We start from the raw sequence: 45,967 nt of genomic DNA on the forward strand, positions 1-45,967 counted from the left end.
AGCGGTGGTGACCCTCACCCCGCACCGGCGGGAGACGGTGACCCTCACCCCGCACCGGCGGGAGACCCTGGCGGTGATACGCCCCCGCGGTGACCTGCTGGTCCTGCACACCCTGCTGTGGGCGGAGGACATCCGTGATCCCGGATTCACTTTACCCACCGGATCCCGCGCGGGACAGCGGGAGATCCACGCTGCTGTGATGGTGATCAACTCCATGACCACCAAGACCGACCACGACAACCCACCACCGGAATCGCCACCACCGGGATCGGGATCGCCACCGCCGGGATCACCGGGATCCGATCTGCTCACCGCGCTGCATCACAGCCTGGAACAACCCCGCACCCACCAACCACCCACACCACCCCACCGACCCGGCCAGCGGCCAGATCAGTGATGGGCCGGGGGCGGGTCAGTGATCACGGCGGAAGAAGAGATCGTGAATCGCGTGGGGTAACCCAGGGGTGACCGTCGACCGCAACCGGGGTGCGACCGCGCCACCGTCACAGCGGACCGCTGTACAACACCACACCCGCCCCGTCGAACACCCGCACCGTCAACCCCGATACCCGATCCCGCGGCAACGGCACGAAATAAGCGAAGGTCTCCGCCGCGGTGTCGGCCAGGACCGGACGACCACCCGGCAGGAACATCTCTATCCGCGCCACCTGCGGCAACGTCCGGCCATAACCCAGAAACCCGGTATCAGCATCCACACCACCCCCACCCACCAACACCCGACCCACGTTGCGCAAACCCCGCTCCGTCAGCGGGCCCACGCCTGAGCCTGAGCCCAGCGGGTGCACACCGCACATGGCGATCACCTCTGGTGAGCTCGCGACGACGATCTTGTGGCCCTGGCCGTCGTCGATGAGGGCTCCGAGAGTGAAGTTGGCTGGGTCCAGTTCGGGGTTTCCGCAGGAGCGCAGGAGTTCTGCCTTGACCGCTTGGGGGTCCTTGGCCTTCTGCTCCTTCTGCTCCTGGCTCGCGGGTGCCGTGGGGGCAGGCTGGGGTGTCGTGCCTGCCGCGGCCGGGAGTTCCCGTGGTTCCCACAGGGCGTTGCTGATCACTGCCAGCAGCAGCGCTACAGCGGCGGCCACTACGGCGGTGGCTCGCATGGATCCGATCGGCACCTTTTTCCCTTCAGTCCTGGGTGAAAGTGTGGCACGAACGGGTGGGGAAGATCGACACCAGCCTCACTTCGGGCGCAGGATCGTGGTGCGTTTGGTCTGCTCGCTCTCCAGGGCGGAATGAACGGGTACGTCGTAGGAGGCGAGAACGGTGAATTCCGCGCGGGGCAGGTGGGCTCGTTGGGGGTCCCCCACGAGGACCGCCGCGCCTCGTCCGGTGGCTGCCCGGAGGAACGGCAGGACTCGGTTGGCCATGCCCCGGTCGTAGAAGACGTCGCCCGCCAGGACCACGTCGTAGGCGTTCGGTTCTCCTCCCAGGAGGTCCGTGTTCGCCGTGGTGATCGTGACGCCGTTGAGGGCCGCGTTGAGGGGGATGGCGGCGGTGGCGAGGGGGTCGATGTCGTTCGCCGTGGCCATCGCTGCTCCGGCCAGGCGGGCGGCGATGGCCACCAGGCCCGAACCGGAGGCCAGGTCCAGGACGTGGCGGCCGATGACCACCTCGGGGTGGTCCAGGACGTAGCGGGCCAGGGCTTGGCCGCCCGCCCACGGGAACGCCCAGAACGGTGGGTCGTCCTTCGCCGTGGCCTCCCAGAGGGAGATGACGTCGTCCGCTCCGTGCAGGATCACTTCCGGCACCAGCGGAACCAGTTGGGGCCGGGTGTTGTCCAGCACGAACCTCGTGTGGTCCACCTAAGCGGTCATCGGGGTGGCGGTGTGCGGGCGAGCGCGGGTCGGGCTCGGGGAAGCGCCCCCTGGTGTTCGGGTTCGGTCAGTGGGGATCTCGCCATGGGGTGATGGTAGTGCTGGTGGAAAGGTGCGTCGGTTCGGGATCGAGTGGGGCGGGAAAGGGGAAGTGGGAAGGAAAGGGGAAAGGAAACGGGGAGGCGGAGGCGGTCGTGGAGGGGTTAGAGACCGCCTGCCACTCGTAGTACGGCACCGGTGGTGAAGGCCGCTTCCGGGCTCAGCAGCCAGGCTATGGCGTTGGCGATGTCGTCCGGCTCGCCCGCGCGGCGCAGGGGGATCACCGCGGCCATTCGATCGGGGCGGTCGGGGATGCCCGAGACGGCGTGGATGTCGGTGCGGACGGTGCCCGGTGCCACGCAGTTGACGCGGATGCCGCGCGGGCCCAGTTCTTTGGCGAGGCCGATGGTGAGGGCGTCCACGCCTGCTTTCGCGGCGGCGTAGTGGACGTACTCGTTGGGGCTGCCCAGGGTTGCGGCGGCTGACGAGACGTTGACGACGGCGCCGCCCTCGGTGAGGTCGCGGGCGGCCCTGCGGGCGCAGAGGAGGACGCCCAGGAGGTTGACGTCGAGGACGTGGCGGAGGTCTTCGACGCGCAGGTCGGCCAGTGGGCCGGCGGGGCTGGTGGCGCCCGCGTTGTTGACCAGGCCGGTGATCGGGCCCAGGACGCTGGCCGCGGTGTCGAACAGTTCGTCGACGTCCCGCGGTGAGGTGGTGTCCACGCGGACGGCGACGGCCTGGCCGCCGTCGGCGCGGATGTCGCGCGCCAGCGCGTCGGCCTCGTCGAGGGCTTGGCGGTAGCCGATGGCGACGTGGTGGCCTCGGGCGGCGAGGGTGCGGACGGTGGCGGCGCCGATGCCGCGGCTCCCACCGGTCACCACGGTGACGGGATTCATGCGGTGAGCCTAGAGAAACCAGGGGTGGGTTCCGGTGGGGTGGGTATCCGGCGTGGATGCGTCACCGATCAGCGAACGCCGCCCCGGCTTCACCCGTTCAGCCCTGTTCGGGCAATCTGTGGCTGTGATCGAGCCGCTCTGCTCCGCGTTCTCCGCGGCCCTCGACGAGCCCCGGTCCGGGACGGCCGCCACGGCGAAGGCGTGGGTGTGCCTGGAGCAGCCGGGGCCGTGGGGTCCGGACGCGCTGCTGGAGAGCCACCTCGACCCGGAGCTGGGTGCGGAGCTGATCCGCCGGTCGACCGGGACCGGGGTGCGGGTGCTGCTGATCCGTCGGCCGGGCAAGCACGCCGACCGGCACCTGCCGCAGCGTCGCCGCGTCTTCCTGGCCAGTTGCGCGCCCGGCTCGTCGTGGCTGGAACGGGCGGAGCTGACCGAGCCGGAGGAGTTGCTGGAGCTGGACTTCGCCGCGCTCGGGGAGGGGCGGTCGACCGGGTTCGGCACGCCGGAGGCGGGGCCGCTGCTGCTGGTGTGCACCAACGGCCGCCGTGACGTGTGCTGCGCGCTGTACGGGCGGCCGATCGTGGCGGACCTGGTCGCGCGGCACGGTGACGCGGTGTGGGAGTGCACCCACACCGGTGGTCACCGGTTCTCCCCCACCGGGGTGCTGCTGCCCTCGGGATACCTCTACGGGGGGTTGGACACCGACTTCGCCGACGCGCTGCTGGTCGCGCGGGACGTGGTGGTGGAGCGCTGCCGGGGGCGGTCGTACTGGTCGAAGGCGGGGCAGGTCGCGGAGGTCGCGGTGCGGGCGCGGACCGGAGAGGTCGGTGACGTGCTGCGGGTGGAGCCGGAGCGGCGGCGGGACGAGACGGCGTGGACGGTGCTGGTGCGGCACGACGACGGCCGCGAGTGGGAGGTCGGTGTGGCGGCGCGGAGGCTGCCGCCCGCGCGGCCGACCAGTTGCGGCAAGGAGCCCGCGATCCCGACCGCGCTGGTCGTGACGAGCGTCGATCAGCTCGTGCCGGTGGCCTGAGCGCCGGGTTTCCCGGTCGCGGCGCGCGGCACGGCCGCGGAGAACAGGCCGAGGCCGAGGGCGTACGGGTCGGCGAGGCCGACCTCGTGCAGCGCGTCCTCGGGGAGCGCGAGCAGCGAGATCGCGACGCCGAGGAAGTAGGCGTCGAGCAGGCCGGTGTCGCGGGTGGTGCTGGGCAGTCCGGCGGTCTGGTGGAGTTCGGCGCTGGCCTCGGCGTTGGCCACGGCCATGCGGCTCAGCGCCGCGCGCACGCCGGGCCTGCGCACGGCCTCCAGGTACAGCTCGACCATGGCGAGGACGTGCGTCGGGTCTTCGGCGACCGCGCGGCGCAGCAGCGCCGGGTACAGCTCGGCGACGTCGGTGGCGGTCACGTCGGCGGGGGTGGTGTCGCGGAGCCGGTGGACGGCGGCGACGTGCAGTTCGGTCATCCGGTTCGCGGCGGCCTGGAGGAGGGCTTCCCTGGTGGGGAAGTAGTTCTTGGTGGTGCCGAGGGGCACGCCCGCCCCTCGGTCGACCGCACGGTGGGTGAGACCCCGGCCGCCTTCGTTGGCCAGCACTGAGATGGCCGTATCGCACAGCAGTTCACGACGGAGCGTCACAATTTCGGACGATACTGGTTCCTTCGGGTGAGCGCAGCGCCGGGGTGGACCGTGAAGCACCCACGGCGGTCACGATCAGGCCGCCCTGGAGCACCAGCCAGCCGCCGCACACGCACCGCTGGTAGCGGACCTGACCCGCAGCGCTGCGGTGCGTGGAGGCGGGGGCGGTGGGGTCGGTCACGGGCCAGCCGCAGGACGGGCATCTGGTGTTCACTCCCCCAGCGTGCTGTCATGGTTCAGTGCATTTCAACCCTTACGGTGGGCTGGCGGCCGAACTCGCGGTCTCGCTGGTCAACGCCGACCCCGACCAGTCCCCCGACGAGCTGCTCGCGCTGCTGCGCGCGCACGACTACCGCCACGCGGGGAGCTTCGACGCGGCGGGCGCGGCCGAGCTGATGGCGTGGGCTCGGCGGCTGGAGGCGGTGTTCGCCGGGACCGTGGACCGGGTGGCCGCGCTCAACGAGCTGCTGGCGGAGTCGTCGACGCAGCCCTACATCTCCGTGCACGACGGTCGGGAGCCGCACCTGCACTTCGCCCGCGAGGAGGGGCCGACGGTGGCGCGGGTGAAGGCCTACACGGCGTCGGGGCTGGCGCACGCGTTCTGCCAGGACCCCGATCGGGTGGGGCGGTGCGATCGGGAGGGGTGCGGGGTGGTGTACGTGGACACCTCGCGCAACGGGCGTCGGCGGTTCTGCTCCACGCGGTGCTCGAACCGGGTGCACGTGTCGGAGCATCGCCGGACGCGGCGGAATCGGACGTCGGCGTAGGGGTGGGGGTGGGTGCGGAGGGCGGGAAGCGGGTGCGGAGGGCGGGAAGCGGGTGGGAAGGGTGGAAAGGGTGGGAAGGCGGCCGGGAATGAGGGAAGAGGAAAGAAGAGGGCGGTCGGGCAGGCGAGCGGGGAGCAGTCGAGCAGCGGGCAGCGGGCAGCGGGCAGCGGGCAGCGGGCAGCGGGCAGCGGGCAGCGGGCAGCGGGCAGCGGGCAGGCAGGCGAACAGGCGCAGGGGCGGGCACGGGTGAGTGGACATGGGTGAGCGAGTGGGAAACGAGTGGGCAGGCGAACAGGCAGCGGGGGTTGGTAGTGGGCGGACAGGAAGGGAGAGGTCGGCAGTGGACGGGTGAGCCGGTGGACAGCGGGCAGGCGAGCGAACAGGCACCGGGGGCGGTAGCGGACGGGTGGGCTGGTGGACAGCTAGTGGGACGCGGGTGGGTGGGGTGGGTCAGGGGTTTGTGCGTAGTTCGGTGAGCAGGCCGTAGACGGTGGAGCGGGAGATTCGCAGGGCCTCTGCTACGACCGGGGTGGCGCGGCGGACGGTGAAGACGTGGGCCTCGTCCAGGGTGCGGAGTACTGCCAGGCGGTCCTGGCGGGTCATGCGGTCCACCGGGCGGCCGGTGGAGCGGACGTGGGCGCCGATCACGTGGGCTATGCGGTGCGACCAGTCGGTGTCGAACAGGGGCTCTGGTGGTGGGGTGGTGGGGGCGCCGAAGGCGGAGAGGACCGCCGCCGCGCGTTCCAGGGGGGTGCGGTCGAGGTTGACGCACAGGACCGCTGAGGGGGTGCCGTCGTCGTCCCGCAGGACCGCGCTGACCGAGGACAGGCGGCGGCCGTCGGCCAGGAGCTTCTCGTAGGGGCCGTAGACGTCGTCGGCGGACGGGTCCAGCCGGTCGAGGTCGCCCAGCGCGGACGGGTCGCCGGGGGCGCGGGCGGTCAGGGGGTTCCAGACCTCCAGGACGCGGTCCGTGGCGGGGTCGTGGAGGACGACCTCGGCGTACGGGCCCAGCAGCAGCGTGACGGCCCGGCACACCGGTTCCCACCTGAGGACGCGCGGATCTCGCATGCCCGGACTCTACGTCCAGACTGGACGAACCGTCCTAGACGGGGCCGGGTTCGGCGGGGAGCGGGGGGACGCGGCGGCCGAACAGGGTGCCGTCGAAGCTGGCGTCGTCGGCGAACAGGGCGTCGGTGACGTCGGTGCGGCCGCGGAACCAGGTGTGGTCGAAGTGGGCGTCCTTGCCGAACACCGTGCCGGTGAAGTACGCCCGGCCGCCGAAGCGGACGCGGCGGAACCCGGCGGTGTCGGCGAACTCCGCGCGGCTGAACACCGCGCGGCCGGAGAAGCGGGAGTGGCTGAACGTGGCCTCGGCGGTGACGCGCATCCCGTCGAAGGAGGCGTTGCCGGTGAAGCGGGTGCCTCGGAAGGACGCGGAGCGGGCGAACAGGGCGTCGTCGAAGCGGACCAGGCGGCCGAAGCGGGCGCCGTCGAACTCGGCGTCACCGGTCACCGTGACGGCGTCGAAGCGGCTGGTGCCGAGCAGTTCGGCGCGGGCGAACCGCGCCGCGCGGACGCGGCAGCCGCGCAGGTCGAGGTCGACGAGGGTCGCGCCGTCGAAGCGCAGGCTCATCCCGGCCCAGAAGTCGGGGCCGGGCCGCAGGTGCCGCACGAGCGCGTCCTGGAGGGTGAGCCGCCACTCGGCGTCCACGCCGTGGTCGACGCCGCCGCGCAGGCCCGCGCAGATGGAGGTCACGATGTCCTGCCGAAGCCGCGACCGGTCCTGGCCGATGGCCTCCAGGGCCCGCAGGCCCTCCACGTCGCCGTCGCGGAGCCTGCGGTGGGCGTCGCGCCAGGTCGACAGGTGCTTCTCGGCCTCGCCGCTGGTGCGCCTGCGGGCGTGGTCGTCGAGCAGGGCGTCGGCCTGGCCCTGGCGGTAGTGGCGGACGGCGATCACGAGCGCCACCACGCCGAAGAACAGCACGGTGAGCCAGGTCGAGGACATGCTCCGCATCATCCACGATCAGGGGTGGGTACGTCGTGGGGCGTACCCGTGATCACCGCTTCCCGACCGACGCGCGCGGCGCGCGCCGCGGTGAGGATGGAGGGCGCACGCCGACCGTCCAGGAGGGGAAGCCATGAGCGTCGAACCGAGCCCGGTGCGCGCGTCGGACGCCGATCGGGAGCGGGTGGTCGCCCGGCTGACCTCGGCGGTCGGCGACGGCACGCTCACGCTGGCCGAGGTGGAGGAGCGCCAGGCGCTGGCCTACGGCGCCCGGTTCCGCCACGAGCTGCCGCCGCTCACCGCCGACCTGCCCGCGCCACCGGCTCCGCGCGGGCGGCGGCCTCCGGTGCGGGCGTTCGTGCCCGTGGCGGTGCTGCTGCTGGTGGTGCTGTGGGTGGTCTCCCCGGTCCCGTTCCCCTGGCCGGTGTTCCCGCTCGCGTTCATCGCGCTGCGGGTGTCCTCGGCGGGCGGCCGGCGGAGGTGGGGCGCGGGCACCTGACGCGGCCGCCCGCAGGTCCCCGATCCGAAAATGCCCGGTGGAGATCGGTTCCCGCACTAGGGTTTCGGCATGGACCTCACCGAGGCGTGCTTCGCCGGGGCCGCTCGCCAGGCCGAACTGCTGCGTTCGGGCGAACTGACGTCCCGCGAGCTGGTCGCCGAGTGCCTGCGCCGCATCCACCTCCACGACCGGGAGCTGAACGCGTTCCGGGTGGTGTTCGACGCGGCGGCGCTGGCCGAGGCCGACGCCGCCGACGCGACGCGCGCGGCCGGTGGGGACGCGCCGCTGCTGGGGGTGCCGATCGCGGTGAAGGAGGACCTGGCCGTGGCCGGTCTGCCCACCACGAGGGGCACCGACGCCGTGGGCACGCCCGCCGCCGAGGACTCCGAGGTCGTGGCGCGGCTGCGCCGGGCGGGCGCGGTCGTCGTGGGTCGCACGCGGATGCCGGAGCTGGGCCTGTGGCCGTACACGGAGAGCTCGTGGGCCGGGGTGACGCGCAACCCGTGGTCGCACGACCACTCCCCCGGCGGTTCCAGCGGCGGGTCGGCCGCGGCGGTGGCGGCGGGGTTCGTCGGCGGTGCGATCGGCACCGACGGCGCCGGGTCGATCCGCATCCCGGCGGCGAGCACGGGGCTGTTCGGCCTCAAGCCGCAGCGCGGTCGCGTGTCGCTGGCCCCCGACGAGCAGGTGTGGACCGGGTTGGTCGCGGCCGGACCGCTGACCAGGCACGTGCGGGACTGGGCGCTGATCGCCGACCAGATCGCCGACCCCAACGGTCCGGCCCGCCCGCCCCGGACGAGCTTCACCGCCGCGGCGACGGCCGATCCGGGCCGGTTGCGGATCGCGGTGTCGCTGCGCCCGTGGGGGCCGGGGATCCCGCTCTCGCAGGAGGTCCGCGACGTCGTCCTGGACACCGCGAGCCTGCTCGGCGACCTCGGCCACGACGTGGTGCGCACCGACCCGGAGTTCGCCGACGTCGCCGGGTCGACCGCGTTCGCCGCCCGCTACCTGCACTGCGCCGCCCTCGGCATGGCCGACGTGGAGCAGCCCTCGCGGCTGGACCACCGGACGCGGCAGGTCGCCGCGCTGGGTCGACGGCTGCCCGCCGGGCTGGTGCGCAAGGTCGTCGAGCAGGGCGACCGCCTCACCGGGCACGCCAACCGGATCTTCGCGGACTGCGACCTGCTGCTGACCCCGGTGCTGACGCGTCCGCCGCTGCGGATCGGCGAGTGGTCGCGCTGGTCCACGATCCGGGCGCTGCTCGCGGCGGCGCGGATGACGACGTTCCTGCCCCTGTGGAACGTCACGGGCAACCCGGCCGCGGCCGTTCCCGCGGGTCACACCAGTGGTGGGCTGCCGCTGGCGGTGCAGCTCGTCGCCCGCCCGCACGACGAGTGCACGGTGCTGTCGGTCGCGGGCCAGCTGGAGCGGGCCCGGCCGTGGGCGGACCGGCTGCCGCCCGCGTTCGCCTGAAACCCGGTTGCCGCGCGCCCGACCGGTCCCCGACGCTGGCGGCATGCCCCCGCTGATGCACGCCGACGAGGTGCCCGTCGACAGCGCGCTGGTGCGCGCCCTGGTCGCCACCCGGTTCCCGCTGTGGGCGGGCCTGCCCGTCACGCCGGTCGCGTCCACGGGCACCGACAACGCGGTGTTCCGCCTGGGTGACGACCTCGTGGTGCGGCTGCCGCGCGTCGGGTGGGCGGTGGACGCCGTGGCGCGCGAGCACCGGTGGCTGCCGAGGCTGGCCCCGCTGCTGCCGGTCGCCATCCCCGAGCCCGTCGGCCTCGGGCACGCCGCGCACGGCTACCCGTGGCCGTGGTCGGTCTACCGGTGGCTGCCCGGCACCAACCCCGCGTCGCGCACCGCGGGTCCGCTGGTGGACGGGATCGCCGGGTTCATCACCGCCCTGCGCGCGGTCGACACCACGGGTGCTCCCGCCAACGGCCGGGGTGTGCCGCTGGCGTCGCGGGACGGGGCGACCCGCGACGCGATCCGGTCGCTGACCGGCCTGGTCGACACCGATCTGGTCACGGACGCGTGGGAGGCCGCCCTGGAGGCCCCGGAGTGGGACGGGCCGCCGGTGTGGGCGCACGGCGACCTCTCGCCGGGCAACCTCGTCGCCTCGGACGGGGTGCTGTCGGCGGTGGTCGACTGGTCCGGGGTGGGGGTCGGGGACCCGGCGTGCGACCTGATCGTCGCGTGGAACCTGCTGGTGGGCGACGCGCGCGCCGCGCTGCGGACCGCGCTCGACGTGGACGCCGCCCAGTGGGCCCGCGGTCGGGGGTGGGCGCTGTCGGTGGCGCTCCTGCAACTCCCGTACTACCGGCTCAGCAACCCCGCGCTGGCCGCGAACGCCCGTCACGTGATCGCCGAGGTGACCGCCGACCACACCACGTCCGGGTGTCGTCGGTGAGCGAGGTGTGATCACGCGGTGCGTCCTGGGTAGCCCGAGGGGTGAACCAGAGGGAGGTCCAGGATGCGCACACTCATCACCGCGACCGTCACGGCCTGCGCCGGGGCCGCGCTGCTCACCGCGTGCGGTGCCCAGTCCGAGTCGTCGACGGGCGCCCAGCCGTCCGCCGTCGCGATCACCCCGACGACGGCGGCGAGCGCGCCCGCGGCGAGCGGGAGCCCGGCGCCGACCTCGACGCCCGCGTCGGGGGCCGAGAGGGACGCGGGCGCGTGCGCGTCGGCCGAACTCGCGGTGTCGGCGGGCCCCAGCCAGGGGGAGAGCGGCATGCAGAAGGCCGACGCGACGTTCACGCTCACCAACAAGGGCACCCGCTCGTGCACGCTCGACGGGTTCCCCGGCGTGTCGTTCGTGACCGGGAACGACGGCACCCAGGTCGGTGAGCCCGCGCGCCGCAACGCGGCGGCCCCGCAGCTCGTGACGCTGGCGCCCGGCGCGGCGGTGGCGACGTTCCTGCTGATCACCAACCCCGGTGCCTTCGACGAGGCCGAGTGCGGGCCGGTGGACGTCCGCGGGCTGCGGATCTACCCGCCGGGCGAGACGGCGGCGCTGTTCCTGGAGGGGGCGACCCGCACGTGCGGCACCCCGCCGCGGGGCGAGAGCCTGCTGACGGTGGGGCCGGTCGGCGTGCTGCCGTGACCGCGAGGGACCGCGCCCGGTCAGGAGGCGGGGTTGGTCGTCCGGCGCAGTGCCTCGGCGTCGTGCGGCCGGCCCAGCCGCAGGTACTCCGCGACGGCGAGGTCCACGAGCCGGGCGGCGGCACCGCGTCCGCCGGTGGCGTCCAGGCCGCGGTGCACCCAGCCGATCGCCTCCTCGGAGCGGCCCGCGTCCTGGAGGACGGTGGCGACCTGGAGGTAGTGCCAGCCCGAGGACAGGTCCTTCGCGAGCACCATCACCTGGAGGTCCACGTCGCCGGTGTGCTCGGCCAGCTCCTCCATGATCCGCAGCAGCGCCCACCGGGTGCGGTCGTAGCGGCCCGTCTCGCCGAAGCCGATCACCGGGAGGGCGTCGAACTGGGTCACGACCCGCTCCCGGTAGAGGCGCAGGCCGTGCTCGTCGAGGGCGTCGGCGTAGTCGTCGAGCCGCACCTCCGGCGCTTCGGGGAAGTCCAGTTGCAGCCGCAGCAGCCAGTCGACGAGCGCGTCCGGGTCGGGTGACCACGCGGCGCAGGCCGCGGCGTGCGTGCCGAGCGCGCGGTCGGCGAGGTCGGCGTGCGGCGGTGTGGAGAGGACCTCGACGAGGTGGGCGGCGATCTCGACGTGCTCGGCGGTGGGGGTGGCGCGGACCTCGTGGTCGAAGTCGGCGACGGCCGACACCAGGTCGTCCCACCGTTCGGGGGCGGTCAGGGCGGAGACGACCGCGGCCGGGAGGGAGTGCATCCGGACATCCTTTCACCCGAACGTGCGACGGCCCCGTGTGGAAGACCACACGGGGCCGCGTCGCTCAGGTGATAACGGCGGCTACTCCCGCGGCTGCTGCAACGACCGCGGCGTCGTGGGCTGGCGCTCGCCCTCGATCTCCGGGCGCGCCTCGGACGGCGCCACGGCGGGCGCGGGGCGGCCGGTGCTCAGCGGACCGGGCACCTCCTGGCGCGCCACGGCCTCCGCGGCCCGGACCGCCTCCAGGACGTGCGGGTCGGGCGCGGTGTCGAACCACGCGGCGATCGACTCGTCGTTCTCCTCCGGCTTGGCCGCCGGGGCCTCGTCGGCGGGCGGCTCGTAGCGGAACACGCCGTCGTCGCCCTGCTTGCCCAGCGAGCGGGCGAACCCCTCCAGGGCCTTGCCGAAGTCCGACGGGATCATCCAGACCTTGTTCGCGTCGCCCTGCGCCATCTGAGGCAGCGTCTGGAGGTACTGGTAGGCCAGCACCTCCGGCGTCGGCTTGCCCGCCTTGATCGCGGCGAACACCTTCTCGATCGCCTTCGCCTGGCCCTGCGCCTGGAGGTAGCGGGCGGCGCGCTCGCCCTGGGCGCGCAGGATCGCGGACTGCCGCTCGGCCTCGGCGTTGAGGATCGCGGCCTGCTTGCCGCCCTCGGCGGACAGGATCGCCGCCTGCTTCTGGCCCTCGGCCGACTTGATCGCCGCTTCGCGCTGGCCCTCGGCGGTGAGGATCATGGCGCGCTTCTCGCGGTCGGCGCGCATCTGCTTCTCCATCGAGTCCTGGATGGAGGGAGGCGGGTCGATCGCCTTCAGCTCGACGCGGGCGACGCGGATGCCCCACCGGCCGGTGGCCTCGTCGAGCACGCCTCGCAGCTGGTTGTTGATGGAGTCGCGGGACGTCAGCGTCTCCTCCAGGCTCATGCCGCCGACCACGTTGCGCAGCGTCGTCGTGGCGAGCTGCTCGACACCGACGATGTAGTTGGAGATCTCGTACACCGCGGCGCGCGGCTCGGTCACCTGGAAGTACACGACGGTGTCGATGGACACGGTCAGGTTGTCCTGGGTGATCACCGGCTGCGGCGGGAAGGACACGACCTGCTCGCGCAGGTCGATGCGGGCGCGGACCCGGTCGATGAACGGCACCAGGATGTTCAGGCCTGGAGCCGCGGTGTTGCGGTAGCGGCCGAGCCGCTCGATGACCGCGGCGGTCGCCTGGGGGATCACCAGGACGGACTTCGCGGCGACGATCAGCACGAACAGGACGATGACGGCTATGACGACAAGGGTGGTCAACTCTCCAGCCTCCACTCAGGACTCGGCGAGTACCACTGCGGTCGCGCCCGAGATCTCGAAAACTGTTACTTCCGTGCCCGGTTCGAGCACGCGGTGGTCCAGCGACCGCGCGGACCAGATCTCGCCGTGCAGCTTGATCCGCCCGCCGTGGCCGTCGACCCGGTCCACCACGACGGCGCGGATGCCGATCAGGGCCTCGACGTTGCTCTTGAGGCCCTGCCCGATCTCCAACCGCCGCTTGAGCATCGGCCTGGCGCCCGCGATCAGCAGGATCGAGGCGACGGCGAACACCACAGCGCTGAGAACGGCACCGGCTCCCAGCGCCGCCGCGCCCGCTCCACCGAGAGCCGCAAGCCCCAGCATGAGCAGCACGAAGTCGCCCGAGAGGACTTCGGCGCCGACCAGCAGAGCACCGATGATCAGCCAGATGAGGGCGGCCATGGCCACATACTTACACCACCGGGCGACGAGCGACGGTGATCTCGCGGCGATTCACCGTCCCGCACCAGTGCGGATCACCCGGCCCGGGTTCACCCCTCCGGCGCGGTCACGAAGTCGATCAGCCGCTCCACCGCGCCGATCAGGGGCGTTTCCAGGTCGCGGAACCCGTGGACCCCGGCCAGCACCCGCGCCCACCCCTGGTAGGACTCGCCCCAGCCGAGGGCGGCGCACACGCCCTCCTTCCACGGCGTCCCGCGCGGCACCACCGGCCACGCCTCGATGCCGACCGACGACGGCTTCACCGCCTGCCACACGTCCACGTAGGGGTGGCCGGTGACCAGCACGTTCTCGTCGCGGACCGCCGACACCAGGCGGGTCTCCTTGCTGCCCGCCACGAGGTGGTCGACCAGCACGCCCAGGCGGCGGTGCGGGGCTGTGCCGAACTCGGCGATCCGGTCGGCGAGCACGTCCACGCCGTCCAGCGGCTCCACGACGACGCCCTCGACCCGCAGGTCGTGGCCCCACACCCGTTCCACCAGCTCGGCGTCGTGGAGGCCCTCGACCCAGATGCGGCTGTCGCGGGCGGTGCGGGCCCGCAGCCCCTCCACGCGCACCGAGCCCGACGCCGAGCGCGCCGGGGGCCCGGCCGAGGTCGACGGCAGGGGCCTGGTCAGCGTGACGGGTTTCCCGTCGACGAGGAACCCGGCCGGGCGCAGCGCGAACAGCTTCTCCCGCCCGTGCCGGTCCTCCAGCACCACGTTGCCGTACTCGAACCGCACGACCGCGCCGCAGAACCCCGTCACGGGGTCCTCCACCACGAGGCCGGGGTCGGCGGTCAGCTCGGGAACGGTCTTGCGCTTGCGGTTGGCCAGCACGTCACGGCCGTAGTCCTCGGATCGCACGGCCAGCGACGCTAGCGCTCACCCGGTTGGATGATGCGCCGCCACGCCGGGGAGAACACCGACAGGGCCCGGCACCACGCCAGCAGCCGCTCCGGGTCCACCACCGCGGACAGCTCCTCCGCGCGGGCGTACGGGTCTCCGCCGTCGAAGGCGAAGTCGACCGCGTCGAACGCCGGGTCGCCGACGCACGGCCGGGGGTCGATCGCCACCAGCCCGCGCGGGCCCGCGTCCAGGACGTTGTCCGGGTGCAGGTCGCCGTGCAGCAGCGCGGGCGGCACCCGGTCGTCCGCCAGTGCCAGCGCGGCGGAGTGGGCGCGGTCGTAGTAGCCCGGTGTGCGGCGTTGCAGCAGCGAGAACATGAGGTCCACGCGGTCGGCCAGCGGCCGGAAGCCCTCCGGCGCGGGTCTTCGGAGTCCCGCGAGCAGGTCGGCCACGCGTCCGCCGTCCGCGCCGCGCACGGGTGTGCCCGGCTCCAGGTGCTCCAGCAGCAGCGCCCCCTCGCCGAGGTCGACCTCCAGCACCCGCACCACCGACGGCGACCCCGACCAGGCCGCCAGTGCCGCGTGCTCCTCGGCGACCAGGTCGAGCTCGGGCACCAGCTTGAGCACCACAGGTGTGGTACCACGCCTGTGGCAGTACAGGGTGTGCGAGGTGTTCCCCACCAGCGGTCGCACCACGGCGAGGTTCCACCGGCGGGCCAGCCGGTCGATCCTCGCGGGCAGGGCGTCCACCCACGCCACCACTCCTGGCCCGAACCGCGACACCAGGCGGTCGGTGCTCAACGGGCCACCGTCGGGCAGGACCTCTCCGTCGCCCGTGTCCCGAACCGCCGCGACCACGGCGGCGGGACCACTCCCGTCCCCCTGGTCCCCGACAGGTCTCCGAGGTCGATCACGTCGTGCCACCCCAACTCCCCCACCAGTCCCGACACGAGCCCGTCACCGGCGACGAGCATCGTGTGCTCCTCACCCGACGACGCCGGATCCGCCACGAGTCCCGCGCTCGCCTCGGCGGCCACCCGCGCGGGCGGCTGTCTGGATCGCGATCCTCATGTGGCCAGGATGGCACCGGGATCACTCCAGGCGGAGGATGAACTCCTCGACCTCTTCGCCGCGCCCCTCGGCGAAGCCCTCGTCCTCGCCCACGACGAGGAACCCGCACTTCTCCAGCACCCGCAGCGCCCCGTAGTTGTCCTTGGCCGCGCGCGCGTACAGCGGCCGGGTCACCACCTCGTCGAGGAACAGCCGCAGCGCCGCCGACGCGAGCCCCATGCCCCAGTAGCGCGGGTCGATCCAGTACGACACCTCGGGCGCGCCGAACTCGACGAACGCGAGCACGTGCCCGACCACGTAGCCGTTGAACAGCACGGTGCGCGCCACGCTCGTGTCGTCGGTCAGGATCCGCGTCCACTTCAGCAGGAACGCCACGCGGTCCGTGGGGTCCTCGGCGGTGAACGCCGCCATCCAGGTCGACTCGGGGTCACGTTGGTGCTCGAAGAACGCGAGTACGTCCGACTCGGTCACCTCGCGCAGCTCGACGACGTCGTTCACGGCGCAAGTAGACCGCGAAGAGGGGCGTCAAAGCCACTGGTGAACTGACACGTCCGCGTTAACGCCACGTAAGACCCTCCAGCCCCACGAGTCGACAGGGAGATGGTTTCCGCAGGTGGGCGCGCTGCGACCTCGGGTGGGAGCACGACCGCCGGGACAGTGGACCAGACCTCGCGAGGCTGGTCGGAGATCGTTCCGGTGGGGGCGCGAGTCGCTCGTGGACAGTCGCCGAACCCCACCGCCGACCACGAAGGCGGACGAACCGGCCACCGAGGACCGGGGTCTCTCAGAACGCGGGCCACGGGATCGACGGCCAGTCCGACGACGGCTCCGGGTACACACCCGCCACCGCCAGCTTCTCCGTCCGCTCCACCAGCGCCCGCACCTCGCCGCGCGTCAGGTGGTCGTGCAGCTCCTCGCCCACCGGCCCGTCCAGGGCCGAGCGCAACCGCCGCAGCCCCTCCAGCGCCTCCGGCGGCAGGGGTTCGCCCAACCAGCCCCACAGGACCGTGCGCAGCTTGTCCTCGGTGTGCAGGCAGATCCCGTGGTCCACCCCGTACACCGAGCCGTCCACGGCGTGCAGCACGTGCCCGCCCTTGCGGTCGGCGTTGTTCACCACCACGTCGAACGCCGCCATCAGCCGCATCCGCTCGTGGTCGGCGTGCACCAGCACCGCCGGGTCGCCGTAGCGGTCGTGGGCGTGCAGCACCGCCTTCCACCCCGGCGGCACCTCCTCCTCCGCCACGATGTCGACCAGGTCCTGCTCGGCGGTCTCCACCCACAGCTGCACCATGCCGCTGCCGAACGGCCCAGGGCGCAGCACCGTCGGGGGCACCACGCCGAACCCCGAGGCCTCCGAGACCAGGTACGTCGAGACCTCGCGGCCCGCGAGCGTCCCGTTCGGGAAGTCCCACAGGGGGCGCTCGCCCCGCACCGGCTTGTACACGCACTTCGCCGAGACGCCGTCCAGCGAGATGCCGCAGAACAGCGTCGCGTTCGACGCGTCGACCAGCCTGCCCTCGACCTCGATCCGGCCGCGGGTCAACAGATCCAGCACACCGTCGTCACCGGGCAGCACGTCGGCGCTCAGCTCTCCTCGGTGCGCCGGTAGCCGTTCTGCCGCGGACACACGTGGCCGTCCGGGTCCAAGGGCTCCGAGCACAGCGGACACGGCTTGCGGCCCGCGTTGACCACCCGGTCCGCCCGCTCGGCGAACGCGCGGGCCTCCGAGGGCGACAGGAACACCCGGACCGCGTCCGGCCCCTCCTCGGTGTCGTCGAGGACCACGGCCTCGTCGACCTCGTCCTCGGTGATCGCCAGCAGCTCGATGACGACCGCGCTGGACTCCGCGTCCCAGCCCAGGCCCATCGTGCCGACCTTGAACTCCTCCTCCACCGGCGCCGTCAGCGGTTCGGTGTCCCGCAGGTCGGGTGGGGTGTCCTCGGGGACGTCCGCGCCGAACCGGCGGTGCACCTCCTCCAGCAGCGACGAGATGCGCTCGGCGAGGACCGAGACCTGTTGCTTCTCCAGCGCGACGCTGACCATGCGGGCGTCCTCGGAGGCCTGCAGGTAGAACATGCGGTCGCCTGGTTGCCCGACTGTGCCGGCGACGAACCGGTCGGGCTGACGGAATACGTGAATGACGCGTGCCATGACTTCCCAACCCTAAGCCACACCGCCCGCGCGGGCGCGGCTGCCCCGGCGATCTCCTCGTCGCTGAGGACCACCCTCCGCGTATAGGGTCCCAGCCGTGGCGAAGATCGCGGCGTGCGGAACCTGGACATCCCCCATCGGCTCCGCGGAGGTCGCCCGCGCGGGCGGCGGGCTCCAGTGGGTCGACACGCACCGGGGCCGGGTGTGGTGGGCGACCAGCCGTCCCGAGGAGGGCGGCCGGGTCGGTCTGGTGCGCGACGGCGTGGACCTCCTGCCGCTCCCGTGGAACGCGCGCAACCGCGTCCACGAGTACGGCGGCAGGCCGTTCGTCGTGCTCGCCACCGCGCACGGGACCCGCGTCGCCTTCACCCACTGGAACGACCAGCGCGTCTACCTGTTCGACCCCGAGGACCCCGCGCCGACGCCCCTCACCCCGGAGCCGGAGCGCCACCACGGGCTGCGCTACTCCGACCTGACCGCCGGGCCGGACGACGCCGAGGTGTGGGCCGTCCGCGAGACCGTCACCGGCGACGCGCGCACCGACGTGCGGCGCGACCTGGTCGCCATCCCGATCGACGGCGGCCCCGTGCGGGTGCTCGCCGCGAGCCACCACTTCATGTCGGGTCCCCGGCTGAGCCCCGACGGCCGCCACTACGCGTGGCTCGGCTGGAACCACCCCGCCATGCCGTGGGACGGCACCGAGCTGTGCCTGGCGCCCGTCGGGAGCGGCGACCACGTCGTCCTCGCGGGCGGGCCCGACGAGTCCGTGTGCCAGATCGAGTGGGACACCGACCACTCGCTGCTCGCGCTCACCGATCCCGACGGCTGGTGGAACCTGCACCGGATCGGCGTCGACGGGTCCCGCAAGAACCTCGCGCCCGTGGCCGCCGAGATCGGCGGTCCGATGTGGCGCCTCGGCCACCGGTACTTCGCCGTCATCAACCCCGGCCGCTACGCGGTCCTGCGCGGCACCAGCCTCGCCGTGCTCGACGAGCGCACCGGCACGGTCACCGACGTCGACACCGACCTGCCGATCTGGTCGTCGCAGCTCAACGTGCACGAGGGGGTCGTCTACGACGGCGCGTCCGGTCCCCACGACGAGACGGCGCTGGTGTCGCTGGACCTGTCCAACGGCGAGCTGACCCGCCTCACCGGCGGCGAGGCCGCCGTCGACCCGGCCTACCTGCCGACCCCCGTGGAACGCGTCTTCACCGGGCCCGATGGCCAGGACGTCCCCGCCTACGTCTACCCGCCGCACAACCCCGACCACGCGGTGCCGGACGGGGAGAAGCCGCCCTACCTGGTGCACGTCCACGGCGGGCCCACCAGCCGCGCCGTCGGGAACCTCGACCTGGACCTCGCCTACTTCACCAGCCGCGGCATCGGCGTCGTCTCCGTCAACTACGGCGGGTCCACCGGCTACGGCAGGGCGTTCCGCGAACGCCTCCGCGAGCAGTGGGGCGTCGTCGACGTGCACGACTGCGCGCTCGTGGCCCAGGCGCTCGCCGACGAGGGCACGGCCGACCCGGACCGGCTGGCCATCCGCGGCGGCAGCGCCGGGGGCTGGACGGCGGCGGCGTCCATGACCACCGTGAAGACCTACCGGTGCGCGATGATCGCCTTCCCCATCCTCGACCTGCACGGCTGGACCGGCGAGGGCGGCGAGACCCACGACTTCGAGTCCCGCTACGTCGAGGGGCTCGTCGGCGCGCTCCCGGCCGCCGCCCAGCGCTACGCCGACCGCTCGCCCGCCAACCACGTCGACCAGCTCGCCGGGCCCGTGCTCCTGCTCCAGGGCCTGGAGGACGAGATCTGCCCGCCCGACCAGGCCGACCGGTTCGCCGCGGCCCTCGACGGCACCGGCGTCCCGCACGCCTACCTGACCTTCGAGGGCGAGCAGCACGGCTTCCGCAGGGCGGAGACGATCGCCGCCGCCGCGGAGGCCGAACTCTCCTTCTACGGCCAGGTCTTCGGCTTCACCCCGCCCGGTGTCCCGGTGCTGGGGCTGCGCGGGTGACCCGTCCCCCACCGCTGCGGCCGGGCGACCGGGTCACCGTGGTCGCCCCCGCGGGCCCCGTCCACCCCGGACTCCTCGCGGCGGGCACCGCGGTCCTGCGCACGTGGGGGCTCGACGTCCGCACCGCGCCCCACGTGCTCGACGTGCACCCCGAGCTGCCGTACCTGGCCGGGCACGACGCCGACCGCGCCCGCGACCTCTCCGAGGCCTGGCACGACCCCGACGTGGCCGCCGTCCTCAGCGCGCGCGGCGGCTACGGCAGCCAGCGCCTGCTCGACCACGTCGACTGGACCGCGCCGGAGCGGCCCACGCACTTCGTCGGGTCCAGCGACACCACGGCCCTGCACGCGGCGTTCGCGTCGACCGGCCTGGTGACGCTGTTCGGGCCCATGGTCGCCACGGCGGCGTTCGTGCACGACGTCGTGGCGCAGGAGAACCTGCGCCGGGCCCTGTTCGACCCGCCGACCGTCCTCACCGGACCCCGCGCCACCACCGTCGTCCCCGGCACCGCGCGGGGCACGACCACCGGCGGCACGCTCACCCTGCTGGACGAGCGGTCGCCCCGCGGCGGCGTCGTCCTGCTGGAGGACGTCGACGAGGACACCTACCGGCTCGACCGCCTGCTCACCGCGCTGCTGCGCGCGGGCTGGTTCGACACCGCCACCGGCGTCGCCCTCGGCTCCTGGCACCGCTGCGGCCAGGTCGAGCACCTCGTCCGCGACCGCCTGGCCCCGCTCGGCGTCCCCGTCGTCGGCGACCTCGGGTTCGGCCACTGCCCCGGCCAGCTCACCATCCCGCTGGGCGTGCCGGTCGAACTCGACGCCGACCGCGGCACGCTGACCGTCCTGGACCCGTGACCTGGTGCGGTCACCGCTCTAGCCGACGACCCGGCCGTCCGGATCGACCCGCAGACGGCCGCCGCGCACCCCGAGGTCCAGGGCCGCGTCCAGCCGTGCCGCGGCGCTCGCCGTGACCCTCCGGCCGCCGAACACGGCCAGCACCTCGCGCCGCAACTCGGTCACGGGCATCCCCGCGGCCCCCCTCGCCACCGCGACCAGGGCGTTGACGACCTCCCGCGCCGGCACGTGCTCGAAGGACCGCTCGACACCCTCCGGGGTGCGCCGGTAGCCGGTCCACTCGGCGGGCCGCACCCCGGCGGGCCACACGACGTCGTCCTCCACCGGCAGCGCCACCTGGGCCAGGACGGCGCCGCGGCGGGCCTCCGCGACCCTGGTCAGGCCGAACGCGCCCGCGACGAGCCTGACCAGCCGGTCCACGTGGACCGGCCCCTCCGCCGCGACCACCTCCGCCACCACGGCGGCGACCTGCGGCCCGCTGGCGGGGAGCCGGTCCAGCACCTCGACCGTCCCCACCTGCCGGGCGGGCCACGGCGTGTACGCGGGGACCTCGGGGACCTCGGCCGGGCCGAGCGCGGGGACCGGCACCAGGACGGTCGGCGGGGCCGGGGGTTCGCGCACCGGCTCCCGCCGCGCGGTGCCGCCCGCGCGCACGAGCGCCGCCAGCCGGTCGACCACGCCCGCGGGGTCGGCGAGCCAGTCCGGGAGCCACACGCGGCGGACCGCGGGCCAGCCGAGCAGGCCTTCCAGCACCTCCACGGGCAGGCCGTCGCGGTCGCGCGCGGTGAGCCGCGAGGCCCAGCCCGGCCCGTCGAGCAGCACGGCGACGACCGGGGCGCGGGGCCGGGCGGGGTCGGCCAGCACCAGGTCGACCCGGAACTCCGACAGGCCCACGTCCGCGGTCACCACGAGCCCGGCCTCGCGCAGGGCGGCGGCGACCGCGTCCCGGTGCCGGTCCACGACGGCCCGCCACCGCGTCCCCGTGGGCGGGATGCCGCCCGCGGCGACGTCCAGGTAGGTCCGCAGGTGCCGGACGCCGACCGAGGACGTCTCCTCCGCGCGAAGCTGGGCCGGGTCGAAGCTGGAGAACACGATCACCCGGCGGCGGGCGCGCGTGACGGCGACGTTGAGCCGCCGTTCGCCGCCGACGCGGTTGAGCGGGCCGAAGTTCAGCGGCAGCACGCCGCGCTCGGTGACGCTGAAGGCGGTGGAGAACAGGACCACGTCGCGCTCGTCGCCCTGGACGTTCTCCAGGTTCTTCACGAACAGGCCCTCGGCGGCGTCGTCCAGGGCCTCGGTGATCCTCGGGTCGTCGGCGTCGCGGAGCAGGCCCTCCACGCAGGCGCGCTGCTGCTGGTTGAACGTGACCACGCCGATCGACGGCACGGCGTCGGGCGAGGCGTCGAAGCGGCGGCGGACCTCGGCCACCACGGCCCGCGCCTCGACCGGGTTGGTGCGCAGCACCCCGGCCCCGCCGGAGCGGTGGAACGTCCCGTCGACCCGCACCAGCGACACCCCGCGGTCCGGGTCCGTCGCCGCGGGCGCGGGGAACGAGGACAGGGCGCCGTCGTAGTAGTGGTGGTTGCTGAACGCGATGAGCGACTCGTCCTGGCTGCGGTAGTGCCAGGTCAGCCGCTGCCGCCGCACGCGGGCCGAGACGCACTCGCCGAGGATCGACTCCTCGTCCTCGACCACGTCGCCGGGCTCGTCGGGCTCGGCGGTGCCGAACGCGCTCTCCGCGAACGACGTGGGCGGCATCTGCTTGCTGTCGCCGACCACCACGACAGACCTGGCCCGCCCCATCGCGCCGACCGCGTCGGCGACCCGCACCTGCGACGCCTCGTCGAACACGACGACGTCGAAGAGGCCCGCCGTGGCCGGGAAGAACCGCGCCACCGAGTCGGGGCTGACCAGCACGCACGGCATGGCGGCGGTGACGAGGTCGCCGAACTCGGTCATCAGCTCCCGCACGCGCAGCCCGCCGCGCCGCCTGCCGAGCTGGCGCCTCAGCAGCCCGACCCGGCCACCGGTCGCGGCCGGGTCGAAGGAGCGCGACCGCACGACCCGCGCCGGGACCGCCGTCCGCAGGTGCTCCCGCACCATCCCCGCGACCCCGACGAACCGGGCGACGGCCCGGTCGTGGGCGGCCACGTCGAACGAGGCGAGGCCGGTCGCGCGCGTCCGCTCGTCCACCGACGCCTCCGCGAGCCCCCGCTCGAACGCCCGCGGCGCGTCGTCCGGGTCCAGCCCGCCGCGCAGCAGCAGCGCGCGGGCGTCGTCGAGGTGCTCGTCGCGCAGCGGCTCCAGGTGGGCGAGCAGCGCGACCCAGCGCCGCAGGGACCCGTCGTCGCCGAGCCGCCGCTCCCCCGCGCTCGCCGCCCAGGTCGCGACCAGACCCGCCTCGCCCGCCCACTCGGCGATCGGCTCGACGCCCGCGCCGCAGGCCGTGGCGAGCTCCACCACCGCGACCGCCGCCGCGGCGATCGGCGCCGGGTCCAGCGCGGTGGACGACGCCAGGAGGTTCCGCAGCGGTCCGGCGAACCGGGTCCGCGCGGGCTCGGCCGGGTCGACCGCGGAGCCCGCCCACCGCAGCCACTCCGACCGGCGCACCACGAGCTCCCGCCCGGCGGGCGCGAACGGGCTCCACCCCGGCGGCAGCGCCAGACCGGGCACGCGGCGCACGGCCGCCGCCAGCCGGTCGACGCCCTCGCGCAGCGCGACCAGCTCGCCGGTCAGCTGGACCACGTGCTTCGGCTTGAGCCGCGCGCCGGGCCGCAGCACCGCCGCGAGCCGGTCGCCCACGGCGGCCAGCCGTCCGCGCCGTCCCCAGAACCGCGATCCCGCCGCCGCGCGGGCGGCGGCGTGCAGGTCGGCGACCGGCAGGTCCAGCGCGGCGGGCGTGACGACGTCCAGGCCGGGGTGGTCGAGCACGGCGAACTCCGCCACCTGCCGCCGCACCCCGTCGACGGCCCTGGTCCAGCGCTCGGTCCGCGTCTCGTCCAGCACCGCGAGCGGCACGCGTCCCCCGATCAGGGCGGCCAGCACCCGCAGGTCCTCCGGTTCCCGCACGGCGGCGAGGACCGGGTGGCGGGGCAGGGCCCGCAGGGCCGCGTCCAGGCGGGTGGCGGCGGCGAGGACGTCGGGCACGGCCACCGCCCGGTCGTCGACGAACGCCCAGGGGTGGTCGGGCCGCGGCCGGGCCGGGTACGCCACGTCCGGCAGGTCGCCGAACAGCCTCCGCAGCCGCGCGAGGCCGTCCGCCGACGCGGTGCTCAGGAACGCGGCCGACACCGGCAGCGCGGGGACGTCCCGGCCGATCGCCAGTGCCGCGTCCCGCGCCGAGTACAGCGACAGCCCGGCGGGGTTGCGGTCGTGCAGCTGGTAGGCGTACCTGGTCAGCGCCCGGCGGGCGGACCGCAGCTCGTCCAGCCGCGCCGACAGGCCCTGGTGGTCCGGCACGACGACGTGCTCCAGCGCCCGCGTCACCTGGGTCCGCACGGCCACCGGTGTGCTGGTCCTGTCGTGCAGGTCGAGCGTCAGCGGGCCCATGCCGACCTCGTCCAGCCTGCGCCGGACCACGTCGAGCGCGGCCCGCTTCTCCGCGACGAACAGCACCCTCTTGCCCTCGGCCACGGCCTGGACCAGCAGGTTCGTGATCGTCTGGGACTTGCCGGTGCCCGGTGGGCCCTCCAGCACGAACGTCCGCCCGGCCACGGCCTCGGCGACCGCCGTGAGCTGCGAGGCGTCCGCGGGCACCGGGCACCGCTCGGCGAGTTCCTCCAGGTCGTGCAGCTCCGACGTCGTCACCGGGTCCGCGAACGCCTCCTCCGGCCGGTGCACCAGGTGCGCCACCAGCGGGTTCTCGGTGAAGGTCTCCCAGTTGTCGTCGAGGTCCTTCCACAGGCGGAACTTCGCGAACTGGAGCACCGCGAGGTCGGCCGTCGGCTCCACGCGGTAGGGCAGGCCGCGGTCGGCGAGTGCCGTGCGGGTCGCCGCGAACACCGCGTCCAGGTCGATCCCCGCGGCGTCGGGTTCCGGTTCGGCCAGGCCGGGCACGTCCAGGCCGTGCACCTGCCGCAGCTTCTCCACCAGGCAGTGGTTCGGCGTGGACGAACCGGCCTCGTCCAGCGACAGCCGGTACCGGCCGCCGCGGCCGGACGGCGTGAGCACCACCGGCACCAGCACCAGCGGGGAGCGCAGCGGTCGGCCGTCCAGCTCCCACACGAGCGACCCGAGCGCCAGGTAGAGGTTGTTCGCCCCGGTCTCCTCCAGGATCGTCCGAGCCCGGTGCGCCAGGCCGCGCAGCCGGGGCGCGTAGGCCGCCTCCGTCACGTCCGCGTGGACCGACCTCCGGTCGACCAGCAGTTCCCGCAGGCGCTCCGGCGGCAGGTCCCGGCCCGCCCGCACCCCCCGTTCCCGGTCCACGGCGGCCAGGTCGTCCGACGCGCGCAGGGTCACCGCCCCGCCGCGGTGCAGCACGTCCTCCAGTTCCCCGAGCCGTTCCCCCGGTACCGCGAGCGGCAGCCCCGAGCGGGCGGTGAAGTTCACCAGCCGGTTGCGCAGGCTGAGGTCGAGCAGCGCGTTCTTCCAGCGGGTCACCCTCGGCGGGACGGGTGTCGCGTGCCTCGGGCCCGTGGTCGGCCGGGCGGCGACGGGCACCTCGGGCCGGAACCGCGGGGTGGGCGTGTACGGGCTGACCACCACGGTCCCGCCGGTGTCACGGGTGCGCGCGGGCAGCGGCACGATCCGGTCGCGCCGCGCGCGGGCCACGTCGACGACGCCGAGCACCCGTTCCAGCCCGCCCGCCAGGTACCCGTCGTACGGCGGTCGGTGGCTCGCCCCGAACGGCAGCCCGCGCACCGCGTGCGTGGTCTCGACCAGCCGGATCCGGTCGAGGTCGACCCGGTTGACCACGTCCGCCACGTCGGTCTGGGCGGGGCCGTCCAGCGAGGCCTCCTCGCGCCAGTAGCCGAGGAACGCGTGGTCGTCGGCCAGCCACAGCAGCGGGTTCACCCCGGCGTGCTCCAGCACCGCCGCCATGACGACCACCAGGTCCAGGCTCGTGGCGACGCGGTCGCGCAGGACCTGCCCCGGCGTCCGCACCGGCTGCCCGACGTCGGTCCACCCCTCGGGCGGGGTTCCCCCGGCGATCCCGCGGGTGCCGAGCACGTCGAAGACCGCCCGCGCGACCTCGTCCACCCGGTCGGGGCCCGCCTGGTAGCCCTGGAGGGACGGGCTGCCGGTGGTCGCGAGCAGCCGGTCCGCGACGAGCCCCACCAGGTCCACCACGGACGGGTGGTTCGGCTGCACGTGGGCCGCGAGCATCTCCAGGCCGAGCGGGAGGGGCCGCGCCGACCACTGGTGGGCGGCGAGCACCCGCACCGGCGCCGACGTCCCGGCCAGTCGGACGCCACCGACCTCGACCCACGCCCGGATCGTGCCCGGCCGCTGCTCCTCGACCAGCAGCATCGCCGCCGGGTCCAGTGCGAGAGGCAGGTCCGTCAGGACCGTCGGTCGCCCGGCGGGCAGGTCCAGGGGCAGGCGGCGCGCCTCCGACAGCGGACCGGTGGCGTCCGCGAGCACGAACCCCAGCACGGCGCCCCGCACGTCCTGCCGCACGCCGTCGACGGTGACCCTGCCGATCACCGGGACGCCGTTGTGCGCCATCGCGTAGCTGACCACCGACACCGCTTCGAGGGTCACGGACACCGGCGACTCGTGCTCGGGGTGCAAGCGCGGCTCCCTGCTCGGATCGGCACGCCGATCGACCACCCGGCCCGACCAGCCGATCGACTCGGATTCGACGGGAACGGCGTCAGCGTTACACCCCCGGTCGGTGGGTGTTCGGCCGGGACGGCATGCCGGTTCGCGACACCGCGTTGTCGATCTTCTGACGCGGGTGGCGGGGAACGGTTCCCGCCGGATTTCGCTTCAGTCCGCGCTGAACCAACGGAGACGGCGAGGTTTACCGCGCCTCCCTCCGGGGGACCTCATGGCGGTGATCCTTGATCAGGCGGATCTGCTGGCAGGCAGGTACAAGCTGCTCGACCGCATCGGGTCGGGCGGCATGGGTGTCGTGTGGGCGGCCGACGACCGCCTCCTGCGCAGACAGGTGGCCATCAAGGAGGTCCACCCCGATCACGAGGAGCGGATGCGCCGCGAGGCGCAGGTCGGGGCGAAGGTGTGCCACCCGAACGTGGTCACCGTCTACGACCTGGTCTACGAGGACGGCAAGCCGTGGCTGGTGATGCGGCTGGTGCGGTCGCGGTCGCTGGCCGCGGTGCTCGCCGACGACGGGCCGATGCGGCCCAGCCGGGCGGCACTCATGGGGCGGCAGCTGCTGGCGGGCCTGGAGGCGGTGCACGCCCAGGGGGTCGTGCACTGCGACGTGAAGCCGGGCAACGTGCTGCTCGACGACCGCGAGGACGCCTACCTGACGGACTTCGGGATCGCCGCCGACACCGGGACGCGGATGGTCGGCACGCTCTTCGGAGCGCCCTCCTACATCGCGCCGGAACGGGCCCGCGGGCTGCCGATGGGGCCCGCCTCGGACCTCTGGTCGCTCGGCGCGACGCTCTACGCCGCCGTCGAGGGCAGGCCGCCGCTGGACCGCGGCGACCCGCTGTCGACCGTGACCGCGATCGTCTCCGAGAAGCCGGAGCCCCCGGTGCACGCGGGCGGCCTGCGTCCCGTGATCGACGGGCTGCTGGCCCCCGACCCCGCGGACCGGCCGGGCGGGGAGGAGTTGGAACGGCTGCTGCGGCACGTGTCGGACAGCGGCGCCGAGTCCACGCTCGTCCGCCCGAGGCCGGTCGAGCCGCTGGGCGACACCTCGACGTCGATCCCGCTCCCCCGGCCCGTGGTCGAACTCTCGCTGCCGCGGCACGCGGCTCCGGGCGTCGGACCCGCGTCGACCACCTCGCCCCGGCACAGCGCGGACGAGGCCCCGCCCGAGCCCCGGCCGCGCGACAACCCGACCGCCGCCATCCCGCTCGGGCGCCCGCCGCTGGCGCACCGGACGCCGCTCGTGCTGCTCGGCCTCACGGCCGGGATCGCGGCGGGGCTGCTGTGGTTCGGCGGCCAGGGACCCGTGCCCGGAACGCCCTCCGGCCCTCCCGCCGTGTCGTCGTCCGGGGAGCCCGCGCCCGAGCCCGAGGCGGCGGCCGACGCGGTGGCCGTCCAGCCGTCCGACGCGCCCGCTGCCAAGCCGGTGGCACAAGCACCTGCACAGGCACCTGCACGAGCAGCGGAGGCGTTCAGCGGCCCGACCAGCACCCCGGAAACGACCACACCCGTCGTGAACAGCACCGAAGCCCCGCCGGAGACCACGACGGCCGAGGTGACCACGACCGCCGTCGAGCCGACGACGGCGCCCGAGACGACCGGGGCCGAGCCCTCGACGGCCCCACCGAGCGGACCCTCGGAGGTCGAACCACTAGGGTGACCCGCCGTGGAAGCGCCCCCGTCATCCCAGGACCCCACCGATGCCCTGTCCGCGGTCCCCGTGGCAGGCTCACGCCGGTCCGCGCCCGTGGTCGGTCACCTGAAGTTCTACTTCGGGCCGATGGACTGCGGGAAGTCGACGCTGGCGTTGCAGATCGACCACAACAACTCCCGGCAGGGTCGTCGGGGGTTGCTGCTCGTGCGCCACGACCGCTCGGGCAAGCCCCAGATCTCCAGCCGCATCGGGATCGCCCACGAGGCCGTCGAGGTCTCCGACGGCGACCTGAGGCTGCTGGTGCGCGCGCAGTGGGCGCTCGGGCAGCGGGTGGACTACCTGATCGTCGACGAGGCCCAGTTCCTATCACCCGTTCAGGTGGAACAGCTGGCGGAGTTGGCGGACGACGTCCAGGTCGACATCTACTGCTTCGGACTCGCCACGGATTTCCGCGGCGAGATGTTCCCCGGCTCCCGACGGCTCTTCGAACTGGCCGACGATCTGCACGCGATCCAGGTCGAAGTTCTGTGCTGGTGCGGTCTACCAGGGCGTTTCAACGCTCGGGTGCGGGCCGGACGGGTGATTCGGGCCGGGGACACCGTCATGGTGGCGGACACGGAGCAGATGCGGCCTGACACGGAGCGTGGCAGTGTCCCAGAACACACTGAAACTACCGTGCGCTACCAAGTGCTGTGCAGGCGCCACTTTCGGCTAGGCGACCTGGGACCGGATGTAGCCCAAAGTGGTCAGCTTAGGCTGGCGTAGGCGCACGCTGACGAGGGGTACTGCTCCATTCGTGTGACGAACTCACACGGTAGCTTGATAACGCGTCACGATCCTGGCGCGATTGCATCCCTTAGTAGGAAGCCTTCGTTGACGGGTGAAAGACGTCACTGTGGGCGACCATGACCGTATACCGGGGAACGAACGGACCAATCCGTACGTTGCACTCGGTGAGCAAGAAGCCTGGGCCCCGGCCCTGAGGCCGAGCGAAAGGACAGCGCCATGGCCGACCGCGTTCTACGTGGCAGCCGGCTCGGAGCAGTCAGCTACGAGACGGACCGCAACCACGACCTAGCCCCGCGCCGTGTCGCGCGGTTCGCCTGCCCCAAGGGGCATGACTTCGAGGTCCCCTTCTCCGACGACGCCGAACTGCCTCCGACCTGGGAATGCCGCCTCCACGGCACCGAGTCGAAGATCATCGACGGAGTCGAGCCGGAAGCCAAGAAGATCAAGCCCCCGCGCACGCACTGGGACATGCTCCTGGAGCGTCGGACCATCCCCGAGCTGGAGGAGCTGCTCGACGAGCGCCTCGAAGAGCTGCGCGGACGGCGTACCCGCACCGCCTGACCCAGGCGCGCAGAGCCACGAGGGGCCGCCCACCGGAGATCCGGTGGGCGGCCCCTCGTCGGCGTTCTGGAACGTCCGTGACGCCCGCCGGGACCGGAGAGGACCCGGCGGGGTTCCCGCGCGGCCTAGCTGCCGCTGGGCGTCTTGGCCTTCGGGGCGAAGACGTTCTTGAGCTGGGTGCCGCGGCGACGCAGCCCCCACTTGGTGACCCTGATCAGGGCCTCGCGGACGACGTTGCCGCTCATCTTCGACTCGCCGATGATCCGGTCGGTGAAGGTGATCGGGACCTCGACGATCCGGAAGCCCAGCTCGTGGGTGCGCCACGACAGGTCGATCTGGAAGCAGTAGCCCGAGGACGCCACGTTGTGCAGCTTGAGCTTGCGCAGCACCTCCGCGCGGTACACGCGGAACCCGGCCGTGATGTCCTTGATCGGCGCGCCGAGGGCGATCCGCGAGTACAGGTTGGCGCCCCGCGAGAACACCTCCCGCGACTTCGGCCAGTTCACGACGCTGCCGCCGGTCACGTAGCGCGACCCGATCACCAGGTCCGCCCCCGCCGCCGCGTCGAGCATCCTGGGCAGGTCCTCGGGCGCGTGGGAGCCGTCCGCGTCCATCTCGACGAGGAACGCGTAGCCGCGCTCCAGGCCCCAGCCGAAGCCCGCGACGTACGCCGCGCCGAGCCCGGCCTTCTCCGTGCGGTGCAGCACGTGGACGCGCTCGTCCGCCGCCGCCATCTCGTCCGCGACCTGCCCTGTTCCGTCGGGGCTGCCGTCGTCGACCACGAGGGCGTGCACCTCGGGCAGGGCTGCGTGCAGCCGCTTGACGATCGTCCCGATGTTGTCCCGCTCGTTGTAGGTCGGGATCACCACCAGCACCGGCCCGAGCTCGCGGTCAGGCTGCGCCTGCTGGTCCGCCATCCGTGTCCTCCTCGCCGGGGCCCACCTCGGGCTCCGGACGCGCTACTCGTCGTGTGTGGGTCAAGCTGAACGCCACGGCCAGGAGCCCCAGTGCGGACATCACCCACTCGGGCCAAGCACCAAGCCGAGTGGCCAGCGTAGTCTGCCCGCGCAGCGGCAACCTCTCGACCAGTGCCGCGGGGGTGAACAGACCGGTCTTCCGGGTGACGGACCCGTCGGGCGAGACCATGGCGCTGACCCCGCTGGTGGCGGCCACGACGACCGCCCGGCCGTGCTCGACGGCCCGGACGCGGGACATGGAAAGCTGCTGGTAGGTCATCTCGGTGTACCCGAAGGTGGCGTTGTTCGTGGGGATGGCGATCAGGTTCGCGCCGGTCCGGACGTTCTCCCGGACGATCTCGTCGAACGCGACCTCGTAGCACGTGTCCAGCGACACCTTCGCCGGTCCCATCACGAACCCGTCCGGGTCGGTGCCCGGTTGGAAGTTGTTCGCCCGGTCGACCAGCTTGCTGAAGATCCGGAAGAACGACCGGTAGGGCATCGTCTCGCCGAACGGCTGGAGCTTGCGCTTGGTGTAGGTGTCGATCGGGCCGCGCTCCGGGTCCCACAGGACGACGGTGTTGCGCGGCAGGTTGTCGTCGCCGATCACGACCGCGCCGACCGCGATGGGGGCGTTGATCGTCCGGGCGGCCAGCTGGATGCGCAGGGCGGCGTCGGCGTTGCGGAACGGGTCGATGTCGGAGGAGTTCTCCGGCCAGATGACCAGGTCGGGCTGGGGCTGCCTGCCCTCGCGGACGTCCTCGGCGAGCTCCAGGGTCCGGTTGACGTGGTTGTCGAGCACGGCGCGGCGCTGGGAGTTGAAGTCGAGGCCCGCCCTGGGCACGTTGCCCTGGATGGCGGCCACGACGGCCGTGCCCTCGCTCGCGTCCGTGCCGACCAGGCCGGTGGCGGCCGGTCCCGCCGCGAGCGGGACGACGACCAGCAGGGCGGGGACGAGCGGCCGGGCGCGGAGGTTCCGCACGACCGCGGCGAGCCCGAAGCCGGTCAGGGCGACGGCGAACCCGACCAGCGGGGCGCCGCCGACGGCGGCCAGCGGCAGGTACCAGCCCTCCGGCTGGCCGAAGGCGATCTTGCCCCACGGGAAGCCGCCGAACGGGAACACACCCCGCAGCAGTTCGTCGGCCACCCACAGCAGCGCGGCCCACAGCGGTGCGAGCGGCAGCTTCGAGACCACCGCGATGGCCGCGGTGCCCACGCCGATCAGGGCCGCGCAGGCGAGGCTCAGGGGCAGCCACGCGACCGGTCCGACGAACTCGCCGGTCCAGGCCAGCAGCGGGACCAGGAACCCCAGGCCGAACAGCACGCCGTGGCCGAGGCCCGCCCGCGCGCGACGGCCGTGCAGGACCCAGCCGAGCAGGGCGAAGCCGAGCGGGGCGAGCCACCAGACGGTGCGCGGGGGGAAGCTCAGGTAGACCAGCACGCCCCCGCCCGAGGACAGGAGCATCCGGAGCAGGAGACCGCGGACGTCGCGGCGAGGGCGGCTGGGCGGGGTTTCGGCGGCGGGCGTGTCCGACGCCACGGGAGTTGCGACCACCGGGTGAGCGTACGAGCCCGGGGTCACGGCCCGGTGAGGCCGGGCCGCGACCCCTCGCGGGGTGGGACCCCGGAGTGGGAAATCAGGGTTCTCACCGATGCACGCGCTCCGCGGCGCGGGCACTGTTGAGTCATGACATCAACGTTGACGAGGCCCCAGCACAAGAAGGTCATCGCCGGTGTGTGCGCCGGTCTCGCCGATCGGTTCGGCGTGAAGCCGAACACCGTGCGGCTGATCTTCGTCCTGTCCTGCCTGCTCCCCGGTCCGCAGTTCGTGGTCTACCTCGTCCTGTGGTTCATGATGCCGAAGGCCGCCTACTGAGCCGCTAGGTCAGGTGGAGCGCCGCGGTCAGCACCAGTCCGCCGATCGCGATGAGCCACGTGTACGGCAGGGTCGAGGCCATCACCCTCTCCGGCCGCACACCCGCGTACTGCGCGCTCCACACGGTCTGGGTGCTCGTCGGGTCCGAAACGCCGAGCACCTGGCCGTAGGAGGCCATCAGGCCGAGCACCGCCGTGGACGGGTAGATGCCGCCAGACACCAGGACACCCGCGACGCCCGCGCCGAGGCCGTAGACGTTGAACGGGCCCCGGTACAGGCACAGCGGCACCAGCGCGGCGAACACCAGCACGAACAGCACGGTCCCGGACGGGCTCAGCGCCGACACGATCGGCGTCAGGGCGCTGACCGCTCCGGGCAGCCGCACCGCCGAGAGCAGCACGCCGATGGCGACGAACAGCACGATCGGCGGCGCGGCGACGTCGAACGCCCGGTAGAGCGAGCGCAGCGCGCGTTCGCCGAGCTTGCCGGGCCGGGTCGTGGTGACCAGCGCGTACACGACTCCCGCGAGCAGTGACGGCACGATCGGCACGTGCAGGCCGAGGGCCAGCACGATCGGCACGAGCGGGGCGGCCAGCGCGTACCAGGGGGCGTCGCCGCGCCGGACCCTGGCCGAGGGCGGCTTGGCGTCGAGCCGGACCGCCCAGGCGTGCCTGGCCCCGTGGCGGCGGGTCTCGACCAGGATGTAGAGCAGGCTGCCGACGAGCACGATCGGGAACAGCGTGAGCTGGAACGACCGCACCTGCTCGATCGGGATCTTGATCGCGTCGGACAGGAACTGCCAGCCGATCAGGTCCAGCGGGAGGCCGGTGGCGATGCCCATGAGCACCGTGCCACCGGCCACCACGGGCCGGACGCCGACGGCGATCATGGCGGGGATGCCGACGACGCCCGCGAGCATGGCGGCGGGCGCCGAGCCGGTGATGCTGCCGCACAGGACCGCCACGGAGTAGACGCCGAGCGCGACCACGGCAGGCCGCTCCCCGCCGAACTCCACGATCTTGCGGACGAGCGTGGACGCGATGCCGGTGTCCTCCATGAGCGTGCCCAGCCACGAGCCGAGCAGCACCGCGATCATCGTCGCGGCCAGCAGCGTCGACCCGGTTTGCAGGACGGTCGTGCCGACGCTGTTCTTGTCGCCCAGCACGGTGGCCCCCGCCAGCAGCGCGATGACGACCGCCATCAGGCCGAGCGCGAACGCGGTGGGCAGCACGCGGGTGAGCATCAGGACGACCCCGACGGCCATCACGGCCAGGATTGCGTATCCCACGGGTCAACCTCCGAGTTCGGCTAGTGCGGCGGAGAGCTGGAGGGGGCTGCGCCGCAGGCCGCTGGCGCGGTGGGCGTAGCGGTGGGCGACGACCTCGTCGGCGCCCACGACGTGGCCGCGGACCCGGAGCGGGCCGACGCGGCAGACGACGTGGTCCAGGCGGTGGCGCAGTTCGCGCGCCAGTCCGCCGTGCAGGCGGTGGTGCACGACCTCGTGCGCGACGGCGGCGGCGCGCAGCGCGGCGGGCGTGACGTCGGTCCAGCCCTTGCGGGCGGCGACGTCGGCGAGCAGCGCGAGGCTGTCGGTGTGGACGGTCACGGTGCGCGTGCGGGCGTGGTACTCGGCGAGGGTCACGACGTCCTCCGCCACGCCGTTCGCCTCCTCGACCACGGTCACGTCCGGGTCCTCCAGGGGCAGTTCGTCGCCGAACGCGAGCGCGGCCACCGCCCAGGAGCGGAGCTGCTCCTCGGTCCGGTTCTCGTGGGTGGGCGTGGCCCTCAGCAGCGCCACGGCCAGGTCCTCGTCGGTGCTCATCCGCGGTCCTCCAGGATCGCGACCAGCGGCTCGTCCGGTGTGCGGGACTTGAGCTCCGCGCCGATCAGGGCCACGAGCTGGTCGCGGTCGAGCACCCCGGACAGGTCGGCGATCTTCGGGCCGACCAGCAGCCACACGGCGGGCGCGCGGCTGCCGCCGTCGCCGACGCGGGTGTGCTCGTCGACGAGCCTGGTGAGCGTCCCGGACGCCTCGCCGACGCTCGTGCGCTCCACGTGCGCGTTCGCGCTGTGCAGCCGGACCACGCCGTCGACGTCGACCACCCGCACGTGCTGGGCGACCGGCCGGAACCGGCCGAGGAACCCCTTCGGCCTGCTGCGCGCGCCCAGCGCCCGGTGGTGGCCGGTGCGGGCGAGTTCGCTGACCTCGCTGCCGGGCACGCCCAGCGTGCGGGCGACGTCGGCCAGCACCTCGTCGTCGTCCACCACGGCCGCGCGGTCCTTGGTCCGCAGCTCCGTCGCGCCGGTGGCGACGGCGAGGATCAGGTTGCGCTGCGGGTCGACCGTCACGTCGACCTCCACCCCCGCCGGGTCGGCGCCCTGCGCGATGACCGCCTGCTCGGCCTGGGCGCGCACGGCCAGGACGTCGGTGTGCGACGGGTTGGGCACGATCTTCTCGACCGACTCCCGGACCAGGGCGAGGGCGGCGCCGAGCGGGCTGATGACCTCGCTGTGCGCGGCGATCCGCCAGTCCAGTCCGGACTCGACGCCGAGGAACGGGGTGACCGAGGCGGCCCCTCCTCCCCCGCCGACGAGGCTCAGGGTCTCGCGGTCGAGCCCGTAGGCGTCGACGAGGTCGTCCACGACGGCCTTCACGGGCTTGACCGCCTGGCGCAGCACGGCCGTCGCCGCGTCCTCGGTGGACAGTCCGAGGGCCGCGGCCAGCGGTGCGACGGCCCGCCGCGCCGCTTCGGGGTCGCAGTGCGCGTAGCTGTCCGGCGGCACGACGCCGAGCGCGTTGGCCGCGCAGGTCGGGGTGAGCGCGTACCGCGTGCCGTCGGGGGTCTCCAGCGCCACGTAGTCCGCCGGGTCGCCCGGCTTCGGCGCGATGGTCACGAGCGTCGCGTCCGCCAGGGCCTTCGCGGGGGCGAAGCAGGCGTAGGCGAGGCCCGCGATGTGGGCGCTGCGGGGGCCGACCGCCCGGACGGTCGTGCCGTCGAGCCGGACCAGGGACCCGCCTCCGACGCCGACCGTGCGGACGTCCAGCGCGGGCAGGTACGTCTCGCGTCCGCCGAGGCGGGCGTGCCGGACCTGCACCCGGCCGCGGCGCACCACGCTGATGTCGGTGGACGTGCCCCCGGTCTCCAGGAACACGCCCTCGCTCAGCCGCTCCCCCATCAGCGCCCCCGCCACGCCCGCCGCCGGACCGCTCAGCGCCGTGAGCAGCGGTCGCCTCCGCATCTCCGGCAGCGACATCACGCCGCCGTCGCCGCGCATCACCATCAGCGGCGCGGTGATGCCCGCCGCCTCGACGCTGCGCTCGACCAGGTCGGCGGTCTCGACCATGCGCGGCATGATCCCGGCGTTGAGCACCGCCGTGCGGGCCCGCTTCGCCAGCCCGTACAGGCCGGTGATCTCGTGCGTCGCCGTCGCGAGCAGCCCCTGCGCACGGGCCTGGGCGACGACCGCCCGCTCGCCCAGCGGGTCGTCGACGCTGAACGGCTGCACCGCCACGACGACGTCCGCGCCCTCGTCCACGACCTTCGCCACGGCCGCCTTGACCTCGACCGGGTCCTCGGCGTCGCGCACCCCGGCGTACCGGATCGGCAGGCCCTTGCCGGGTGTGAGCTGGAGCTTCGCCAGGGATTTCAGCCTGCCGGTGGCCCACGACTCGAAGCCGCGGCCGACGCCGACCACGCCGACGGTGGCGACGTCGCCCTCCAGCAGCGCGTTGGTGGCCTGGGTGGTGCCGTGCGCCAGGAACGACACCGACGACGGGTCGATCCCGGTCTGCTCCTGGAGTTCGCGCAGCGCGGCCAGGATGCCGTGCGCGACCCCGTCGGGGTGGTCGTGGCTGGTGGGGACCTTGACCTGGCCGAGCAGGGCGAACGTCGTCGCGTCGACGGCCACGGCGTCGGTGAACGTGCCACCGACGTCGATGCCGATGCGAACGGGGTGTGGCGTCATTGCAAACACCTCCGGGGGAAGGTCGAGGGGGTCAGTAGCCGCGCACGTCGGGCCAGTGGCGTTCGACGCCCGCCTGGTCCAGGAGCTGGGCGAACTCGTCGTGCAGCTTGGTGTCGGTGCGGATCTGCCGCGGGGACTTGCCGCGGCGCAGGGCGAAGCCCGCGAGGTGGCCCGCGACCTCGCCGACGTTCCACTCGACCGGGTGGAGGCGGTAGCAGCCGTTGGTGATGTGCGTGGTGCCGATGTTCTTGCCCGCGGGGAGCAGGTTGTCGACCCGTTGCGGCAGGAGCGCGCCGAGCGGGATCTCGAAGGGGACGCTGGCGATGTCGACGTAGCCGTCACCGGAGGTGGAGGGGTGCAGGTCGATGCGGTAGCTGCCGATGCCGACGGAGTCGGCGTACCGGGTGCGCTCGCCGGGCCCGAGCAGGTCGAGGGACACGTCGTGCTCGGTGATCGTGGTGACCGCCCTGATGCGGCGGGACTCGCGGACGTACGCCGACTTCGCCAGGCCGTCGCGCGTGCCCATCACGTCGTGGCGCAGGCGCAGGCCGGGGAAGCCGGTGCCGCCGTCGACGCGCGGGGCCTCGGTCTGGAGCCAGTGCAGGACCGACAGGGAGAGCTGCTTGGCCTCGTCGTGGGCCTTCGCCACGGCCGCGGCGTCCACGTGGCCGTCGATCTCCAGCGCCGGGGACAGCCAGTAGTCGTTGAGCGGCCAGTTCACGAGGGTGATGTCGGAGTCGAACGCGCCGGGCTGGTGGACGCCGCGCGCGAGGATGCGGCGGAACGCCCACAGCTCCTTGTCGCCGGCGTCGGCGCTCTGGTCGGCGGTGATGGCCAGCGGGTCGGTGTCCGGGTTCGGCTCGAACGTCCTGGCGACCGGTTCGAGCGTGCGCGGGTCGGGGGCGGTGAAGCCGAGCAGCGGGCCGGGCCAGAACTCGGGCTGGTAGGCGCGCCAGAAGTCGTACGTCCGGGGCTTGTCGATCGTGTGGTCCTCGCCCGCGTGGTGCGACAGGGCGAAGCAGTAGGTGATGCCCTGGAGGTTGAGCGGGTCGGCGGTGTCGGGGGCGTGCGGCTCGTCGTGCTCGGCCCGCGACTCCGCGCCCACCACGTGCTCGACGCCCGCCATCGGCAGCAGGTCGCCGTTCTCGGTGGCGTCCAGCACGTAGTCGGCGCGCACCGTGGTCGCGTTGCCGTCGTCGTCGAGGAGGTCCACGGCGTCGACCGCGTCACCGGTGGTGTGCACGCCGGTCGGCCGGTGCCGCAGGAGCACGGTGATCCGCCCGGCGGAGCGGTGCGGCGCCAGCGCGGCCTCCAGCACGGCCAGCGCCACGCGCGGCTCGTGGCAGAGCTTGGAGACGCGGCCCGCGCCGGGGTTCAGCTCGGCCATCCGCATCGCCTCGGCGCGCAACGGGTAGTGCCTGCGGTAGTAGTCGCGGATGCCCTCGCGGACCCGCCGGTAGGACGCCGTGGCGCCGAACCGCTCGATCCACGGGTTCTCGTCCGGCGGCACGCCCTGCGCGGTGAGCTGGCCGCCGATCCAGTCGGTCTCCTCGGTGAGCACCACGCGGTGCCCGGCGCTCGCGGCGGCGAGCGCGGCGGCGACCCCGCCGAGCCCTCCTCCGACGACGAGGATCTCGGTGTCCAGTTCGGTCATGGGACGTCCTTCACGGTGGTTCCGGGCACGGGTACGCAGGGCAGGAGCTGGTGCGGGTCCTCCGGGTCGCCGGTGATCAGCTCCACCAGCAGTTCGACGGCGCGGCGGCCCATCTCGCGGCGCGGCACCTCGAAGCCGGTGACCTCGTCGCCGCCCTCCGGTGGTCGGCCGAGCACGGCGTAGGACAGGTCGGTGCCGTCGACGGCGGCGCGCACGGCGCGGTAGGCGGCGTCGGTGTCGGTCTCCTCGACCACGACCGCGGTGACGCCGTCCCGCCGCCACCGCTCGACGGCGGCGCGGTCCACGGCGGTGCGGACCACCTCGCAGTCGATCCCCGCGCCGGCCGCCGCCTCGACGACGCCGCGTTCGCGGTCGGTGGACGAGGGGGCGTCGTCGTCCTCGCGGACGTACCGGATCACCCGGTGGCCGTGGTCGACCAGCTGCCGGACGACGGCGGCGGAGGCGGCCACGTAGTCCGCGCCCACGAAGGGGATCCGGCCGTCCAGCTCGTCGCGGCGTCCTATGTAGACCAGCGGGAACCCGCTCTCGACCAGCTTCTCGATCGAGTCGACGGGCACGTGCCTGCCGAAGAACAGGCAGCCGTCGGCGATGCGGGTGCGCCGGATCGCCGACTCGTCGTGCGTGCGCTCGCCGCGGCCGTCGGCGCCGGTGAACAGGATCAGGTCCTGGCCCAGCGCCGCCGCCTGCTCCTCGACACCGACCAGGATCGGGTAGTAGGAGTCGGCGACGTCGGTCGGGAAGGTCGCCTTGAACGTGTAGAGCCCGAGCATGTGGTTGCGCTTGGACGCGAGCCGCGTGGCGACGGGGTCGGGCACGTAGCCGAGCTGCTCGGCGGCGGCGAGGACGCGCAGCCGGGTGTCCTCGGACAGGCGCACGCCGCCCTGGTTGCCGCCCAGGACGACGGAGACGGTGGCTTGCGAGACACCCGCCGACGCGGCGATGTCCGCCTGCCGAGGTGCGCGGCGCTTCATGGGTCCTCCCGGTGCCAATGCGGATTAGCGAGGAGAGTGGTGGTCTTCCCGGCACATGTCAAGAGTGCGGACGAATGCGCGTTTCCGCAGCACTAATACGTATTAGCACCTTGACGTCCCGCGCGGCGGGCCTCGACACTCGGCCAACCCCCCAACGGCGAGAGGGAGAACCACGATGACCGGAGAGATCGACCGCAGGACCCTGTTCCGGGCCGGAGCGGGCCTCGGCCTCGGAGTGGCGGTGACGTCGCTGGCGCCGGGTACCGCGTCGGCCGGACCCGCGGGGTTCCCGACCTACCGGTACGTCCGGACGGCGTTCGACAAGGGCTCGCTGAAGTACAACCCGACCAACGAGCTGATCTTCCCCACCATCCGCGGCACGGTCGGCCGCGTGGCGAACGCGCGGGGCCGGTTCTACCTGTACTACGCGCCCCACGACGCGCCGGGCGGCATCTGCCTCGCCTACGGCGACTCCCTGGAAGGGCCGTTCACCGAGTACCCGAACAACCCGATCGTGAAGCGGGACTGGGCGCCGCACTACTCGGTCTCGCACGTGTCGTCGGCGCACGTCCTGTGGAACACCGCCGCCAAGGAGATGTGGCTGTACTTCCACGGCGAGAACACCACGACGCGGCTGGCGCGGTCGAAGGACGGCATCACCTTCACCTACGACAAGGTCGTGCTGTCGACCTCGATGCTGCCGTCGGGGACGACCGAGACGTCCTACGCCAGGGTGTTCGAGCACAAGATCGCGTCACGCGGCGCGAACTACGTGATGGTGTTCATGATCAACACCACCGCGAACAAGCGGAACATCGGCTGGGGCTGGTCCGCGGACGGTCGCGACTGGACGTTCTCGCAGACGCCGCTGATCCGCGCGTCCGAGGTCGGCGCCACCGACGCCGCGGCCCCGTCGCTGGCCTACCGCAACGGGACGACCTACGTCGTGTTCCACACCAACCTCGGCACGATGCACCTGACCGAGGTCGGCAACGACTTCACCCGCAAGGTGCACCTCGGGGTGTTCCACCGGCCGCTGACGGGCGCGCCGGACCGGGGCCGGTCGGCCGCGCCGTCGTTCGGGACGGAGAACGGCGTCGAGTACATGTTCTACGAGGCGGGAGCGCGGCTGGAGGGCGCGATCGCCATCGCGCGCGCCGTGTGACCGCCCGGTGGGGCCGGTTCCGCCGGACCGGTCCCACCGCGGACCACCGTGGCGTCGTCGGACGCCTTGTTGCGCGGGAACCGCTCCCCCAGCGGGTCGGCCGCCTCGACCTCGCGGACCAGCCGCACGAGGTCGTCCGGCTGTGTGTCCAGCACGTCGGGCCACCGCAGGACGCCGAACGGGTCGACCGCGCGGGCCGCGCCGTCGGACAGCAGGGCGAACCGCCGCACGCCCGGCACCCGGCCGACGACCGCGTGCCGCGCCGCGTCCGGGGCCGCCGCCGCGATCCAGTACCCGCCGGGCCGGTTGCGGGCCGCGAGTTCGGCGTGCTTCATCCGCACCAGCGCCCCGGCCTTCTCCGGGGTGCCGATCGGGTGGGTGTCGGCGAGCACCCGCTCCTCGGACGCGGTGCGGCTCACCCGGTCGTCGGAGACGACGGTGGTCCCGGCCCCGGTGTCGAGCACGAGGGACACGTCGCCGAGGACCGCGTGCGCGAGGTGGTCGCCCTCGACCCGGACGACCCCGACGGCGGCGGACGGGGTGCCGGGGTGGGTGAGGTCGCAGTCCGGGTGGCGGGCCGCGACGCCGCGGATCGCCGCGGCCAGGGCCTCCGGCAGCGGGAGGGTCTCGTCGGACGCCTCGGCGACCAGTGCCGCCCCCAGGGCGCGGACGTACCAGACGACGCCGTGCCGGCAGCCCGTGCCGGTGCGCACGGTGGCCCCGTCCAGCACCACGACCAGGTGCGCGCTCGCGCTGAACCAGTCCTCGTTGGGAGCGGACGGGGTGCCGGGGGAGGTGGCGGCGCTGACGTGCACCCGCTCAGCCGATCGGCAGGCGGAGCTGGAGCGAGGCGGGCACGTAGCCGTGCGACTCGTAGAACCTGATCGCGGCCGTGTTCGACGCGAAGGCGTGGACGGTCACCTCGGTGACGCCCCGGTCGCGGGCCCACGCGGTGAACGCGCCGTTCAGGGCGGTGCCCAAGCCCCCGCCGCGCCGGGGTTCGGCGACCCGGACGCTCTCCAGCTCGGCTCCCACGACGGTCGGTCGGGTGGGGTTCGGGCCCTTCAACCGGCCCACCAGGTGACCGACGACCTGGTCGTCCACCACGGCCACCAGGCACAGCACGTCCGGGTCGGCGATGGCCGCGCCGTAGTGCTCGTGGCCGTGGCGCGCGGGCCACGTGGTGTCCACGTGCGGGTCGCGGGTGCCGCCGTCCTCGGCGAACAGCGCCGCGGCCGAGGCGACGACGGCCTCCAGGTCGGCGGCGGTCGCGGTGCGGACGGTCACGCGGGCTCCCCGTGGTACTGGTCGGCGAGCGCCGCGCGGACGATCTCGCCCGCCTCCTCGGCCGTGAGACCCACCTCGCGGACCGTCAGGGCGTAGGAGCGGGCGGCGCGGAGGGCGCGTTCGCGGCTCCGCTCGCCCGCCGCGCTGACCACGGTGCCCGCGCGGCCCCTCGTCTCGATCAGGCCCGCCTCCTCCAGTTCGCGGTAGGCGCGGGCGATCGTGTTGACCGCGAGCCCCAGGTCGGCCGCGAGCGCGCGGACCGTGGGCAGGCGTGCTCCCACGGCCAGTTCGCGGTTCGCGATGCGCCGGGCGAATTCCGCCCTCACCTGCTCGAACGGTGGGACGGGGGACTCCGGGTCGATGGTGATCACGGGGTGATCCTGGCAGCTACCCCAGGAGCTTCGCCACGTTGGCCTGGTCGGCGCCCAGGTCGACGTACACCGCGGCCCACGCCTTGTCGGCCTCGCTGGGGCCCGCGCCGTCGCAGTAGCCCTTCTTGCCGTGCGCCGTGTAGTAGCGCAGCACGGGGAGGACCTCGTCGGTGGGGCCACCGTCCTCGTTCGTGTAGTTCGGGCTCGGAGGAGCGGGCTGGTGCTTCATGCACGTCACGTCCGCCAACCCCTCGTCGTCGAACTTGACGCCCGCGGCTGTGGCGCCCTGGGTGCACCCCGCGAGCAACAAGAGGGCCGTGGCGATCAAGAACAGTTTCACGGTGGTCGTCTCCTAACCGATCAGTGCGCGGGTGGTGAGACCGAGGCCCACGACGAGCACCAGTGCGGCGGTGCTGAAGGGGGTGTACTCGGACAGCTTGCGGAGTCGTGCGGTGACCGCGAGGTTCTCCAGGCGGTCGCGGACCTTGATCAGCAGGAGGCCTGCGAGGGTGAGCACGGCGGCCATCCCGGCTCCGTAGGCCAGGACGAGGACGACGCCGAACCAGGTGCGGCCGAGCGCGACCGCGCCGAGCAGGACGATGAGCGCCGACGGGCTGGGCACGAGGCCGCCCGCGACTCCCATGCCGATCAGCCCGGCCCGGCCGTAGCGGGGACCGGCCGAGTGTCCGTGCCCGTGCCCGTGGCCGTGGCCGTGGCCATGTCCGTGCCCGTGGCCGTGGCCCGTCTCCTCGGTGGCGCCCGCGCGGCGGCGGCGCAGGGCGGAGGCCAGCAGGACGCCACCGATCACGGCGACCAGCAGGCCGCTGGCCGTGCCGAGCCAGCGGAGCACCTCGTCGCCCGCGAGCGCGCTGGACGCGCTGAGCAGCAGGCCCAGCACCAGTACGCCCGCGGTGTGGGTGAACGTCACGGTCGCGCCCACCAGGACGGCGTCGCGGCTGGTGCCCCGCCGCCCGGCCAGGTAGGCGGCCATCAGGGTCTTGCCGTGGCCGGGCAGCGCCGCGTGCGACGCGCCGAGCACCAGCGCGAGCAGCACGGCGAGCAGCCCGACGACCGGGGTCAGGTCGCGGGAGCCGATGAGGTCGTTGAACGCGGCCGTGGTGGCGTCGATGAACCCGATGCCGGTCCGCACGGGCGTGGTGCCCGACGCCGCGGCGGGTGTCCCCTCCCCCGGTTCGGCCTCCAGGGAGACCGAGCGGACGTCCATCGGCGTGGACAGCAGGTCCTCGGGGTACGCGCGCAGCTCGTCGGTGCCGCTGCTGGTCGGCACGTCGCCGAACAGCGCCACGCCGGTGCCGGTGGCGGTGATCTCCCGCCACCCCATCCGGTCGCCGAGGTAGGTGTCGCCGAACGTCAGCGCCACCCTGCCGTCGATCCGCAGCGGCGCGGTGAACTCGCACACCAGCCGCGTGGTCGCCAGGTCGGCCTGGCCCGGCGGGTGGGTGGCGGTGGCCGACGTCGTGGTGAACGCCAGCCGCTCACCGTCCGCGCGGGCGTCGAGCGCGGCCAGGACGTCGGCGCACTTGCGCGCGGCGTCCACCGGCCGGGGCTCCTGGAGCGTCGGGATCTCCGCGCTGTCCACGACGGACCGCACGTCGAGCCGGTCGGGGTGGAGCTGGAGCACGTCGGAGTGGTTGACGCTGAAGTTGCCCAGCGGGTGCGCCGCGGACACGCCGGAGCCGAGGACCAGCGCCAGTCCGAAAAGGACGACGAGCACCGCCGCGCGCCTCATCGGGCGCTCTCCAGGGCGGCGAGCGTGGTGCGCGCGACCGGGACGTGCAGCGGGGAGAAGTGCGGGTTCACCGACAGGGCCTCGGTCAGCGCGGCGTGCGCCTCGGGGCCGCGGCCGAGCGCGGCGAGGATCATGCCGCGGTGGAACGAGAAGGTGGCGTTGCGCCAGCCCAGCGCGGCGGCCCTGTCGGAGAACTCCAGCGCTTCGGCGTCGCGGCCGTTCACGTGCAGCGCCCAGGCCATCGCGTCGGCGGCGAGCACGCTCTGCCTGCGGCCCCACTCGGCCTGCGCGAGCGCCAGGGCTTCGGCAGGGTCGCCGTGGTCGGCGGCGACGGTGGTCAGGGTCAGGTCGTCGTTGGCGCCCTGGGCGGCGAGCAGCTTCTTCTGCTCGGCCAGCACGGCGTGCTGGGCGGCGGCCTCGGGGGCGCGCCCGGCCGCGGCCAGCAGTTCGGCGTACTCCAGCAGGTAGTGGGGTGCGGGGACCCGGCTGACGACCTGCCGGTACCCCTCCAGCGCCTCGTCGAGCCGCCCGCGGGCGCCCGCGACCTTGGCCCTGCCCTGCAAGGAGGTCACGTCCAGCGGGTTGAGCGCGAGACCCCGGTCGTACTGGTGGGCGGCCTCGTCCAGGTCGCCCCGGTTGAACGCCAGCTCGCCGAGGTAGTAGTGGCAGAACACGCGTTCGTCCGGTGTGGACGCAGCGGCGAGCGCGCGGTCGAGGGCGTCCCCGGCCTCGTCGATGCGGCCGTGGGTCTCGAAGTGGTAGGAGGCGCGGGTGAAGGAGGCGACACCGGGACGCAGGTCCAGCATCCGCTGGAGCGAGGCGGTGGCGGCGGCGTCGTCGCCGAGTTCGGTGTAGGCGTCGACGAGGACGCCGTGCACCTCGGCGGAGTCCGGCCGTACCTCCCGCGCCCTGAGGCCCCAGTCCCTGGCGGCGGCGAAGTCGTGGCGGGCGTTGGCGAGCGCGCCCTGCCCGAGCATCGCCTCGCCGTTGTCGACGGGCTTGATCTTCAGCGACTCCTCCAGCGCGCCCTGGGCCTTCACGTAGTAGGAGGGGTCGGCCCCGGCACGGGCCAGCTCGGTGTAGGTGGCGCCCAGCTCGGCCCACGTGCCCGCGTCCTCCGGTCGGGCGTGGAGCTTGTCGCGCAGCGCGGCCGTCCTGGTCTGGAGGGCGTTGGCGCGGCTCACCCCAGGGGCGGCCTCGGGGGTGCCGTCCGAGCGGGCCGCGTACGACACGGCCAGCACCGCGACGGCGACGGCCGCGGCGGACCACATCAGGTACTGGCGCTTCATGGCTCTTCCTCGGGCACTCCGAACCGGACGCGGGCGGCCGCGTCCGGCTCACGGTGGTCAGGGGGTGTTGACGGCCTTGTTGCGCGGTAGCCCGACGTAGGGGAAGTTCGGGGCGAAGGTCACGTCGTTGTGGTGCACCTTGTCCCCGGCGGCGAGGGCCTTGACCAGCTTGCCGCTGGCCGCCGCGCCTTCGAGCGCCTGGATCTCGATGTCCACGACGTCGTCGAACAGCCGACGCCCGTTGGGGAAGCCCTGCGTGTCACCGCCCAGCACACCGAGCCGGTTGGGCTGCGGGTTCGGCGCGATGGACATGTTGAGCCGCAGCTGCTCCGACGGCGCGAACCGCTTCGGGTCCACGTCGGCGTTGTCGAGCTGCGAGTTGAGGTCGACCTTGATCGGCCCGTTGGCCTTGGTGGTGATGCCGGTCAGGAAGATCTCCGCCAGGTCCGCGCGCGGTTCCGCGGGGGCCTTGATGCCGTAGATCTGCTCGATCAGCTTCGGCAGCTCGGGCTTGTTCACCCGGTCCAGCAGCGCCTGCACCTTGCCGTCGTTCACCGGCTCCAGGCCGTTGAACGCGTCCTTGATCCCGGCCGAGGAGACGACCTCGTTGACGAGCGGGTTGCCCAGTCGGGACACCTGCACGAACGGGCCCTCGGCCTTCGCCGCGCCCGGCGACAGGCGCAGGGTCTGGCGCTCGGTGTCGGCCCAGAGGCCGATGACCGGGTTGCGCTTGGCGTCACCCCTCAGCGCCAGCGCGTGCTTCGGGATCTGGAGGGCGATCGTGTTGACGTTGTAGCCCTTGAGCGTGTCCTGGCCGACCTCGGACAGGTTCGCGCCGTAGAGCAGGTCGAACACCCGCAGGTCGGCGAAGAACGGGTCGTCCGCCGGGCCCGCGTAGACCTGGCCGCCGCCCTGGAGCTTGGTGATCGCCTGGTCGCGCAACGGCTGGAAGTACGGCATGGACGCCGGTCCGACGATCGACGGCGCGACCTTGCCGTCCTTGACGAGGACCTTCCGGCCGCCCGCGTCGTCGATCTGCTCCAGCGTGTAGGTCTGGCGGAACAACAGGTTCTCGTCGTCCAGGGAGGACACGACGCCGTTGTTGTAGAGGAACGTGTCCGCGCCGCGCCGGTCGTCGGTCTTGAACGTCAGGCGGTAGATCAGGTCCGGCACGGCGTCGCCGTCGTTGTCGACGTTGACGTCGTAGTGCGCGTCGGCCGCCCACGGGTAGAAGTTGGGGCCGCCGTTGGGTTCCTGCAGACCGAACCAGTTCGCGATGAGCGTGACCGTGTCCGGTTTGTCGGGACTGGTGAAGGCGTACACGTCGGTGTTGTCCACCGCCGGGTCCGCCGCGATCAGCGGTGCTTCGCGGTGGCTGGAGGCCTCCGCCGCGGGTACCGCCGCCGCGACCGCGACCACGGCGGCGGCGATCGCACCGCGCCGTAATCGCTGTCTGTTGCTAGTTGGCATTGTCCTGCTCCCTTCCCACGGCGGGGATTCGGAAGCAGGACGCCCGCCGGTTCGGTCGTGATTGTGTTGTTACTCAGCGGCTTTCGGAGCGACGACGGTGCCGCGGGCACGCGTTACGACGATCGGCTCAGTCAGTACGTCCGCCGCCGAAGGTCCGCGTTCGGGCGCCGA

At 73.5% G+C, this 45,967-nt stretch carries 45 protein-coding genes; 15 read left to right on the forward strand and 30 right to left on the reverse strand.

Features of this window, described 5'->3' with window-relative positions:
• Positions 1–37 precede the first annotated feature (37 nt).
• Positions 38–397, forward strand: a complete 360-nt coding sequence (locus VFZ92_RS30030; RefSeq protein WP_330879439.1) for a hypothetical protein — start codon at positions 38–40, stop codon at positions 395–397.
• A gap of 106 nt (positions 398–503) precedes the next feature.
• Here the strand turns inward: VFZ92_RS30030 and VFZ92_RS30035 are convergent, their stop codons facing one another.
• The 3 genes from VFZ92_RS30035 to VFZ92_RS30045 form a co-directional block, all read right to left on the reverse strand.
• On the reverse strand, positions 504–1,118 hold the full coding sequence (locus tag VFZ92_RS30035; protein ID WP_330879440.1) for a hypothetical protein: 615 nt from the start codon (positions 1,116–1,118) through the stop codon (positions 504–506).
• Between the two features lie 78 nt (positions 1,119–1,196).
• A complete protein-coding gene (locus tag VFZ92_RS30040; RefSeq protein WP_330879441.1) occupies positions 1,197–1,820 on the reverse strand; it encodes a class I SAM-dependent methyltransferase in 624 nt (207 codons plus the stop codon).
• A 215-nt stretch (positions 1,821–2,035) separates the two neighbouring features.
• A complete protein-coding gene (locus VFZ92_RS30045) occupies positions 2,036–2,767 on the reverse strand; it encodes an SDR family NAD(P)-dependent oxidoreductase (RefSeq protein ID WP_330879442.1) in 732 nt (243 codons plus the stop codon).
• A 124-nt stretch (positions 2,768–2,891) separates the two neighbouring features.
• On the opposite strand from VFZ92_RS30045, the gene VFZ92_RS30050 reads away from it, so the two are divergent.
• Positions 2,892–3,800 carry a sucrase ferredoxin gene (locus VFZ92_RS30050; RefSeq protein WP_330879443.1) on the forward strand — a complete coding sequence of 303 codons (909 nt, stop codon included), beginning with the start codon at positions 2,892–2,894 and terminating at the stop codon, positions 3,798–3,800.
• On the opposite strand, the gene VFZ92_RS30055 is transcribed toward VFZ92_RS30050, so the two are convergent.
• Positions 3,779–4,297: a TetR/AcrR family transcriptional regulator gene (locus tag VFZ92_RS30055; protein ID WP_330879444.1), complete on the reverse strand. Its 519-nt coding sequence runs from the start codon at positions 4,295–4,297 to the stop codon at positions 3,779–3,781. The two genes, VFZ92_RS30050 and VFZ92_RS30055, sit on opposite strands and share 22 nt — an antisense overlap.
• 341 nt (positions 4,298–4,638) lie before the next feature.
• Between VFZ92_RS30055 and VFZ92_RS30060 the strand changes: the two genes are divergently transcribed.
• Both VFZ92_RS30060 and VFZ92_RS30065 read left to right on the forward strand, forming a co-directional pair.
• Positions 4,639–5,166, forward strand: a complete 528-nt coding sequence (locus VFZ92_RS30060; protein ID WP_330879445.1) for a CGNR zinc finger domain-containing protein — start codon at positions 4,639–4,641, stop codon at positions 5,164–5,166.
• A gap of 88 nt (positions 5,167–5,254) precedes the next feature.
• Entirely contained in the window at positions 5,255–5,416 is a 162-nt protein-coding gene (locus tag VFZ92_RS30065; RefSeq protein ID WP_330879446.1) for a hypothetical protein, read from the forward strand.
• A gap of 200 nt (positions 5,417–5,616) precedes the next feature.
• Here VFZ92_RS30065 and VFZ92_RS30070 read toward each other — a convergent pair whose 3' ends face one another.
• Positions 5,617–6,234, reverse strand: coding sequence for a helix-turn-helix transcriptional regulator (locus VFZ92_RS30070; RefSeq protein WP_330879447.1), 618 nt, complete (start codon positions 6,232–6,234; stop codon positions 5,617–5,619).
• Between the two features lie 34 nt (positions 6,235–6,268).
• Positions 6,269–7,171, reverse strand: a complete 903-nt coding sequence (locus VFZ92_RS30075) for a pentapeptide repeat-containing protein (RefSeq protein ID WP_330879448.1) — start codon at positions 7,169–7,171, stop codon at positions 6,269–6,271.
• A 133-nt stretch (positions 7,172–7,304) separates the two neighbouring features.
• On the opposite strand from VFZ92_RS30075, the gene VFZ92_RS30080 reads away from it, so the two are divergent.
• The 4 genes from VFZ92_RS30080 to VFZ92_RS30095 all read left to right on the forward strand — a co-directional run bounded on the left by VFZ92_RS30080 (position 7,305) and on the right by VFZ92_RS30095 (position 10,779).
• On the forward strand, positions 7,305–7,670 hold the full coding sequence (locus tag VFZ92_RS30080; protein WP_330879449.1) for a DUF1707 domain-containing protein: 366 nt from the start codon (positions 7,305–7,307) through the stop codon (positions 7,668–7,670).
• A 69-nt stretch (positions 7,671–7,739) separates the two neighbouring features.
• Complete coding sequence (locus VFZ92_RS30085) at positions 7,740–9,143, forward strand: amidase (RefSeq protein ID WP_330879450.1); 1,404 nt, start codon at positions 7,740–7,742, stop codon at positions 9,141–9,143.
• Between the two features lie 43 nt (positions 9,144–9,186).
• Positions 9,187–10,083 carry an aminoglycoside phosphotransferase family protein gene (locus VFZ92_RS30090; protein ID WP_330879451.1) on the forward strand — a complete coding sequence of 299 codons (897 nt, stop codon included), beginning with the start codon at positions 9,187–9,189 and terminating at the stop codon, positions 10,081–10,083.
• Between the two features lie 63 nt (positions 10,084–10,146).
• Positions 10,147–10,779 (forward strand): DUF4232 domain-containing protein, encoded by a 633-nt coding sequence (locus tag VFZ92_RS30095; RefSeq protein ID WP_330879452.1) that lies wholly within the window; start codon positions 10,147–10,149, stop codon positions 10,777–10,779.
• 20 nt (positions 10,780–10,799) lie between these two features.
• Here VFZ92_RS30095 and VFZ92_RS30100 read toward each other — a convergent pair whose 3' ends face one another.
• The 9 genes from VFZ92_RS30100 to VFZ92_RS30140 form a co-directional block, all read right to left on the reverse strand.
• Positions 10,800–11,519, reverse strand: a complete 720-nt coding sequence (locus VFZ92_RS30100; RefSeq protein WP_330879453.1) for a hypothetical protein — start codon at positions 11,517–11,519, stop codon at positions 10,800–10,802.
• 81 nt (positions 11,520–11,600) lie between these two features.
• Complete coding sequence (locus tag VFZ92_RS30105; RefSeq protein WP_330879454.1) at positions 11,601–12,812, reverse strand: SPFH domain-containing protein; 1,212 nt, start codon at positions 12,810–12,812, stop codon at positions 11,601–11,603.
• A gap of 15 nt (positions 12,813–12,827) precedes the next feature.
• On the reverse strand, positions 12,828–13,253 hold the full coding sequence (locus VFZ92_RS30110) for an NfeD family protein (RefSeq protein ID WP_330879455.1): 426 nt from the start codon (positions 13,251–13,253) through the stop codon (positions 12,828–12,830).
• Between the two features lie 89 nt (positions 13,254–13,342).
• Positions 13,343–14,155 carry a DUF3097 domain-containing protein gene (locus tag VFZ92_RS30115; protein WP_330879456.1) on the reverse strand — a complete coding sequence of 271 codons (813 nt, stop codon included), beginning with the start codon at positions 14,153–14,155 and terminating at the stop codon, positions 13,343–13,345.
• A gap of 11 nt (positions 14,156–14,166) precedes the next feature.
• A complete protein-coding gene (locus tag VFZ92_RS30120; RefSeq protein WP_330879457.1) occupies positions 14,167–14,937 on the reverse strand; it encodes an aminoglycoside phosphotransferase family protein in 771 nt (256 codons plus the stop codon).
• The gene (locus VFZ92_RS30125) at positions 14,934–15,110 is read right to left on the reverse strand and encodes a hypothetical protein (protein ID WP_330879458.1); all 177 of its coding nucleotides are present in this window, start codon (positions 15,108–15,110) and stop codon (positions 14,934–14,936) included. The genes VFZ92_RS30120 and VFZ92_RS30125 overlap by 4 nt, the downstream gene beginning before the upstream one ends.
• 118 nt (positions 15,111–15,228) lie before the next feature.
• A complete protein-coding gene (locus tag VFZ92_RS30130) occupies positions 15,229–15,705 on the reverse strand; it encodes a GNAT family N-acetyltransferase (protein ID WP_330879459.1) in 477 nt (158 codons plus the stop codon).
• Positions 15,706–15,991: 286 nt separating this feature from the next.
• Positions 15,992–16,783, reverse strand: coding sequence for an SCO1664 family protein (locus VFZ92_RS30135; RefSeq protein WP_330879460.1), 792 nt, complete (start codon positions 16,781–16,783; stop codon positions 15,992–15,994).
• An 8-nt stretch (positions 16,784–16,791) separates the two neighbouring features.
• Complete coding sequence (locus VFZ92_RS30140; protein ID WP_259626024.1) at positions 16,792–17,358, reverse strand: DUF3090 domain-containing protein; 567 nt, start codon at positions 17,356–17,358, stop codon at positions 16,792–16,794.
• A 97-nt stretch (positions 17,359–17,455) separates the two neighbouring features.
• Between VFZ92_RS30140 and VFZ92_RS30145 the strand changes: the two genes are divergently transcribed.
• On the forward strand, positions 17,456–19,375 hold the full coding sequence (locus tag VFZ92_RS30145; protein WP_330879461.1) for a S9 family peptidase: 1,920 nt from the start codon (positions 17,456–17,458) through the stop codon (positions 19,373–19,375).
• On the forward strand, positions 19,372–20,232 hold the full coding sequence (locus VFZ92_RS30150; protein WP_330879462.1) for an LD-carboxypeptidase: 861 nt from the start codon (positions 19,372–19,374) through the stop codon (positions 20,230–20,232). Before VFZ92_RS30145 ends, VFZ92_RS30150 begins: the two co-directional genes overlap by 4 nt.
• Before the next feature lie 18 nt (positions 20,233–20,250).
• Here the strand turns inward: VFZ92_RS30150 and VFZ92_RS30155 are convergent, their stop codons facing one another.
• On the reverse strand, positions 20,251–25,965 hold the full coding sequence (locus VFZ92_RS30155) for a DUF3320 domain-containing protein (protein ID WP_330879463.1): 5,715 nt from the start codon (positions 25,963–25,965) through the stop codon (positions 20,251–20,253).
• 265 nt (positions 25,966–26,230) lie between these two features.
• Here VFZ92_RS30155 and VFZ92_RS30160 point away from each other — a divergent pair, with 265 nt between their 5' ends.
• From VFZ92_RS30160 to VFZ92_RS30170, 3 genes are all read left to right on the forward strand, one after another.
• On the forward strand, positions 26,231–27,676 hold the full coding sequence (locus tag VFZ92_RS30160) for a serine/threonine-protein kinase (protein WP_330879464.1): 1,446 nt from the start codon (positions 26,231–26,233) through the stop codon (positions 27,674–27,676).
• Positions 27,677–27,682: 6 nt separating this feature from the next.
• A complete protein-coding gene (locus tag VFZ92_RS30165) occupies positions 27,683–28,435 on the forward strand; it encodes a thymidine kinase (RefSeq protein ID WP_330879465.1) in 753 nt (250 codons plus the stop codon).
• 240 nt (positions 28,436–28,675) lie between these two features.
• Positions 28,676–29,020, forward strand: a complete 345-nt coding sequence (locus VFZ92_RS30170; protein WP_106194336.1) for an RNA polymerase-binding protein RbpA — start codon at positions 28,676–28,678, stop codon at positions 29,018–29,020.
• Positions 29,021–29,145: 125 nt separating this feature from the next.
• Here VFZ92_RS30170 and VFZ92_RS30175 read toward each other — a convergent pair whose 3' ends face one another.
• Positions 29,146–29,937, reverse strand: a complete 792-nt coding sequence (locus VFZ92_RS30175) for a polyprenol monophosphomannose synthase (RefSeq protein WP_330879466.1) — start codon at positions 29,935–29,937, stop codon at positions 29,146–29,148.
• A complete protein-coding gene (lnt, locus tag VFZ92_RS30180) occupies positions 29,912–31,531 on the reverse strand; it encodes an apolipoprotein N-acyltransferase (protein WP_330879467.1) in 1,620 nt (539 codons plus the stop codon). The genes VFZ92_RS30175 and lnt overlap by 26 nt, the downstream gene beginning before the upstream one ends.
• 132 nt (positions 31,532–31,663) lie before the next feature.
• Here lnt and VFZ92_RS30185 point away from each other — a divergent pair, with 132 nt between their 5' ends.
• Complete coding sequence (locus VFZ92_RS30185) at positions 31,664–31,852, forward strand: PspC domain-containing protein (protein ID WP_330879468.1); 189 nt, start codon at positions 31,664–31,666, stop codon at positions 31,850–31,852.
• A gap of 4 nt (positions 31,853–31,856) precedes the next feature.
• Here VFZ92_RS30185 and VFZ92_RS30190 read toward each other — a convergent pair whose 3' ends face one another.
• Genes VFZ92_RS30190 through VFZ92_RS30210 form a run of 5 tightly spaced genes read right to left on the reverse strand, consistent with a single transcriptional unit; the run spans position 31,857 to position 38,464 of the window.
• Positions 31,857–33,140, reverse strand: a complete 1,284-nt coding sequence (locus tag VFZ92_RS30190; RefSeq protein WP_330879469.1) for a transporter — start codon at positions 33,138–33,140, stop codon at positions 31,857–31,859.
• A gap of 3 nt (positions 33,141–33,143) precedes the next feature.
• On the reverse strand, positions 33,144–33,674 hold the full coding sequence (locus tag VFZ92_RS30195; RefSeq protein ID WP_330879470.1) for a hypothetical protein: 531 nt from the start codon (positions 33,672–33,674) through the stop codon (positions 33,144–33,146).
• Positions 33,671–35,818, reverse strand: coding sequence for a hydantoinase/oxoprolinase family protein (locus VFZ92_RS30200; RefSeq protein WP_330879471.1), 2,148 nt, complete (start codon positions 35,816–35,818; stop codon positions 33,671–33,673). The genes VFZ92_RS30195 and VFZ92_RS30200 overlap by 4 nt, the downstream gene beginning before the upstream one ends.
• A gap of 31 nt (positions 35,819–35,849) precedes the next feature.
• Positions 35,850–37,472, reverse strand: a complete 1,623-nt coding sequence (locus VFZ92_RS30205; protein ID WP_330879472.1) for an FAD-dependent oxidoreductase — start codon at positions 37,470–37,472, stop codon at positions 35,850–35,852.
• Positions 37,469–38,464: a LacI family DNA-binding transcriptional regulator gene (locus VFZ92_RS30210; RefSeq protein ID WP_330879473.1), complete on the reverse strand. Its 996-nt coding sequence runs from the start codon at positions 38,462–38,464 to the stop codon at positions 37,469–37,471. Before VFZ92_RS30210 ends, VFZ92_RS30205 begins: the two co-directional genes overlap by 4 nt.
• Before the next feature lie 175 nt (positions 38,465–38,639).
• Here VFZ92_RS30210 and VFZ92_RS30215 point away from each other — a divergent pair, with 175 nt between their 5' ends.
• Complete coding sequence (locus VFZ92_RS30215) at positions 38,640–39,629, forward strand: hypothetical protein (protein WP_330879474.1); 990 nt, start codon at positions 38,640–38,642, stop codon at positions 39,627–39,629.
• Here VFZ92_RS30215 and VFZ92_RS30220 read toward each other — a convergent pair.
• The 7 genes from VFZ92_RS30220 to VFZ92_RS30250 are packed head-to-tail and all read right to left on the reverse strand — an operon-like array spanning position 39,575 to position 45,745.
• Positions 39,575–40,444, reverse strand: a complete 870-nt coding sequence (locus VFZ92_RS30220) for a protein phosphatase 2C domain-containing protein (RefSeq protein ID WP_330879475.1) — start codon at positions 40,442–40,444, stop codon at positions 39,575–39,577. The genes VFZ92_RS30215 and VFZ92_RS30220 overlap by 55 nt on opposite strands.
• A 4-nt stretch (positions 40,445–40,448) precedes the next feature.
• Positions 40,449–40,916, reverse strand: a complete 468-nt coding sequence (locus VFZ92_RS30225; RefSeq protein ID WP_330879476.1) for a GNAT family N-acetyltransferase — start codon at positions 40,914–40,916, stop codon at positions 40,449–40,451.
• Entirely contained in the window at positions 40,913–41,287 is a 375-nt protein-coding gene (locus VFZ92_RS30230) for a GntR family transcriptional regulator (protein WP_330879477.1), read from the reverse strand. Before VFZ92_RS30230 ends, VFZ92_RS30225 begins: the two co-directional genes overlap by 4 nt.
• A 16-nt stretch (positions 41,288–41,303) precedes the next feature.
• Positions 41,304–41,627 (reverse strand): hypothetical protein, encoded by a 324-nt coding sequence (locus VFZ92_RS30235; protein WP_330879478.1) that lies wholly within the window; start codon positions 41,625–41,627, stop codon positions 41,304–41,306.
• Positions 41,628–41,639: 12 nt separating this feature from the next.
• On the reverse strand, positions 41,640–43,037 hold the full coding sequence (locus VFZ92_RS30240) for a High-affinity nickel-transporter (RefSeq protein WP_330879479.1): 1,398 nt from the start codon (positions 43,035–43,037) through the stop codon (positions 41,640–41,642).
• The gene (locus VFZ92_RS30245) at positions 43,034–44,326 is read right to left on the reverse strand and encodes a tetratricopeptide repeat protein (RefSeq protein WP_330879480.1); all 1,293 of its coding nucleotides are present in this window, start codon (positions 44,324–44,326) and stop codon (positions 43,034–43,036) included. The genes VFZ92_RS30240 and VFZ92_RS30245 overlap by 4 nt, the downstream gene beginning before the upstream one ends.
• 57 nt (positions 44,327–44,383) lie before the next feature.
• Entirely contained in the window at positions 44,384–45,745 is a 1,362-nt protein-coding gene (locus VFZ92_RS30250) for a DUF4331 domain-containing protein (RefSeq protein ID WP_330879481.1), read from the reverse strand.
• Positions 45,746–45,967 lie beyond the last annotated feature (222 nt).

The sequence above is a fragment of the Umezawaea sp. genome (assembly GCF_036375055.1).
In the GTDB taxonomy this organism is placed as follows: Bacteria; Actinomycetota; Actinomycetes; order Mycobacteriales; family Pseudonocardiaceae; genus Umezawaea.

Excerpts from the sequence above, each read along its gene's own strand:
- VFZ92_RS30195 (WP_330879470.1), bottom strand. The coding sequence starts at position 33,674 with ATGAGCACCGACGAGGACCTGGCCGTGGCGCTGCTGAGGGCCACGCCC.
- VFZ92_RS30245 (WP_330879480.1), bottom strand. The coding sequence starts at position 44,326 with ATGAAGCGCCAGTACCTGATGTGGTCCGCCGCGGCCGTCGCCGTCGCG.
- VFZ92_RS30045 (WP_330879442.1), bottom strand. The coding sequence starts at position 2,767 with ATGAATCCCGTCACCGTGGTGACCGGTGGGAGCCGCGGCATCGGCGCC.
- VFZ92_RS30035 (WP_330879440.1), bottom strand. The coding sequence starts at position 1,118 with ATGCGAGCCACCGCCGTAGTGGCCGCCGCTGTAGCGCTGCTGCTGGCA.
- VFZ92_RS30170 (WP_106194336.1), top strand. The coding sequence starts at position 28,676 with ATGGCCGACCGCGTTCTACGTGGCAGCCGGCTCGGAGCAGTCAGCTAC.
- VFZ92_RS30200 (WP_330879471.1), bottom strand. The coding sequence starts at position 35,818 with ATGACGCCACACCCCGTTCGCATCGGCATCGACGTCGGTGGCACGTTC.
- VFZ92_RS30110 (WP_330879455.1), bottom strand. The coding sequence starts at position 13,253 with ATGGCCGCCCTCATCTGGCTGATCATCGGTGCTCTGCTGGTCGGCGCC.
- VFZ92_RS30075 (WP_330879448.1), bottom strand. The coding sequence starts at position 7,171 with ATGTCCTCGACCTGGCTCACCGTGCTGTTCTTCGGCGTGGTGGCGCTC.
- VFZ92_RS30080 (WP_330879449.1), top strand. The coding sequence starts at position 7,305 with ATGAGCGTCGAACCGAGCCCGGTGCGCGCGTCGGACGCCGATCGGGAG.
- VFZ92_RS30240 (WP_330879479.1), bottom strand. The coding sequence starts at position 43,037 with ATGAGGCGCGCGGCGGTGCTCGTCGTCCTTTTCGGACTGGCGCTGGTC.
- VFZ92_RS30100 (WP_330879453.1), bottom strand. The coding sequence starts at position 11,519 with ATGCACTCCCTCCCGGCCGCGGTCGTCTCCGCCCTGACCGCCCCCGAA.
- VFZ92_RS30090 (WP_330879451.1), top strand. The coding sequence starts at position 9,187 with ATGCCCCCGCTGATGCACGCCGACGAGGTGCCCGTCGACAGCGCGCTG.
- VFZ92_RS30095 (WP_330879452.1), top strand. The coding sequence starts at position 10,147 with ATGCGCACACTCATCACCGCGACCGTCACGGCCTGCGCCGGGGCCGCG.
- VFZ92_RS30185 (WP_330879468.1), top strand. The coding sequence starts at position 31,664 with ATGACATCAACGTTGACGAGGCCCCAGCACAAGAAGGTCATCGCCGGT.
- VFZ92_RS30070 (WP_330879447.1), bottom strand. The coding sequence starts at position 6,234 with ATGCGAGATCCGCGCGTCCTCAGGTGGGAACCGGTGTGCCGGGCCGTC.
- VFZ92_RS30205 (WP_330879472.1), bottom strand. The coding sequence starts at position 37,472 with ATGACCGAACTGGACACCGAGATCCTCGTCGTCGGAGGAGGGCTCGGC.
- VFZ92_RS30215 (WP_330879474.1), top strand. The coding sequence starts at position 38,640 with ATGACCGGAGAGATCGACCGCAGGACCCTGTTCCGGGCCGGAGCGGGC.
- VFZ92_RS30125 (WP_330879458.1), bottom strand. The coding sequence starts at position 15,110 with ATGCTCGTCGCCGGTGACGGGCTCGTGTCGGGACTGGTGGGGGAGTTG.
- VFZ92_RS30085 (WP_330879450.1), top strand. The coding sequence starts at position 7,740 with ATGGACCTCACCGAGGCGTGCTTCGCCGGGGCCGCTCGCCAGGCCGAA.
- VFZ92_RS30210 (WP_330879473.1), bottom strand. The coding sequence starts at position 38,464 with ATGAAGCGCCGCGCACCTCGGCAGGCGGACATCGCCGCGTCGGCGGGT.
- VFZ92_RS30140 (WP_259626024.1), bottom strand. The coding sequence starts at position 17,358 with ATGGCACGCGTCATTCACGTATTCCGTCAGCCCGACCGGTTCGTCGCC.
- VFZ92_RS30065 (WP_330879446.1), top strand. The coding sequence starts at position 5,255 with ATGAGGGAAGAGGAAAGAAGAGGGCGGTCGGGCAGGCGAGCGGGGAGC.
- VFZ92_RS30175 (WP_330879466.1), bottom strand. The coding sequence starts at position 29,937 with ATGGCGGACCAGCAGGCGCAGCCTGACCGCGAGCTCGGGCCGGTGCTG.